47 protein-coding genes (2 of these 47 only partly in view) are annotated in these 57,671 nt (G+C 65.2%); 17 read left to right on the top strand and 30 right to left on the bottom strand.

Annotated elements, in window-relative coordinates; genetic code table 11:
* The 4 genes from AC5RUH_RS02330 to AC5RUH_RS02315 form a co-directional block, all read left to right on the top strand.
* On the top strand, positions 1-399 hold the 3' portion of the coding sequence (locus AC5RUH_RS02330) for a hypothetical protein (protein ID WP_494127821.1). The gene continues 105 nt to the left of window position 1, outside the view; 399 of the gene's 504 nt are visible here — the last part of the coding sequence; the start codon falls outside the window, past its left edge; the stop codon is at positions 397-399.
* Positions 400-628: 229 nt separating this feature from the next.
* Positions 629-2,860: a choline BCCT transporter BetT gene (gene betT, locus AC5RUH_RS02325; protein WP_494024729.1), complete on the top strand. Its 2,232-nt coding sequence runs from the start codon at positions 629-631 to the stop codon at positions 2,858-2,860.
* Entirely contained in the window at positions 2,857-4,353 is a 1,497-nt protein-coding gene (locus AC5RUH_RS02320) for an aldehyde dehydrogenase family protein (protein WP_494024730.1), read from the top strand. Before betT ends, AC5RUH_RS02320 begins: the two co-directional genes overlap by 4 nt.
* Entirely contained in the window at positions 4,353-5,993 is a 1,641-nt protein-coding gene (locus tag AC5RUH_RS02315) for a GMC family oxidoreductase (RefSeq protein ID WP_494127820.1), read from the top strand. Before AC5RUH_RS02320 ends, AC5RUH_RS02315 begins: the two co-directional genes overlap by 1 nt.
* Before the next feature lie 100 nt (positions 5,994-6,093).
* Here the strand turns inward: AC5RUH_RS02315 and AC5RUH_RS02310 are convergent, their stop codons facing one another.
* Entirely contained in the window at positions 6,094-6,501 is a 408-nt protein-coding gene (locus AC5RUH_RS02310) for a VOC family protein (RefSeq protein ID WP_494127819.1), read from the bottom strand.
* A gap of 114 nt (positions 6,502-6,615) precedes the next feature.
* Entirely contained in the window at positions 6,616-7,500 is an 885-nt protein-coding gene (locus AC5RUH_RS02305) for a DNA-formamidopyrimidine glycosylase family protein (RefSeq protein WP_494127818.1), read from the bottom strand.
* Between the two features lie 174 nt (positions 7,501-7,674).
* Here AC5RUH_RS02305 and AC5RUH_RS02300 point away from each other — a divergent pair, with 174 nt between their 5' ends.
* Positions 7,675-8,871, top strand: coding sequence for an MFS transporter (locus tag AC5RUH_RS02300; protein WP_494127817.1), 1,197 nt, complete (start codon positions 7,675-7,677; stop codon positions 8,869-8,871).
* 29 nt (positions 8,872-8,900) lie between these two features.
* On the opposite strand, the gene AC5RUH_RS02295 is transcribed toward AC5RUH_RS02300, so the two are convergent.
* Positions 8,901-9,194, bottom strand: a complete 294-nt coding sequence (locus AC5RUH_RS02295) for an antibiotic biosynthesis monooxygenase family protein (RefSeq protein ID WP_494013174.1) — start codon at positions 9,192-9,194, stop codon at positions 8,901-8,903.
* A gap of 248 nt (positions 9,195-9,442) precedes the next feature.
* Here AC5RUH_RS02295 and mdlC point away from each other — a divergent pair, with 248 nt between their 5' ends.
* Positions 9,443-11,053, top strand: a complete 1,611-nt coding sequence (mdlC, locus tag AC5RUH_RS02290; protein ID WP_494127816.1) for a benzoylformate decarboxylase — start codon at positions 9,443-9,445, stop codon at positions 11,051-11,053.
* 30 nt (positions 11,054-11,083) lie between these two features.
* Here the strand turns inward: mdlC and AC5RUH_RS02285 are convergent, their stop codons facing one another.
* Complete coding sequence (locus AC5RUH_RS02285) at positions 11,084-11,410, bottom strand: cupin domain-containing protein (protein ID WP_494127815.1); 327 nt, start codon at positions 11,408-11,410, stop codon at positions 11,084-11,086.
* Between the two features lie 324 nt (positions 11,411-11,734).
* Here AC5RUH_RS02285 and AC5RUH_RS02280 point away from each other — a divergent pair, with 324 nt between their 5' ends.
* Positions 11,735-13,759: a transglycosylase domain-containing protein gene (locus AC5RUH_RS02280; protein WP_494127814.1), complete on the top strand. Its 2,025-nt coding sequence runs from the start codon at positions 11,735-11,737 to the stop codon at positions 13,757-13,759.
* Between the two features lie 47 nt (positions 13,760-13,806).
* Here AC5RUH_RS02280 and AC5RUH_RS02275 read toward each other — a convergent pair whose 3' ends face one another.
* The 6 genes from AC5RUH_RS02275 to AC5RUH_RS02250 all read right to left on the bottom strand — a co-directional run bounded on the left by AC5RUH_RS02275 (position 13,807) and on the right by AC5RUH_RS02250 (position 21,163).
* A complete protein-coding gene (locus AC5RUH_RS02275) occupies positions 13,807-14,649 on the bottom strand; it encodes an alpha/beta hydrolase family protein (RefSeq protein ID WP_494127813.1) in 843 nt (280 codons plus the stop codon).
* A gap of 15 nt (positions 14,650-14,664) precedes the next feature.
* Positions 14,665-17,055 carry a bifunctional salicylyl-CoA 5-hydroxylase/oxidoreductase gene (locus AC5RUH_RS02270; protein ID WP_494127812.1) on the bottom strand — a complete coding sequence of 797 codons (2,391 nt, stop codon included), beginning with the start codon at positions 17,053-17,055 and terminating at the stop codon, positions 14,665-14,667.
* A 23-nt stretch (positions 17,056-17,078) separates the two neighbouring features.
* A complete protein-coding gene (locus tag AC5RUH_RS02265) occupies positions 17,079-18,725 on the bottom strand; it encodes an AMP-binding protein (RefSeq protein ID WP_494127811.1) in 1,647 nt (548 codons plus the stop codon).
* A gap of 98 nt (positions 18,726-18,823) precedes the next feature.
* On the bottom strand, positions 18,824-19,732 hold the full coding sequence (locus tag AC5RUH_RS02260; protein ID WP_494127810.1) for an acyl-CoA thioesterase: 909 nt from the start codon (positions 19,730-19,732) through the stop codon (positions 18,824-18,826).
* Positions 19,729-20,211, bottom strand: coding sequence for a cupin domain-containing protein (locus tag AC5RUH_RS02255; RefSeq protein ID WP_494002136.1), 483 nt, complete (start codon positions 20,209-20,211; stop codon positions 19,729-19,731). Before AC5RUH_RS02255 ends, AC5RUH_RS02260 begins: the two co-directional genes overlap by 4 nt.
* A 40-nt stretch (positions 20,212-20,251) precedes the next feature.
* Entirely contained in the window at positions 20,252-21,163 is a 912-nt protein-coding gene (locus AC5RUH_RS02250) for a fumarylacetoacetate hydrolase family protein (protein ID WP_494002135.1), read from the bottom strand.
* Positions 21,164-21,299: 136 nt separating this feature from the next.
* Between AC5RUH_RS02250 and AC5RUH_RS02245 the strand changes: the two genes are divergently transcribed.
* Positions 21,300-21,716 carry a RidA family protein gene (locus AC5RUH_RS02245; RefSeq protein WP_494002134.1) on the top strand — a complete coding sequence of 139 codons (417 nt, stop codon included), beginning with the start codon at positions 21,300-21,302 and terminating at the stop codon, positions 21,714-21,716.
* A gap of 98 nt (positions 21,717-21,814) precedes the next feature.
* Here the strand turns inward: AC5RUH_RS02245 and AC5RUH_RS02240 are convergent, their stop codons facing one another.
* The 6 genes from AC5RUH_RS02240 to AC5RUH_RS02215 form a co-directional block, all read right to left on the bottom strand.
* On the bottom strand, positions 21,815-23,521 hold the full coding sequence (locus AC5RUH_RS02240) for a thiamine pyrophosphate-binding protein (RefSeq protein ID WP_494127809.1): 1,707 nt from the start codon (positions 23,519-23,521) through the stop codon (positions 21,815-21,817).
* Between the two features lie 121 nt (positions 23,522-23,642).
* Entirely contained in the window at positions 23,643-24,998 is a 1,356-nt protein-coding gene (locus AC5RUH_RS02235) for an MFS transporter (RefSeq protein ID WP_494127808.1), read from the bottom strand.
* A gap of 281 nt (positions 24,999-25,279) precedes the next feature.
* Entirely contained in the window at positions 25,280-26,161 is an 882-nt protein-coding gene (locus AC5RUH_RS02230; protein WP_494127807.1) for a PaaX family transcriptional regulator, read from the bottom strand.
* Complete coding sequence (locus AC5RUH_RS02225; RefSeq protein WP_494127806.1) at positions 26,158-26,616, bottom strand: acyl-CoA thioesterase; 459 nt, start codon at positions 26,614-26,616, stop codon at positions 26,158-26,160. Before AC5RUH_RS02225 ends, AC5RUH_RS02230 begins: the two co-directional genes overlap by 4 nt.
* A 93-nt stretch (positions 26,617-26,709) precedes the next feature.
* Complete coding sequence (locus AC5RUH_RS02220) at positions 26,710-28,197, bottom strand: MFS transporter (RefSeq protein WP_494127805.1); 1,488 nt, start codon at positions 28,195-28,197, stop codon at positions 26,710-26,712.
* The gene (locus AC5RUH_RS02215; protein WP_494127804.1) at positions 28,194-29,282 is read right to left on the bottom strand and encodes an MBL fold metallo-hydrolase; all 1,089 of its coding nucleotides are present in this window, start codon (positions 29,280-29,282) and stop codon (positions 28,194-28,196) included. The genes AC5RUH_RS02220 and AC5RUH_RS02215 overlap by 4 nt, the downstream gene beginning before the upstream one ends.
* Positions 29,283-29,485: 203 nt before the next feature.
* Here AC5RUH_RS02215 and AC5RUH_RS02210 point away from each other — a divergent pair, with 203 nt between their 5' ends.
* A complete protein-coding gene (locus AC5RUH_RS02210; RefSeq protein ID WP_494002127.1) occupies positions 29,486-29,971 on the top strand; it encodes a cupin domain-containing protein in 486 nt (161 codons plus the stop codon).
* A 104-nt stretch (positions 29,972-30,075) separates the two neighbouring features.
* Here the strand turns inward: AC5RUH_RS02210 and AC5RUH_RS02205 are convergent, their stop codons facing one another.
* From AC5RUH_RS02205 to AC5RUH_RS02190, 4 genes are all read right to left on the bottom strand, one after another.
* The gene (locus tag AC5RUH_RS02205) at positions 30,076-30,978 is read right to left on the bottom strand and encodes a PaaX family transcriptional regulator (protein WP_494127803.1); all 903 of its coding nucleotides are present in this window, start codon (positions 30,976-30,978) and stop codon (positions 30,076-30,078) included.
* Between the two features lie 194 nt (positions 30,979-31,172).
* Positions 31,173-32,438 (bottom strand): glycosyl hydrolase, encoded by a 1,266-nt coding sequence (locus AC5RUH_RS02200; RefSeq protein ID WP_494127802.1) that lies wholly within the window; start codon positions 32,436-32,438, stop codon positions 31,173-31,175.
* 239 nt (positions 32,439-32,677) lie between these two features.
* Complete coding sequence (locus tag AC5RUH_RS02195; RefSeq protein ID WP_494127801.1) at positions 32,678-33,913, bottom strand: nucleotide disphospho-sugar-binding domain-containing protein; 1,236 nt, start codon at positions 33,911-33,913, stop codon at positions 32,678-32,680.
* Positions 33,859-34,518, bottom strand: a complete 660-nt coding sequence (locus AC5RUH_RS02190) for a TetR/AcrR family transcriptional regulator (protein ID WP_494127800.1) — start codon at positions 34,516-34,518, stop codon at positions 33,859-33,861. The genes AC5RUH_RS02195 and AC5RUH_RS02190 overlap by 55 nt, the downstream gene beginning before the upstream one ends.
* A 256-nt stretch (positions 34,519-34,774) precedes the next feature.
* Here AC5RUH_RS02190 and AC5RUH_RS02185 point away from each other — a divergent pair, with 256 nt between their 5' ends.
* Entirely contained in the window at positions 34,775-35,275 is a 501-nt protein-coding gene (locus AC5RUH_RS02185; protein ID WP_494127799.1) for a hypothetical protein, read from the top strand.
* Positions 35,276-35,338: 63 nt separating this feature from the next.
* On the opposite strand, the gene AC5RUH_RS02180 is transcribed toward AC5RUH_RS02185, so the two are convergent.
* From AC5RUH_RS02180 to AC5RUH_RS02165, 4 genes are all read right to left on the bottom strand, one after another.
* Positions 35,339-36,967 carry a zinc-binding metallopeptidase family protein gene (locus AC5RUH_RS02180; protein WP_494127798.1) on the bottom strand — a complete coding sequence of 543 codons (1,629 nt, stop codon included), beginning with the start codon at positions 36,965-36,967 and terminating at the stop codon, positions 35,339-35,341.
* 122 nt (positions 36,968-37,089) lie between these two features.
* Positions 37,090-37,848, bottom strand: coding sequence for an amino acid ABC transporter ATP-binding protein (locus AC5RUH_RS02175; protein WP_494024482.1), 759 nt, complete (start codon positions 37,846-37,848; stop codon positions 37,090-37,092).
* Entirely contained in the window at positions 37,848-38,768 is a 921-nt protein-coding gene (locus tag AC5RUH_RS02170) for an amino acid ABC transporter permease (RefSeq protein WP_494127797.1), read from the bottom strand. Before AC5RUH_RS02170 ends, AC5RUH_RS02175 begins: the two co-directional genes overlap by 1 nt.
* Positions 38,769-38,803: 35 nt before the next feature.
* A complete protein-coding gene (locus AC5RUH_RS02165; protein ID WP_494127796.1) occupies positions 38,804-39,760 on the bottom strand; it encodes an ABC transporter substrate-binding protein in 957 nt (318 codons plus the stop codon).
* A gap of 157 nt (positions 39,761-39,917) precedes the next feature.
* Between AC5RUH_RS02165 and AC5RUH_RS02160 the strand changes: the two genes are divergently transcribed.
* Genes AC5RUH_RS02160 through AC5RUH_RS02150 form a run of 3 tightly spaced genes read left to right on the top strand, consistent with a single transcriptional unit; the run spans position 39,918 to position 43,053 of the window.
* Positions 39,918-40,577 (top strand): TetR/AcrR family transcriptional regulator, encoded by a 660-nt coding sequence (locus AC5RUH_RS02160; protein ID WP_494127795.1) that lies wholly within the window; start codon positions 39,918-39,920, stop codon positions 40,575-40,577.
* Between the two features lie 56 nt (positions 40,578-40,633).
* A complete protein-coding gene (locus AC5RUH_RS02155; protein ID WP_494127794.1) occupies positions 40,634-41,857 on the top strand; it encodes an aminotransferase-like domain-containing protein in 1,224 nt (407 codons plus the stop codon).
* Positions 41,858-41,868: 11 nt separating this feature from the next.
* Positions 41,869-43,053, top strand: coding sequence for a M20 family metallopeptidase (locus tag AC5RUH_RS02150; protein ID WP_494127793.1), 1,185 nt, complete (start codon positions 41,869-41,871; stop codon positions 43,051-43,053).
* 208 nt (positions 43,054-43,261) lie between these two features.
* Here AC5RUH_RS02150 and AC5RUH_RS02145 read toward each other — a convergent pair whose 3' ends face one another.
* Genes AC5RUH_RS02145 through AC5RUH_RS02130 form a run of 4 tightly spaced genes read right to left on the bottom strand, consistent with a single transcriptional unit; the run spans position 43,262 to position 48,972 of the window.
* Positions 43,262-44,245, bottom strand: coding sequence for a C-terminal binding protein (locus AC5RUH_RS02145; RefSeq protein WP_494127792.1), 984 nt, complete (start codon positions 44,243-44,245; stop codon positions 43,262-43,264).
* Positions 44,242-45,903 (bottom strand): thiamine pyrophosphate-binding protein, encoded by a 1,662-nt coding sequence (locus AC5RUH_RS02140; protein ID WP_494127791.1) that lies wholly within the window; start codon positions 45,901-45,903, stop codon positions 44,242-44,244. The genes AC5RUH_RS02145 and AC5RUH_RS02140 overlap by 4 nt, the downstream gene beginning before the upstream one ends.
* Positions 45,896-47,608, bottom strand: coding sequence for an amidohydrolase (locus AC5RUH_RS02135; protein ID WP_494127790.1), 1,713 nt, complete (start codon positions 47,606-47,608; stop codon positions 45,896-45,898). Before AC5RUH_RS02135 ends, AC5RUH_RS02140 begins: the two co-directional genes overlap by 8 nt.
* The gene (locus AC5RUH_RS02130) at positions 47,605-48,972 is read right to left on the bottom strand and encodes an MFS transporter (protein ID WP_494127789.1); all 1,368 of its coding nucleotides are present in this window, start codon (positions 48,970-48,972) and stop codon (positions 47,605-47,607) included. The genes AC5RUH_RS02135 and AC5RUH_RS02130 overlap by 4 nt, the downstream gene beginning before the upstream one ends.
* Before the next feature lie 217 nt (positions 48,973-49,189).
* Here AC5RUH_RS02130 and AC5RUH_RS02125 point away from each other — a divergent pair, with 217 nt between their 5' ends.
* The gene (locus AC5RUH_RS02125) at positions 49,190-50,086 is read left to right on the top strand and encodes an Lrp/AsnC family transcriptional regulator (RefSeq protein ID WP_494127788.1); all 897 of its coding nucleotides are present in this window, start codon (positions 49,190-49,192) and stop codon (positions 50,084-50,086) included.
* 225 nt (positions 50,087-50,311) lie between these two features.
* On the opposite strand, the gene AC5RUH_RS02120 is transcribed toward AC5RUH_RS02125, so the two are convergent.
* A complete protein-coding gene (locus AC5RUH_RS02120) occupies positions 50,312-50,443 on the bottom strand; it encodes a hypothetical protein (protein WP_494127787.1) in 132 nt (43 codons plus the stop codon).
* Positions 50,444-50,947: 504 nt separating this feature from the next.
* Positions 50,948-51,658: an 8-oxoguanine DNA glycosylase OGG fold protein gene (locus AC5RUH_RS02115; protein ID WP_494127786.1), complete on the bottom strand. Its 711-nt coding sequence runs from the start codon at positions 51,656-51,658 to the stop codon at positions 50,948-50,950.
* A 600-nt stretch (positions 51,659-52,258) separates the two neighbouring features.
* Here AC5RUH_RS02115 and AC5RUH_RS02110 point away from each other — a divergent pair.
* The 3 genes in view from AC5RUH_RS02110 to AC5RUH_RS02100 are tightly spaced (at most 23 nt apart) and all read left to right on the top strand, a layout consistent with a single transcriptional unit that may run on beyond the window.
* Positions 52,259-55,525 carry a helicase-related protein gene (locus tag AC5RUH_RS02110; RefSeq protein WP_494127785.1) on the top strand — a complete coding sequence of 1,089 codons (3,267 nt, stop codon included), beginning with the start codon at positions 52,259-52,261 and terminating at the stop codon, positions 55,523-55,525.
* A complete protein-coding gene (locus AC5RUH_RS02105) occupies positions 55,518-56,231 on the top strand; it encodes a DUF4391 domain-containing protein (RefSeq protein ID WP_494127784.1) in 714 nt (237 codons plus the stop codon). The genes AC5RUH_RS02110 and AC5RUH_RS02105 overlap by 8 nt, the downstream gene beginning before the upstream one ends.
* Before the next feature lie 23 nt (positions 56,232-56,254).
* Positions 56,255-57,671, top strand: the 5' portion of a protein-coding gene (locus AC5RUH_RS02100; RefSeq protein WP_494127783.1) for a site-specific DNA-methyltransferase. It continues 644 nt past the right edge of the window; only the first 1,417 of its 2,061 coding nucleotides appear in the window; its start codon is at positions 56,255-56,257; its stop codon lies beyond the right edge, outside the window.

Here is a 57,671-nt window from a genome sequence, read left to right as displayed (position 1 = left end):
GCCGACCTGAAGGTCAGCCTGCTGCGCGAACAAACCTGCCTGCGCCCCGAGGACGCACAACCGCAGACCCAGACCGCCTGGATCGCCCGGGCCACCGGCAAGGTAGCGGACGCGGACCAGGCCAACGCAGCCCTCGACGCCGCCGCCGGCTACCTGACCGCACATGGCTGGGAGCAAAAGACCGAGGCCACCGCCGAAACCGGCGACGTGCGCACCCTCTACTTCCGGAACGGCGACCTCGGCGCCACCGCCGCGCACCACGTTGCCGGCGGCGTGGGCGCCGTCGTCCTCTCCTTCACCAGCCCCTGCCTTGACCACCCCGAAGACCACCGCATGATCCGCTCCGAGCAGGATCCGGAGTTCGGGACGAACAGCCAGTATTACGACGACGGCGCCTGACGCATTCCCTTCTGGTGGCGCCCCACTGACCTCCCGTAAACAGAACACGCGGGGCAATCGACGTGAACCTCGCCACTTCATGAGGTGATACTCCTCACTTAGTTCATGTGCTATACGCGCGCATGCGGGTAAATTCCTGCTCTTGCTAGCGTCGAGAGTTGCCCTCACCCGGCCAAGACAACAGCGAGACCGCGACCAGCACTCCTACGATGCGAGGTACGAGACCGATATGAGTACGCCGCCCGAATCTGACGAGCCTAAGCTCAACGGCGAAGACAGTAACCGCCCCGTCCCCGGCACCGCCCCACCGGAGCCGCCCACCGGCAGCGCCGCCGTCGAGCCGCGGACGCGGGTCAACTGGACCGTCTTCATCGGCTCCGCGGCGGGCGTCCTCGGCATCGCGCTGTGGGCCATCCTGGACCGCGAATCGGCCGACGCAGTGATCGGCACCGCCGTCGCGTGGGTGGGCGAGACCTTCGGCTGGTGGTACTCGCTGATCGTCGTCGCCGTCCTGGCCTTCGTCCTCTTCGTGGCGCTCTCCCGCGTGGGCAAGACCCGGTTGGGGCCCGACCATTCGCGCCCCACCTTCAACCTCTTCACCTGGACGGCGATGCTCTTCGCCGCGGGCATCGGTATCGACCTGATGTTCTTCTCGGTCGCGGAGCCGGTCACTCAGTATCTGGCACCGCCGACGGGCGACGGCTCCACGGTCGAGGCCGCCCGGCAGGCCGTGGTCTGGACCCTGTTCCACTACGGCATCCTCGGCTGGGGCCTCTACGCCCTGATGGGGCTGGCCCTGGGCTACTTTGCCTTCCGGCACAACCTGCCGCTCAGCATCCGCTCGGCGCTCTACCCGATCCTCGGCAAGCGGATCCACGGGCCGGTGGGCCACGCCGTCGATATTGCGGCCATGCTCGGCACCATCTTCGGCATTGCGACCAGCCTGGGCATCGGCGTCGCCCAGCTCAACTACGGCCTGAGCTTCCAGTTCGGCATCCCGGAGAACACGGTGGTGCAGATCGCCCTGATCGCCGTGGCGGTGCTGATGGCGACCATCTCGGTGCTCACCGGGATCGAAAAGGGCATCCGCCGGCTGTCCGAGCTCAACGTCGTCCTGGCGATCGCCCTGATGGTCTTCATCCTGATTACCGGCTCCACCCGGTTCCTGCTGGACGGGATCGTGACCAACATCGGCGACACGCTCTCCCGCTTCCCGTCGATGGCGCTGGACACCTTCGCCTACGACCGGCCCGACGAGTGGCTGAACGGCTGGACGCTGTTCTTCTGGGCCTGGTGGATCGCCTGGGCTCCCTTCGTGGGCCTGTTCCTGGCGCGCATCTCGCGCGGACGCACGCTGCGCGAGTTCGTCGTCGGGGTGCTGGTGGTGCCGTTTGCCTTCATCCTGCTGTGGATCTCCATCTTCGGCAACAGCGCCCTCGAGATCGTGATGGGCGGCAATGCAGCGTTCGGCGAGGTGGCCATGAGCCAGCCGGAGCGGGCCTTCTACGGTCTGCTCGAGCAGTACCCGATGGCCCCGCTCAGCGCCGCGATCGCCACCTTCACCGGGCTGCTGTTCTACGTCACCAGCGCCGATTCGGGTGCCCTGGTGATGAGCAACTTCACCTCCTACCTCAAGGACGCCGATTCAGACGGCCCCAAGTGGCTGCGCGTTTTCTGGTCAGTCGCCACCGGCCTGCTGACCCTGGCCATGCTGCTGGTGGGCGGGGTGCCCACGCTGCAAAGCGCCACCGTCATCATGGGCCTGCCGTTCTCGGTGGTGCTGGTCTTCATCATGCTCGGCCTCTACAAGGCGCTGCGGCTGGAAACGGCCCTCGCGGACAGCTACCAGGCCGGCCTCCACTCCGTGCTGAACTCCCGCACTAACGTGCCGCACGGGGCGGACGGACGCCGCGGCTGGCGCCAGCGCCTGGCCCGGGCCATGAACTACCCGGGCCGTCGGCAGGCCCAGCGCTTCGTGGCCGAGGTCGCCATGCCCGCGCTCAACGACGTCCGCACCGACCTCGCCGCCCGCGGGCTGGAGGCCACGCTGAAGACCAGCACCGTCGATGCCTTCGGGATCGACACCGCGGACCTTTGCGTGGAGCTCGACGGCGAACGCACCTTCAAGTACCAGATCTATCCGGTGCAGAACGACGTCCCGTCCTATGCGCGCTCCTCCGCCGCCGGCGGCAAGTACTACCGCATCGAGGTGTTCTCGCTCGAGGGCAGCCACGGCTACGACCTCATGGGGTACAGCAAGGACGAGGTCATCGCCGACGTGCTGGACCACTACGAGGTGCACCTCGAGTTCCTGCACCAGCACCGCGCGACGCTGCCCTACAGCACCGCCGCCGAAAACGTCCCGCCCAAGGCGGACTGGGAAACCGATTACGACACCGTCGACGAACCCGTCGCCGCCGTCCCAGAACCCGTCGCCGCACTTTCGAAGGAGACACCATGACCACTACCGCCTCCACCCTGTTCATCAACGGCGCTTGGGAGCCGGCCGCCGACGGCGCGGTGCGCGAGATCCGCAATCCGGCCGACGGCCGGGTCGTTGCCACCGTGTCCGAGGCCGGCCGTGCCGACACCGAGCGGGCCATCGCCGCGGCCCGCGCCGCCTTCGACTCCGGCGTGTGGGCGGCCGTGCCGGCGCCCGAGCGTGGCGACTTCCTGCTCAAGGTCGCCGCAGGCCTGCGGGAGCGCCGCGAGGAGTTCGCCCGCGCCGAGTCGCTGGACACCGGCAAGCGGATCGTCGAAAGCCGCATGGACATGGACGACATCGCCGCCTCCTTCGAGTACTTCGGCAAGATCGCCTCGCAGCAAGCCGGCCGCGTGGTCGACGCCGGGGACCCCGCCGTCGTCAGCCGGATTGTCCACGAGCCGGTGGGCGTCTGCGGCATGATCACGCCCTGGAACTACCCGCTGCTGCAGGCCGCCTGGAAGATCGCGCCCGCGCTGGCCGCCGGCTGCACCTTCGTGCTCAAGCCCGCCGAGCTCACCCCGTCCACGGCCATCCTGGCCATGGAACTGCTCAAGGACCTGGGCCTGCCCGACGGCGTCGCGAACCTGGTAACCGGCCCCGGCGCGGAGGCGGGCGCACCGCTCTCCGAACACCCCGACGTCGACCTTGTCTCCTTCACCGGCGGCCTGGTGACCGGCAAGGTGGTCGCGGCGGCCGCCGCCGGCACCGTGAAGAAGGTGGCGCTGGAACTCGGCGGCAAGAACCCGAACGTGGTGTTCGCCGACGCCGACTTCGACGCCGCCGTGGACAACGCCCTGAACGCGGCCTTCGTCCACTCCGGGCAGGTCTGCTCCGCGGGCGCGCGCCTGCTGGTCGAAGAGTCGATCGCGGAGCGCTTCGTCGACGAGCTCGTCCGCCGCGCCGAGGGCATCCGCCTGGGCGGCCCGTTCGACGAGGCCGCGGAAACCGGGCCGCTGATTTCGGCGGCACACCGGGAGAAGGTGGACGCCTACGTGAAGCGCGGCGTGGAAGAGGGCGCGCGGCTGCGCTGCGGCGGCGCCGCCCCCGAGGGCCCCGAGTACGACGACGGGTTCTACTACCTGCCCACCGTCCTGGACCGCGTGGAGCGGGGGATGTCCGTGGTCGTGGACGAAGCCTTCGGCCCGGTGGTGACCGTGGAGACGTTCCGCGACGAGGATGAGGCAGTGGCCACCGCCAACGACACGATCTACGGCCTGGCCGGAGCCGTCTGGACCCAGGACGCAGGCAAGGCCCAGCGCGTTGCCGGCCGGCTGCGTCACGGCACTATCTGGATCAACGACTTCCACCCCTACCTCCCGCAGGCCGAGTGGGGCGGCTTCGGCCAGTCCGGCGTCGGCCGCGAGCTCGGCCCCACCGGTTTGGCCGAGTACCAGGAAGCCAAGCACATCTACCAGAACACCAGCCCGCAGGTGACCGGCTGGTTCGCTGACCACGGCAAGGAGAACTGATGCACATCGACAACGTCGAGAACCTCGTCGACCGGGAATTCGACTACATCGTCGTCGGCGGTGGATCCGCCGGCGCCGCCGTCGCCGCACGCCTGAGCGAACACCCTGCGGTGTCCGTGGCGCTGGTCGAGGCCGGCCCGGACGACCGGGGCGTGCCCGAGGTCCTGCAGCTGGACCGGTGGATGGAGCTGCTCGAGTCCGGCTACGACTGGGACTACCCGATCGAGCCGCAGGAGAACGGCAACTCCTTCATGCGCCACTCGCGCGCGAAGGTCATGGGCGGCTGCTCGAGCCACAACTCCTGCATCGCCTTCTGGGCCCCGCGCGAGGACCTGGACGAGTGGGAGTCCAAGCACGGCGTCACCGGCTGGAACGCCGAGGCGGCCTGGCCGCTGTACAAGCGGCTGGAGACCAACGAGGACGCCGGCCCGGACGCCCCGCACCACGGCGACTCCGGCCCCGTGCACGTCATGAACGTCCCGCCGGCCGACCCGACCGGCGTCGCGCTGCTGGATGCCTGCGAACAGGCCGGCATCCCGCGGGCCACCTTCAACGACGGCACCACCGTGGTCAACGGCGCCAACTTCTTCCAGATCAACCGCCGGGCCGACGGCACCCGCTCCTCCAGTTCGGTGTCCTACATCCACCCGATCATCGAGCGGGAGAACTTCACCCTGCTGACCGGCCTGCGCGCCCGCCGGCTGGTGATCGACGCGGACAAGCGCTGCACCGGCGTCGAGATCGTGGACAATGCCTTCGGCCGCACACACACGCTGTCCGCGCGGCGCGAGGTAGTGCTGTCCACCGGCGCCATCGATTCGCCGAAGCTGCTGATGCTCTCCGGCATCGGGCCGGCCGCACACCTCGCGGAGCACGGCATCGAGGTCCTGGTCGACTCCCCCGGCGTCGGCGAACACCTGCAGGACCATCCCGAGGGAGTGGTCCAGTTCGAGGCGAAGCAGCCGATGGTCACCGAATCCACCCAGTGGTGGGAGATCGGCATCTTCACGCCCACCGAGGAGGGGCTGGACCGCCCCGACCTGATGATGCACTACGGTTCGGTGCCGTTCGACATGAACACCCTGCGGCACGGCTACCCCACTACGGAGAACGGCTTCAGCCTCACCCCGAACGTCACGCACGCCCGCTCCCGCGGCACCGTCCGGCTGCGCAGCCGCGACTTCCGCGACAAGCCGATGGTCGACCCCCGGTACTTCACCGACCCCGAGGGCCACGACATGCGCGTGATGGTCGCCGGCATCCGCAAGGCCCGCGAGATCGCCGCGCAGCCGGCCATGGCCCCGTGGGCCGGCCGCGAGCTCTCGCCGGGCATCGATGCGCAGACGGACGAGGAGCTGCAGGACTACATCCGCAAGACGCACAACACCGTCTACCACCCGGTCGGCACCGTCCGCATGGGCCCGGTGGACGACGTCATGTCGCCGCTGGACCCCGAGCTGCGGGTCAAGGGCGTCACCGGCCTGCGCGTGGCTGACGCCTCGGTCATGCCCGAGCACGTGACGGTCAACCCCAACCTGACCGTGATGATGATCGGCGAACGCTGCGCCGACCTCATCCGCGGCAGCTTGGCCGCGGAAACAACGACGGCGGCGGCCGGCGCCGGCGCGGCGCACGCCTGATCGCTACCGCCTTCCCCCTGAGGAAATAGGCGGCGCCGGTGGTCGCCCAGACGACAGCGGGTGGCGGAAGCAAACACTGCTTCCGCCACCCTCTGCTCTTCTACCCGCTATGAGGCGAGAGGAACTCGAGCCGATTTCCGTTGTTGTCCCACAGGTAGAACCGGCGCATTCCCGGGAAGTTGTCATCCCACTCGGGAGCATGCCCATGAGCTTCTATTCGCCGGGTCAGTGCATCGATATCCCGAACGAGGATTCCGGGATGAGCCTTCCGCTGAGAACGGAAATTCTCCTCGACTCCCAGATGAATCTCTAAGTTATCGGCGCGCACCCACAGCCCACCACGCGCAGCCAATACCGGCGGCTTTTGAACCTCCGTGAGCCCAAGGACTTCGACGTAAAACTTACGGCAATCATCCTCACCACCCGGCGGAAGTGCGAGCTGAACGTGGTGCAATCCGAAACCAAAGTCAGTGGCTCGAGGTTTTGCCTCGTATGGTTCAGTGACCATGCACCCTCTTTCCCGCAGTACGCGTCGAACCTTTGAACTTACCGCGGTCGGAGGAACCGTCCATCAGGAACACACCAGAATATCTACGGCATGCACCACCGGACGGCGGGGGGTTTACTTGAGAAACTTGGACATCCGCCGGTCCGCCAACAGCTTCCCGCCGGTCTGGCAGCTGGGACAGTACTGCAGCGAGGAATCCGCGAACGACACCTCCCGGACCGTGTCCCCGCACACCGGGCAGGGCTCGCCGGTGCGAGCGTGCACGCGCATGGCCTTGCGCTTGGAATCCTTCAGCTCACTGGCCGGACGGCCGGAGGCGTGAGCGATGGCCGACTCGAGCACCTGGTGCATCGCCCAAAACAGGCGCTCCACGTCCTCTGCATCCAGCTTCGAGGCGTTGGCGAACGGGGAGAGCTTCGCCGCGTGCAGGATCTCGTCGCTGTAGGCGTTCCCGATGCCCGCGATCGCCGACTGGTCCCGCAGCAGGCCCTTAATCTGTCCCGAGTGGGAGGCGAGCATCCGCGCGAACGCCGCTAGGTCGACGTCGAGCGCGTCAGGTCCCAGGCGGGCGATGCCCGGAACATCCATTGGGTCCTTGACCACGTAGGCGGCCAGTGATTTCTTGGTCCCCGCTTCGGTCAGGTCGAACCCGGGCTGACCGGCGCCATCAGCCGCGACAAACCGCACGCGCAGCGCAATGGGACCCTTGCCGGGCCGCAGGGGTTCGGGCTTCAGGGCATCCGACCAGCGGAGCCACCCGGCCTTGGCCAGATGCATCACCAGGTGCGTCTGCCCGGCGGTGATGACGATGAACTTGCCGCGGCGCGAGACCGCGGACACCGGCTCGGCTCCCATCGTCTCCGGCGGCACGTCCGCCGTTTTCAGCACGGAGAAGGACAACACCTCCACCTTGGCCACCTGGGCGGGCGGGGCGTCGGGCGGGAGGAGCTTAAGCCGCAGGAAGTCGACGAGTCCCTGCACTTCCGGCATCTCGGGCATGCCCTAACGATAACGGAAGCTTGCTCCTATGACCGGGCGGGTTGCACCGGGCCGCGACGGCGTCCGGGTCGGGGCGCCCGGCTTCCTGCGCGAGCCGCGCCCAGACGGTCGGTTACCATCTGTGTAACGCTCGCTCTGGTGTAACGGGCGTTATGTGCTGGGAGGTGCCGGACCATGGGCAGAATCACGGTGGGTCGTCGAGCCGGCTCCGGCCTTGGCGTGGCGCTGGCCGGAATGCTGTTGATCGCGGCCACGTATGGCATGGCCCGGTTCGGGGTCGGCCTCTTCGCCCCGCTCTTGGCCGCACAGCGGCCGGAACTTACCGAGGTGCTGGGATGGGCTGCGGCTGCACAGTTCACCTCCTATTCGATAGCCGCCGTGGCGGCCGCCCGCTTCGTCGACCGCGCTCCTCGGGCCGGACTTCTTCTCGCCGGAGGCACTGCCGCCGTCGGCTGCTTGGGGGTGGCTGTCGCCTCAGCTCCGGGCATGTTCGTGGCGGCTGTATTCGTCGGCGGCATGGGCGGGGGCTTCGCCTCGCCCGCATTGGTGCCGGTTATCGACGCGCTCGTTGCACGCCGCACCAGTGCGACAGCACAGTCCCTGGTGAACTCGGGAACGGCGGTCGGCGTGGTGGGAGCCGGCATGGTCGCCTCAATGGCCGCTTCGATTGCCGGGGCATGGGTGCTCATGGCGCTGGTCTGCGCGGCGGCGGCGGTCGCGGCGTGGTATCCCGTCCGGGCTCGTGCTGATCCGGGTACCTCTGGCCTCCCAGCCGCTGCAGCGGCTTCGAGCCCCGAACGTCGCCATGGACCGGGGCACCTTCTCCTCGTCCCGGCCGCGGCCGCGGTCATTGCAGGAGCCGGCTCGGCCTTGATCTGGACGTTTGGACCGTTGCTGGTTACGGAAGCCGGTTCCGTTGCTGCCGCTCAGGCCGGATGGCTGTGGATCGCCTTGGGCCTGGGCGGGGTCCTCGGCGTACTCACGGGAGCCTTGGCCAGGCGCATGGGCCTGCGGGCCGCATGGTGCTTTTCTGCCAGCGTCCTGGCCGTCGCCAGCTTAGGAGTCTCAATATCGGTAGCCTCCGGCAGCACTTGGGTCGCTTATGCCGGCATGGCCGTTTTCGGTGCCGGCTACATGAGCCTGTCCGGCGTGCTCATTCTCTGGGCGCGCAGCGTTTGGCCTCAGAGTGCCGGAGCAGGGACTTCGTGGCTCTTCATCGCACTGGCCATCGGACAGGCGCTGGGGTCCGCCGGCTTTGGAGTGGCTTACGGGACCTTGCCGCCCGTTGTGCTGGCCGCCCTGGCCGCGGGCCTCCTCGTACTCGGCGGCATCACGGGACTTGTCCGGATGCGCCAGCCGCAAGTCCTGTGACCCGGAGCGCGGCTGGCCAACCACTGTTGTCAGTCGGCGAGCTCAACAACCTCGAACTCGAGCAGCTCCGACCCACTGGCCACGGGGGTCTTCGAGCCGTGATCCCGCGGCGCACGGTTGTCGCGCCAGTTCTCGAAGTCCTCACGGGTGGCCCATTGGGTGTACACGAAGTAGCGCTCTTCGCCCGCGACCGGACGCAGCAGCTGGAAGCCCTCGAACCCCGGAGCGGAGTCGACGGCGTGCTTGCGTGCGGCGAAGCGCGCCTCCAATTCTGTACCCGAGCCCTCGGGGACCTTGAGCGCGTTAATGACGACGATGGACACGATGCTGCTCCTTTCGGGTCCGAACCGCCCGGACCATCAGGAGTCCACGCTATCGCGTCCGGGACGTCGCGTTGCCGCTCGGCTGCACATGACCGCTGCTGACGGCGGGAGCAGGCTTTCCGGGAAACCGGCGACTGTTGGATTTAGTGATTCGCTGCACCTAGGCTGCGTCCAAGGGCACGACGTCGGGCCGGCGGGGCCGGTCACGGTACCGAGACCGCCGGGTTCGCGAAGTTGGAGGAGCAGAAGTGACGGGCAAGAGGAAGACGGTTCTCGAGGCGACGCTGGAGCTGTTCCGCGCCCACGGGATGACCACGATTTTCGGCAATCCCGGGTCGAACGAGCTCCCGTTCCTCGCCGGCCTTGGCGGGGACTTCGACTTCGTTCTCGGATTGCACGAGCAGGTGGTCGTGGGCATGGCCGAGGGCTACGCCCGTGCCACGGGCCGGCCCGCGCTGGTGAACCTGCATGCCGCCTCCGGATCGGGCAACGCCATGGGCGCCCTGACCAACGCCCACTACGGGCACATCCCGATGGTCATCCTCGCCGGCCAGCAGGTCCGCCGAACCGTCGGCCAGGAAGTGATGCTCGCCAGCGCCGACGCCGCTGCCCTGCCGGCCCCGCTGGTCAAGTACTCGCACGAGCCGCTGGCCGCCGCCGACGTGCCGCGCGCCCTGTCCCAGGCCGTATTCGAAACCTGCGCCCAGCCCCGCGGACCGGTCTACGTCTCGGTCCCCCTCGATGACTGGGCCGAGTCCGCGCTCGACGACGACGCCCTGCTCACCGAGCGCTCGGTCACCACCGCCGGCGGCCTCAGCGAGGACCTTGCCCGGGAACTGATCAACGCGATCGACGGCGCGAAGAACCCGGCCCTGGTCGTCGGCCCGCAGGTGGACACCGCCGCGGTCGAGGACCCGGCCGTGTTCGACGCCGTCGTGTCCCTGGCGGAGAAGGCCGACGCCTCCGTCTACGTCGCCCCCTCCCCCTCGCGGGGCCCGTTCCCGACCACCCACCCGAACTTCCAAGCGGTCCTGGTCCCGGGCATCCAGTCCGTGCGCGACCGGCTCGCCGGCCACGACGTCGTGCTGGTCCTCGGCGCCGCCGTCTTCCGGTACCACCGCTGGGAGCCGAGCAACTACCTCGAGCCCGGCACCCGCGTCATCCAGCTGACCCAGGACCCGCGCGAGGCGACCCGGGCGCCGTTCGGCCGGTCCGTCGTCGCCGACGTGGCAGGCGCGGCCAAGGCACTGGCCGCCGGCGTGAGGGACCGGGGCCAGCGGCGCGGTGAGCCGGGCACCCGGGAGCTGCCGGCGGCCAAGACCTCGCCGGACGGCATGACCGGCACCGAAATCCTCGAACTCCTTAACACCCACGTCAACGACACCGTCGCCTACGTCAACGAGACCACCACCCTGGACCTGGACTACCTGGAACGCATCGCCATCGACCGCCCGGGCATGTACCACTTCCCCGCCTCCGGCGGGCTGGGCTTCGGCCTGCCCGCAGCCGTGGGCATGTCCCTGGGCGCCCCGGAGAAGACCATCGTCGCGACCGTGGGCGACGGCTCCGCCAACTACGGCATCACCGCCCTCTACACCGCGGCCCGCCGGCAGACGCGGACCGTGTTCGTCATCGTCAACAACTCCGGCTACGGCGCCCTCGCCGGCTTCGCCCAACGCATGGGCGTGCCCGACGTCCCCGGCCTGAAGCTAGGCGGCATCGACTTCGTCTCCATCGCCGAGGGCTACGGCGTCCCGGCCGAACGCACCAGCACCCGCGAAGAATTCGAAGCCGCCTACCAAAAGGCACTCGCCGCCAGCGGCCCCGTCCTCATCGACGCACAGGTGGTTACCGGCTGAATCGCCGTAGGCCGGGCTGCTGCCAAGCGCCTACTTGAGCTCGATCTCGACGAACACAAAGTCGTCGTCGGACTCGTTGACAACGTTGTGTTCGCTGCCTGCCGTGCGCGTGTAGGAAACGCCGGCGGTCAACTGGCTGGCCGACGCCCCCTCGCTGGTCTCCAGGGTCAGGGTCCCGGTGCTCATGGGGACCACAACGTAGTCCACGGGATGCACGTGCCAGCCGGTTTCCGCGCCGGGAGGAAACCGCCACTCGGTGACCGTCACCCGGTGGTTGTCGATCTGCACGGTGGCCACCGCCGGCGGGCGCCCACCGGTCTGTTGGTCCGCGAAACCAGTCTGCACGTCGCGTTGCATGTTTCTCCTTCGGTCAGAAATGGCTGTTCGTGGCCACCCTATCCGGCGCCTCGCCCATCCTGCAGCAGCCCTCCACGCCGGCGCCCCTCCCCTGGCCAAAACAGGGTAGGCCGGCCCCTACCGAAGGGGGTTTTGAGCTTCTACCATTTTCTCTACTGCTCCACTGCGGGGAAGGAGGGGTGTGGGATCCAGCGTCAGGAAATGCTCCCCAACGCCCCGCCCGAAGGCTGCGCGCGGATGCATCCGTCACGTTGATTTCCCGCATAACGCATCATGTGGCCCTTTCGACGAAACAGGTTTCAACAGGTCGACCTCGACGAACTGATGGCGTCTGCCCGCCGCCCGAAGAAGAAGCTCCGGCGTCGGCGCCTCGACTTGTGGGTGGTGAGCGTTGCCGTCGCGGCCTTGGCGGCCGGGGCGATCGTCGCACCCGCGGCGGTGGGCGTGTCCGCCGTCGGCAATTCGGTCCTGGACATGTGGCAAGAGCTGCCGACCGACCTGCCGCTGGATCGCCCGTTGGCCCAGCACACGGTTTTGCTGGACAAGGACGGCAAGGAATTCGCCCGGTTCGCCAGCGAGAACCGCGTGGATGTTGAGCTGGACCAGGTGTCGGAGGCCTTCAAGAAAACCCTGATCAGCACGGAGGATGCCCGCTTCTACGAACACGGCGGCGTAGACCCGCTGGGCATCGCCCGGGCACTGATGCATAACGCCACCAACAGCGAGGTCCAGGGCGCTTCCACCCTGACCCAGCAGCTGGTCCAGAACCTGCTGGTCAACCACGCGCGGAACGAAGAGGAAGACAAGGTCGCTGTAGGCAACACCTACAACGCCAAGCTCCGGGAGATGAAGTATGCCGTCGCCTTGGAAAAGCAGTTGCCCAAGGACGAGATCCTCACGCGCTACCTGAACGCCGTCTATTTCGGGAACCGTGCCTACGGCGTGGAGGCCGCGGCCCGCTACTACTTCAGCACGCCGGCGGCCAAACTCGACTATGCACAGTCGGCCCTGTTGGTGGGGCTGCTCAAGGCGCCCACGGCTTTCGACCCGTTCGCCAACCCCGAAGCCGCCACGGAGCGGCGCAACACCGTGCTGGATGTGCTGGAAAAGCAGGGAGTACTGCCGGCCGACGAAGCGCAGGCCGCCCGCGAGGCCCCGCTGGGCGTGAAGCGCGGCGAGGTGCCATCCGGTTGCGGCGGGTCCAAGTATCCGTTCTACTGCGAGGCGGCCCGCGAAGAACTCCTGTCCAACCCGGCGTTCGGCAAGACCCCCGAAATCCGAGAGCAGCGCTTCAACTTGGGCGGCCTGACCTTGACCACCGCGTTGGACCGGAAGGCTGCCGACGCAGCACAAAAAGCCGTGGAGAGGGCGCTGGGCAACAACAACCGCGCGGCCCTGGGCACCGCCGTCGTGCGACCGGGAACCGGCCACGTGGCCGCCATCGCGCAGAACCGCGCCTGGGGCAAGGGCAAAGGCAAGACCCAGGTGGTCTACGTCCGGCACGCCTTCCAGGTCGGGTCGGCCATGAAGCCGATCGTGCTCGCGACGGCTCTCACGCAGGGCATCCCCACCTCCCAAAAGTTCCGGGCGGACGGCCCCTACCGTTCACCGAAACTGGACAACCCGAAGGGCGGGTACATCAACTACGACAACGTCGACTATGGAGTCATCAACGCGTACCAGGCCATCCGCGCCTCGGTGAATATCTACTTCATCAAGCTGGTCGAGCGCGTCGGCGTCATCAACGCGGCAAGGATGGCCAACAAGCTGGGCATCACGTCCATCAACCCCGACAAGCTCAGCGGCAGGGAAGGTTCGCTGGCCCTCGGCGCCTACGAAGTCACGCCGCTGCAAATGGCCAGCGCCTACGCCGCCTTCATGAGCAACGGGACGGTCTGCAAACCGGTCACCATCATCAAGGCAGTCAAGACCGACACGAAGAAAGAGCTGCCCGTTCCGGACCCGGATTGCCATCGCGCCATCAAACCCGCTGTCGCGGACACCGTTGCCGATGTGCTCAAGGAACCCTTCAACCCGCGAGGAACCCTGGGGCCGCGCATCGAACTCAAGGGAAACCGGGAGGCCGGAGCCAAGACCGGAACAACGAACGACTTCGCCGCCAACTGGATTGTGGGCGGCACCCCGCAGCTCACAGCCGCCGTCTGGCTCGGCGACCCGCGCGGCGGGGCGGAGTACCCGCTCAAACGCGTCAAGGCCTACGGCAAGACCTACACAGACCTGACCGGCTCCGAAGTCGCCGCCCCGGTGTGGAAGGAAACCATGGACGGCGCGCTCAAGGGCGAGAAGAAGGTAAAGCTGCCCGAGGCCCACCGGTCGATGACGAGGTAGCGAGCGGCCAGGGCTGGCATCAGCGCTGCCGGACGATGGCGGCCCGGTTAAGGCACCCCTTCCAACCGGGATTGTTGTTCATCGATCCACGTCAGAACCTTGTCCCAGTGTCCGGCCTGCGGGTCAATGAGTTGGACGTGGTCCATGCCGGGCTGAACGCTTAGTTCGACCTGGGCACCATATGTCCGGGCCTGGCGGACGAAGTCGCGGGTGTGGTCCAAGGGCACTCGTAGGTCAGCATCGCCATGCACCACCAAGGTGGGGATGGAGGACGGCCGATGCCGCACCGGTGATGCATCACGGTACAAATCATGGCGGCCAGCGCCAAAATATTCGACGACGGCACCTTCCGCCAGGTTTTCTTCGTAGGTTCGTGCCACATCCGTCACAGGCGCCAGCGCAACCAGTGCGTCAACCGGCGCGCGGGTCAGCAGGACCAGTTGCCCGCCCACCGAATGACCGATGGCAATCCGCGGTCCGGGCATCTCCTGCGCCCAAGGGCTTTCAGTGACCGCGCGGATTGCCGCGTCAACGTCCTCGTGCGGTTCAGGCCACTCACTCTCCGCCGCTCCGCGCCGGTATTCGATGTTCGCCACCGCCCATCCACGCGAGCTCAGGTCGGACGCCATGGGTTCCATCAGCGAGGCATCGAACTGGGCACGCCAGTAGCCGCCGTGCACCAGCAAGGCTAATCCGACGGGGGCGGCGTGGCCGGCTGGATTCCAGCAAAAAACGCACTGGGACGCCTCCGGCCCGTAGTGGATCGTCTGAATTTCTGCTGCGGGTGTGCTCACTGAACCTTCCCTTTCGGCCTGCTCGCCTTGGCGGATACGAATGTGACCGATGACGGTTGGCCCGGGACGTTGCCCCGGCCAACCGTCGTCGGTCATCAGACGCCACGCACCTTAGCCTGCCAGTGCGGGCTCAGCCGGGCGCAACGGCTTCCAGCGTAGATGCGGGTTGTCCGCCGTCTCGTTAACCTCCCGGATGAGGGAGAGTCGCGGGCGGACCGCGTCCGTGCGCGCGCTCGGCGGTTTGCGCCGTCCGGCCCGGAATTGTGGGATCCACGCGACGCCGTCGCCCCGGTAGTCCTGCTCCGCAGCCGCGTGCAGCGTCCAGTGCGGGTCATACAGGTGTGTTCGTCCCAGAGCGATCAGGTCGGCGCGCCCGGCCAGCAGGATCGAGTTCGCGTCGTCGTAAGTGGAAATCGCTCCCACAGCGATGACAGCGATGCCCGCGGGAACTGCCACTTCCTGGCGGATCCGGTCCGCATACGGCGTCTGGTAGCTACGGCCGAACTGAGGCTTCTCCCCCTTAGCGATCTGGCCGGTGGATACATCAATTCCATCGGCGCCGTGGGCCGCAAACGCCTTGGCGATTTGGACAGCTTCATCCAGCGTGTTGCCGCCGTCGATCCAGTCGGTCGCTGAGATGCGTACCGTCAGCGGTTTCTCCGCCGACCACGCAGCCCGCACCGCCTCGAAGACCTCCAGCGGGAAGCGCAGCCGGTTCTCCACGCTGCCGCCGTACTCGTCCGTCCGGTGGTTGGCCACCGGGGACAGGAAGGAGGAGAGGAGATAACCGTGGGCCGCGTGCACTTCCAACAAGTCGAATCCGGCCTCGTCTGCCCGACGTGTGGCGGCGACAAAGTCTGCCACGACCTTATCCATCTGGGCACGATCCATTTCCCGAGGAACCTGGTTGTCCGGTCCGTAGGGCAGCGGGGACGGGCCGATGACCTCCCAGTTGCCCGAATCCAGCGGCTGATCGATGCCTTCCCACATCAGCTTGGTGGACGCTTTGCGGCCCGCGTGGCCGATCTGGGCGCCGATCTTGGCGTCGGAATGCCCGTGGACGAACTCGACAATGTCTTCCCATGCGTCGCGCTGTTCATCCGTGTAGAGCCCCGTGTCGCCCGGAGTGATACGGCCTTCTGCCGAGACGCACACCATCTCGGTCATGACCAGGCCGGCGCCGCCCATGGCCTTACTGCCCAGGTGCACCTTGTGGAAGTCAGCCGGCATCCCATCGGTGGCGGAGTACATATCCATGGGCGAGACCACGATGCGGTTCTTCAGCTCCAAGCCGCCTATGCGGTACGGCTGGAACATCGCCGGCGCGACTGATTCCAGACCCTGCGAGGTGGCGAAGTGTTCCTCGACTTTCAGAGCGAATTCCGGATCGCGCAGCCGCAGGTTGTCCTGCGTGATGCGCCGGCTGCGGGTGAGCAGGTTGAAGGTGAACTGGACCGGGTCCTGCCCGGTGTATTGGCCCACGCGTTCGAACCATTCGAGTGACGCCTGCGCGGCGCGTTGGGTAGATTCGACCACTGGCCGCCGCTCGGTTTCATAGGCTCCCAGCGCCGTCTCCAGATCCTGGTGTTCGTGGAGGCAAGCCGCCAGGGCCAGGGCATCCTCCATGGCCAGTTTTGTGCCGGAGCCGATGGAGAAGTGTGCGGTGTGCGCGGCGTCGCCGAGCAGCACCACGTTGCCGTGCCGCCAACTGCTGTTCCGGACCGTGGTGAAGTTCAGCCACTTGGAATTGTTGGCCAGTACCTGATGGCCCTCAAGCTCGTCAGCGAATATCTCCCGGATCTTCGCGATCGCTTTCTCATCGGAGACGCCCGGGGCAAACACCTCGTTCTCGGTTTCATCGAAGCCGGCAGCGCGCCAGACGTCCTCGGGCATTTCCACGATGAACGTGGAGCCCTGATCGGAGAACGGGTAGCCGTGGATCTGTATGACCCCGTGCTCGGTCTCTTTGATAAAGAACTTGAAGGCTTCGAAGACCAGGTCGGTACCCAACCACATGAATTTGTTCGGCCGCGGGTCCAGATTGGGGCCGAACGAGTCGGCGTACTTCGAGCGGATCTGGGAGTTTACGCCGTCTGCTGCCAGCACCAGGTCATAGCCGGCTTCGAGTTCCTCCACCGGAGGTGCCAGGGTTGAGAAGCGCAGGTCCACACCGAGTTCCGCACAGCGGTGCTGCAGCAGTTCGAGCAGTTCTTTGCGGCTCATGGCAGCGAAACCTTGGCCGCCCACGGCGATGGTTTCGCCCTGGTAGTGAATGTCGATGTCGGACCAGCGGGCGAATCGGCGGCTCATATACTCGGCCACCACAGGGTCCGCGTTGCCGATCCCGCCCAGGGTTTCGTCCGAAAAAACCACGCCGAAACCGAAGGTGTCATTAGCCGCGTTGCGCTCCCAGACGGTCACCTCGTGCGCCGGGTCCAACTGCTTCATCAGGGCTGCGAAGTACAGGCCGCCGGGGCCGCCTCCCACAATTGCGATTTTCATGTCTGTTGTCCTTCCGGTCTGGTCTAAGCCGGGCTGCCGGCCAGGTCTGCCCCTTGGCCGGCCTGCTCGCGGAGTTTGAAGTGCTGAAGTTTTCCGCTGGGATTGCGCGGCAGTTCGGTCACGAACCTGATGTCCCGCGGGTATTTGTAAGGCGCGATGGTTGCCTTGACGAAGTCCTGGATATCCTTGCGTGTGGCGTCGTCGCCGACCGCACCCTCGCGCAGCACCACGAAGGCGCAGACGACGCTGCCGCGTTCTGGATCCGGCCGACCGATCACGGCGTTCTCCACCACGTCCGGATGCTGGTCGATCGCCGCTTCCACCTCGGGGGCCCCGATGTTGTAGCCGGACGAGACAATCATGTTGTCCGACCGGGCCTGGTAGACGAAGTAGCCTTCCTCGTCGCGCAGAAACGTGTCGCCGGTTATGTTCCAGCCGTTCTGCACGTAGTTTGCCTGCCGCGGGTCGTCCAGATAGCGGCAACCGGTCGGGCCGATAACGGCCAGCTTCCCGGGCTGGTTGACGGGGGCTTCGTTGCCGTCGTCGTCCAGCACCTTGGCACGAAAACCCGGGATCGCAATCCCCGTGGCCCCGGGGCGGATGTCGTCTCCAGCGGCAGAAATGAACACATGCAGCATCTCGGTGGAACCGATCCCGTTGACCAGGGATAGCCCGGTGGCCTCATGGACCGCCTCCCACGTCTCCTTGGGCAGATGCTCTCCTGCAGACACCGCTATGCGCAGCCCCCGGAGGAGGTCCGCCCGACCTTCCTTTAGGATTGCGCGGTACGCGGTGGGTGCCGTGAAAAGCACGGTAGCGCCGGCATTGGCTGCCTGTTCCGCCAACTGCACCGGGGTGGCCCGTTCAGTGAGGAGCGAGGAAGCCCCAAAGCGCAGCGGGAAGACCACCAAACCACCCAGCCCGAACGTAAACGCCAGAGGCGGAGATCCCGCGAACACGTCGTCGGCCGTGGGCTGCAAGATATACCGGGCAAACGTGTCCGCGTTAGCCAGGATGTCGCGGTGGAAGTGCATGGTGATCTTCGGCGTGCCGGTCGTACCCGAGGTCGGCCCAAGCAGGGCAACGTCGTCCGCCGCTGTGTCAACGTCGTCGAATTTGCCGCTCTTGGCAGCACACCTGACGGTGAGGTCATCGGGGTCGTCCGCCCCGTAGGTCATGACGGCGATGCCTTCCCCGACCGCCTCGGCAAGTCCATCAGCAAAGCGAGCATCAGTGATCGCTGCGGAGGGACGGGTCAACCGGCAGATGGTGGCGACTTCACTGGCGCGCAGCACCGGCATCGTGGTGACGACGACGGCACCGGCCTTGAGCACGCCCAACCAGGCGGCCACCAGCCAGGGGTTATTGGGGCCGCGCAGCAGGACACGGTTACCCGGCACCACGCCGAAATCCTCGGTGAGCACCTGCGCCACTTGGTTGGCGCGCTGCTGCAGTTGGCCGTAGCTCCACGTCTGGCCGTCCGGAGTATGCAGGGCGGGCTGCTCGCTCCCGAAGGCGGTTACGGCCTCATCGATGAGCACCGTGGCAGCGTTAAGTCGGTCCGGATACTGCAGTTCGGGAAGGGTGAATTCCAGGATTGGCCACTGCTCAACGGGCGGCAGGTGGTCGCGCGTGAACGAGTCCACATGAGCTGACGGGGAAAGCTCCATGGCGTTCCTTTCGGAGAGAAGAATGGGCGGGGAGATAAAAGAGCGGGTGAGGCGGCCAGAGCGGAGGCAGGTGGATGGTTCACGTGCCTCCGCCAGGCTCAGCGCGCCGTGCGGATCATGCCTTCTTGCGCGACCGTGGCCAGAAGGCGGCCGTCACGGTCGAAGAACCGGCCGGTGGCCAGCCCGCGGTTGCGCTGGCCGGAAACCGCTTCCTGGACGTACAGCACCCAGTCGTCAACGCGTCCGTCGCGGTGAAACCACATGGAGTGGTCCAGGCTTGCGGTCACCAGTCCGGGCTCCGCCCAGTGGTGGCCCTGCGCGCGCAGGATCGGCTCCAGGATGGTGTAGTCGCAGACGTAGGCCAGCGCAGTACGGTGCAGGTCCCGGGTGGCACGCTCGTCGGCTTGGTCAGGCAGTTGCCCGAATGCCTTCACCCAGACAGCTTGCTGCGGCACCTGTTCGCCCTCGATCTCCAGATACACCGGGCCGGGCACGTGCCGCATGTCGAAGCTGCGCCCCCGCGACCAGTAGGCCGCGGCGTCGCCTTCGACGCCGGCCAGCACGTCGGCGGCGCTGCGCAACGACTCCGGGTCCACGTTGGCCGGCATCTCCGGCTGGAATTCCGGGCCGTCCTCGGGCACCTGGAAGGAACCCATGGCGGCGAACACGGTCTTGCCGTCCTGCCAGCCCCGCACACTGCGGGTGGAGTAGCCGCGACCGTCGCGCAGCTTCTCCACTTCGTAGCGGACCACGGCCCCAATATCAACCGGGCGCATAAAGTAACTGTGCATCGAATGCAGCTGCCGGTCCTCGCCCACCGAACGCATCATGGCCGCTGCAGCCTGGGCCACCATGTCGCCGCCGTAGGCCTTGGGCCACGGCACGTACTGGGTGGTCGCCTCGTAGGCTTGGTCGTGGACTTGAGGTTCAACGGCAGTCAGTTCGACGGCGCGCAGGAAGGTCTCGGACGTGGGCGCCAGGGTGTCCTGGGCAGTTACGGTGTTCATGCCCGGCGGTATCCTTCCAGCGTCTCGTCCGGAACCTCTTCCAGGTTGACCACGATGTTCTCGGGCGTGCGGGCGGTGAGCCAGACCAGTTCTTCTGTGACGGACATGTTCGCTTCCACGTGCGGCATGAACGGCGGCACGAAGACCCAGTCGCCGGCCTTCATGTCCACAAACTCGGAGTAGCCCTCGCCGAAGTAGATCCGGCCATGGCCGCGCAGCACGTAACCGCCGGTTTCGGCCTCTCCGTGGTGGTGGGGCAGCGAGCGGTAGCCGGGAACGTTGGAGACCTGGCCGAACCAGATCTTGGTGGCCGGCGTGTGCTGGATCGAGACACCGGAGACCCGGACGCAATCACCGGACTGTGCGGTGTTCGTGTCCTCGCTGCCGGATTTGGTGACGACCGGGACCACCTTCCCGTCCGCTCCGGCATAGACCGAGTTGTCGCCCTCGGTGCGGTATTCGATGGCTGCTTCAGTCATAGTTGCTCCTCTGTTGAAGGGGGTGAATGGGAAAGGCGCCTTAGCCGCGGGCGGCTGGCACCGCCGTCGTTGTTTCTGAAAGTGTTGGTGCGGGCTCCGACAAGCCGTCGGCGGACTGGATGCGGATCAGGTTAGTCAGGCGGCCGATGCCGTCGATCTCGGTGCTGAGCACGTCGCCGTCGGCCAGGAAGCGCGGCGGAACCATGCCCATGCCCACTCCCCCGGGTGTGCCGGTCAGGACCACGTCGCCCGGGCGCAGCGTGGTGAACTGCGAAATATAGGACAGCAGCTTGGCCGGACCGAACACCAGCGTGCGGGTGTGGCCGCGCTGCACCAGTTCGCCGTTCACGTAGCCGCGGACCTCTACTCCGCTTCCGTCGAATTCGTCAGCGGTAACCAGCACCGGTCCCAGCGGCGTGCTCGCGTCGAAAGCCTTGCCTTGGAACCACTGCAGGGTCCGGCGCTGCCAGTCCCGCATGGAGACATCGTTGGCCACGGTGTAGCCGGCAACGGCGGCCGCAGCCTGGTCCTCGTCGGCGCGGGTCAGAGTGGCCCCCACCACCACGGCCAGCTCGGCCTCCCAGTCGACGTTCTCGCTGCCGGCTACCGTGAGTTGGTCCTCCGGCCCGGCCAGGGTGTCCGCGAACTTGGCGAACAGCGTCGGATACTCGGGCAGCTCGCGGCCCATTTCCTGGATGTGGTCGCCGTAGTTCAGACCGCAGCAAATCACCTTGCCCGGCCGCGGCACCACCGGTGCCAGTTCGCGGTCCCCGGGCCGGACGACGGCCGCGCCCGCGGCGGTGCGCACGGCCTCCTCGGCCACCGCACGCCAGCCCGGCGTCGCCAGCAAGGCTCCCACATCGGAGGCCGGCAACGGCACATAGGCGCCGGCCGCTATTTGGACGGCTGCCGTGGTGCTGCCGGGGCCGGTTCGCAAGGTGGCTAGTTTCATGCGGTTTCTCCTTCGTTTTCAATGTGTCGACTTTTTTACGGCCGTCACATATGCTCAACGTACACGATCGAAGCGATCTGCACCAGAGTTTTTTCCAAACTGACCACACCGACCCATCAACGCCAGGAGAGAACACATGAGCCATCAGTCAGCCCTTGGGAACCGCACCATCAATCCCGCTTCACTACCCAAGCCATCCGGCTACGCGCATGGAATCCTGGCCGGAAACACGGTCTTCCTAGGCGGCCAGACCGCGCTGGACAAGGACATGCAGATTGTCCCGGGCGGCATTGTGGAACAGTTCCGCCAAGCGTTCTCCAACGTGCTCGTCACGCTGGAGGAAGCCGGCGGACGCCCGGAAGACCTGGTCAGCGTGACCATCTACCTCACCGATGTGGACGATTACTTGGCCAACGGCCGGGAAATCGGGCGCCTGTGGCGGGAGATGGCGGGGACAGAGTATCCGGCGATGGCCGGCATCGGCGTCTCGCGTTTGTGGCAGAAAGAAGCGCTGATCGAGATCCAAGGCATCGCGGTGATACCGGAGCGCTGAGTTAAAACGCAGAGCCAAATCCTGTGGGAGGGCGGAGTTTTCCGCCCTCCCACACTTTTTTGCGGTCGTGGCCGACCGCACCTCGGCAGCGCCGGCGGTCAATGCCCCTTGAATGCCTCGGCAAGCCACCAGGCACCGCCGTCGGAGGCAATCCGCGCGTCGATGACCAGCGGCTCCGCCCGCGGACCCGCAAGCCACGCCGAAACCGCCGCCAGGTCGGCCAAGCCGGTAACGGTGACGGCTTCGGCCCCGTAGCCTCTGGCTATCGAGGCGATGTCCACGAGCGGGAACCGGACCACCTCAAGTTCCTCGTCCCCTACGTCGAAGTGATGGACCTCGGCGCCGTAAGCGGAGTCGTTGTAGACGATGACCACCAACGGGATCCGCTCCCGCACTGCTGTCTCCAGGTCTGCGATCCCCATCAGGAAGCCACCGTCCCCGGTGCCCAGGACTGGCAGGCGGTCCGGGCGGGCTGTGGCGGCGCCGATGGCAGTCGCAAGCCCGAGTCCGATGGATTGGAATGCCTGGGTGAAGCAGAATCCGAATTCGTCCGGCACCGACAGGTAACTGCTGGGGTAACCCATGAAGTTTCCGGAGTCGATGGACACCAGCCGGTCAGCCGGGAGGATCTTGTCCAGCTCCCGGCTGATGACGCGGGGGTCGATGACCTCATCAGTGGACAGGTCTTCTATCGCCACGGAGTTCCAGCGGGCACGGGCGGAGATCTGAGCGGCCATCTCCTGGGTACGCAGTCCGGCGGCCCGGTAGCCCTCGGCCTGCAGCACTTCCAGTACGGCCTGGGCCGTCTCGGCGCTGTCACCGAGTACGCCCAGTTCGATTGGCCGGTTAGCGCCGAGGGCCGAATCCTCGACATCGATCTGGGCCACTAGCGTGTTCGCCCCGATCAAGGACCCGTGCCTCATGGTCCACATGTTCAGTGCGCAGCCCCAGCCGACTATCAGGTCCGCGCTGCCAATTGTTTCCGCGGTGAAGGGGGAGGAAAACCCTCCGGATATTCCGAGATTGAAGGGATCTCCGGCGAAGAGCCCATGTGCCACTGCGGAGGTTGCCACCAGCGCCCCGGAGGCTGCGGCAAGCGCCGAAATCTGCGGACCCGCTCCGCGGGCGCCGCGTCCGGCGACAAAGACGGGACGCTGCGCGCCGCGAATCAGATCGGTTAACCGGGAGACCGATGCGGCGTCCGGACGGACGGCCTGCGGCACGGGGAGAGGTTTAACATCGGGCACGTCGGCAGACACAGCCGCCGCCTGGATATCCGTGGGCAGCGACAGCACCACCGTCCGGCGTTCGTTGACAGCGGTACGGTAGGCACGGACGGTGTCCGCTACGGCGCTCTCCGGCGAATGAACGCGTTCGGCGACGGCACCGACGCTTCGTGCCAGGACATCTTGGTCGATTTTGAAGTTGGAACGGATGGCCGAGGCCGCCGTATCCGCTGTCAGCACGATCATCGGAGTGCGGCTCTTAGCGGCTTCCCCGATCCCGGTGACGGCATTGGTCAGTCCGCAGCCTTGGTGGGTAGAAGCGATGCCCACCCTTCCGGACACCCGCCCGTACGCGTCGGCCATGGTCGCTGCGCCGGCTTCATGCCGGGCGGCGGTGAACGGGACGCCGTAGCGGCGCAACGCCGTGGTCGCAGTGAAGTTGCCGCTGCCTACTACCCCGAAAACGTGGCCCGCCCCCAGACGTGCCAGGGTGTAGCCGACGAGCTCTGCGACGTTGACGGGTGGACGGGCGTCTGCTTGCGGGCGTGCCTGTCGGCAGTTGTTGGTTGTAACGGTCAAGACGTATCCCTCCATGGGCGGGACCAGTCCAGCTCGGCAATGGTCCCGCAGTATCGATGAAATGACGGAAATGCCTCGGCTCCGGCTCGGCTCCGAGGGATTTCCGCGGTCAGCAGTTCGGCTAGCGGACGCCCACGTCGGCAGTTTCACCGCCTGGCTTCGTCGACGGCAGCGTTGGCGAAATGCGTTTCGGAATCAGCGCAACTGCTACCGCTGCGATAACGGCGACTCCGGCGAAAATGATGAAGTTCCACTCGAAGGGCAGTGCGGCGCTTCCGATCCATCCACCAATCAAGGGGCCGGAGATGGCTCCGATGCGAGCGAAGCTCAACGCCCAACCGGTGGCGGTGGCCCGCATATTTGCGGGATAGTAGTCGGCAATGTAGCCGGTCAGCACCAGCGAGGTAGAGATGGAGCCGATACCGGCGAACGCGACAAACAGGAGATTGACCACCATGTTGCCGGGGAATATCAGCAGAAGAATGCCTAGACCCCCGAGGAGGTAGAAGACCACCAGAATGAGCTTCTGACCGTACCTGTCTGCAGCCCTGCCCAAGGCCAGCCCTCCTGCAGCGGAGGCGAGGCTGAACACCAACAGGAAGGTCAGAGAGGAACCAAGGTCGTAGCCGGCGGATTTCATGATGGAAGGCAGCCAGGTGTTCAGCCCGTAGACCAGGACCATGCCGCAGAAGAGGGAAATCCAGAAGAATACTGTGGAGCGCAAGTACCGGGAAGAGAACATCGTCGTAATGGTCCGCCACCAGGGGTCGGTCTTGCCTTCTTCGACTGGCTTCGTTGGCACGGTCGGAACATAAGGAGCTATTCCCAATCGGCCGGCCAAAAGCTCAGCCTGCTGCCGCTTTCCGCTGGCCTCCAGATAGTCCAGCGACTCGGGCAGCAGCTTGGCGATAACCGGCAAGAGTAGAACCGGGACGGCGCCGATGGCGACCACCCAGCGCCAACCGGCCACCGGGAGCAAGAAGAGCGCCATGAGCGCCGCGGCAACGATGCCCAGCGAGTAGCCGGAGTACATGAGTCCGTAATTGTACGAACGCTTTTTCGGAGCCGAATACTCGATTGTCAGCGCGGCGGCCACGGGAATGACGCCGCCCATGCCAAGGCCGCCGATGAGTCGGAAAAGACCGAAGATTTCCGGCGTCGGAGCGACCGCGGCACCTGCTTGTGTCAGGGTGAAGATGACCATTGAGACCAACAGCATCTTTTTGCGCCCGTACATATCGCTAAGGGTGCCGATAAACAGGGCACCGATGAGCATTCCAACCAGGGCGTAGGCTCCGAGTCCACCGAGCTCCAACGGCGTAAGGTCCCAGGCACGGTACTCCGCGAGCGCCGGCAGGACAGCACCAAGGACGCCGACATCGTAGCCTTCCGCCAAGATGGCCAGCCAGCAGCAAAAAAGCACCGTCTTCGTTGCCTTGGGCGGCACCCTGAAGGCGGGCGGGGATGTAGTTGTCATTCGGATCTCAATTCATCATTCGGGACGAAGTGGGCGAGTGCTCTACGGGACGGGCAGGACTGCCGTTGTGCGGTTCAACTGCACCATCCAAGGCATATGCCGACATCTTTACGAGCGTCATACTGGCACAACATAACACAGGCTTGTGACGGGCGTCACCAGATTTCCGCACATGAACTTTGAGGACGGGCAGGCGTCCCGCTGGCTCGGCTTGCAACCGGTCGGCGTGGCCGGCAGACGCCTAAGCCCCACACGGTACCGGCGATCGGCAGCTTATGCAGTCAGGGCTTAGCCCCGGCGGCGCCAGCGACCAACGACTGGGCGTAAGCCTCGGCCAGCGGGCCGATCAAGCGATGAACTCCGAAAAAGGTTTGCCGCGCGTCCGGACCGCGCCAACCTTCAGGCAGGTATTTCAGCGGTAGGCCGGGATCCCGATACGGCAGACGCCGCCACAACGTCAGCATGGGCACGTAGTACCGGAAAGCGTCCCGTTTGGTTTCGGCATCCGACGCGGCCAGCGCCTGTGCGGCGTCGTCTCCCACGCGCTCCGTCCACGCTGCCAGCGATCCACCGTAGTAGTCCAGAAATTCATTGATTTGAGCGGCCAACGCGTCGAGGTCCCACCATTGAGCCACCTTGGCACGCATATCCGGCCCTTCCGAGTACTCGCCCGTGAAGAATTCCACGTACTCGGCCAAACCGCGGTCTTCGAGCCGCCGCCGGGCGCTTTCCCGGACTGCGGCCGGAGCGATCCAAACCCCCGCCGACATGGACCCGAAACCAAGCCGGGCCAGTTCGGTGCGAAGTTGGTGACGGCGATCGCGCATAGACTCCGGCACCGAGAAAATCGCCAGCACCCATCGTCCCTCCGGCCCCCCTCGCTGCGGCGCGAAAATGCGCTCATCGCCTTCCTGCACTATCTCCAGCGAGCGCGGCGACAGCTCGTATCGCGCCGCTCCACCGCTCCGAACGCTGTTGAGCACGCCCTTGGCCTTCATGCGCGAGACCGCTGAACGCACGCCCGGGGCGTCGTGCCCCAGGTCGCCAAGCATATCGATCAGCACAGACACGGGCAGCGCGGATCCACCTCGCCGCCCGTACAAGCCGTAGATGGTGAGAATTAACTGCTGGTGCTGCAGTTGCGGCGCTGGAATCTCCATCATGCCTTCAAGATTCCCGCATCCGAGGACCGGAAGCCTGCACCGCAGATGGCGGCGCGCATGTGGTCGGGCCACGGCTGCGCGCCGCCGCTGTCGGCCGGTACGTAAACAGTGGTGAAGGTTCCGTGGGCCGCCAGACCGCCCGGCGACTGTTCATGCGGCTGACCGTGGACCTCGAACGCGAACGTCAGGGATGTCCGGCCTAACTGTTGCACGGACAACCGGGCGGTCACCCGCTGGCCGAACCACAGCTTGGCCCGGTAGTTGATCACCTGCTGCACGCGCGGGGCGCTGGGGAAGTAATCGGGCAACTGCAGCCGACGGAACAGTTCGGCCTCAGCAGCCTCCACCCACCGCATGATTACGGAATTGTGCTGGTGGCCGGCCGCGTCGGTATCGACCCACTCGACGGTCCGTTCGATGCTGACCTCCGGCAGGCCGCCGTCGTTCGCCTCCATGGTTCTCCCTTCACTGCAGACCACGTCCATCCTATGGCGCAACGGTGACGGAGCGCCCTGCCGGGTCGATAGACGACGGCGGCCTTCCGCCGTTCAGCCGTTGAACACGAACCGCTGCTGCAGCCGATTTGCCGTACGGTCCGGGTTGAGCATGATGACGCTCAGGATCCCGACCGCGACGAGGTAGATGCCGATCATCCAGAATGCCGAGTTCATCCCCGCTGCCAGCCGCGCCGCCATCTCGCCGGTATCGGCAACACCCTTGGGGCCTATGACATAGCCGGCACGGTCCATGAGGCTGCCGACCATCGCCGGAGCGATCACGCCGCCGAGCGAGGCCAAACCGGTCAAGGTGGCCATCACGGCGCCACGCTGCTTGGCGCAGACGCTGAAGGCCAGGGCCGTCGGAGCCAGCGGAAAGACCAGCGCCAGGCCCGCGCCAAGCGTCACAAAGACCACCGCTGCCGCGCCGCCGACCTGCGGCAGCACAAGGAAACACACACCCGAACACAACAGCGATGCCCCGAACAACGCCCCGAGTGCCCAGCGAACGGTCACACCGCGCTGCATGAGGAACCGGGAGGTGTAGCCGAGCACCAGCAGCGCCAGCGCGCCGAGGACCCAGGGGAAGGTGGAGACGAGCCCGATCATCTCGGGTGAAAGCTCGACGACCGAAGCGAGGTATTTGGGCGACCAGGTGGTCAGGAATCCCTGCGCCCAGAAGCAACCGGCTCCCGCCAGGACAGCGCACAGGAACATGCGAGTGCCGAGCACACGTCGAATCGGCACTATCTTGAGCAAGTCCGAACGGTCAGCGATACTTGCGGTCGCGGGAGCGGGCGCCGTTCGTTCCTCTCCCGCCGCCGCGGCAGCAACAGTTGGCTCCTCTCCGCCCGCCTTTCCGGATTCTGACGTGGCAGTGTGGCTATAGGGACCTTCGCGTCCTATGAACAGCCAGGCAAGCGACCACAGCAACCCCACGATTCCCAGAAATCCGAAGGCCCAGCGCCAGCCCAGATCGGGATGTGCGATGATCCAGGCCAGCACCGGAGCTGCAATGATGGGCCCCAGCGTGGAGCCGATGGCGACCATGCTGCTGGGCAGCCCCCGCTCCTTGGCCGGGAACCAGCCGTGGACGTGCTGCAGGCTGATGGGAGTGGCCGGCCCCTCTGCCGCGCCCAGGATGATCCGGGTAACCAACAGGACGGCCGCGCCGCCGCCGAAGAGCATCGGGAACTGCAGCACCGCCCAGGAAATACCCATTGCCAGCAGGATCCAACGCGTCGGCACCTTGCCAGCCAGGAAGCCCACTGCCACGGCAGCTGCCGCGAAGAGAAAGAAGAACGCGCTGCCAATGAAGCCGAACTCACCGGCGCTCAGGTTGAGTTCCTGCATCACGGGCGCTGCAACCAGGCCGAGGACCGCCTTGTCCGCGAAGTTGATGATCTGAAAAACCACCAGCGCTCCCGTGACCAGCCAGGCTCGACGATTCATCCGGCCATACTTGACCGCGGCCCGGAGGGTATGCGGCGCGATCAGCTCCTCCTGCCCGGTTACCTGCCGGGCCTGCTGCGCGCTCATACTCCGACCTCCAAGGTCTCGGCTGCGGCCACGGACGACGCTGCCCCCGCGGCGGACGGCGCACCAACCGGGAACCCCGGCGGTAGGACGAAAACGTCATTGTCTTCGGCCACGTCCACCGGGCCACCGAAGTCGGCGGCAGCGGCCTCCTGCATTTTCTGTGTGTCAGCCGCGCCCGGCGTGTTCGGCACCACATGGTGCAGCACCAGCCGCCCCACACCGGCACGTGCGGCTACCTTGCCCACTTCGGTGTAGGGGGTGTGCGATTCACGCAGGTGAACTTCTATGCCGTTGCGGGTCGGCCCGTCCGGGAAGGTCGCAAGGATGGCTTCCAGATCCATCACCTCGTGCAGCAGCAGCTCGGCACCCTGCGCAAGCCGGATGCAGTTCTCCGAAAAGGCTGTATCGCCCGATATCACCACCGACCCGTACGCCGAGTCGAAACGGTAGGCGAAGGCCGGGAAACACAGCCGGTGGTCCACCAGAATGGCGCTGACGGCCACTTTGTCGTCCCGGTAGATCTCGAAGGGCTCCATCTCGGGATGCCGGTTGTAGACAGGGTCTGCGGCCGCCGATGTTGGTATCTCGATATCCGCGGCAACCACCCAGTCGTTCGGGTCGGCGCGCCCTTCATCGGCCATCCGGATGCAGATGTCCGACGCGAAAACCTTGTCCAGCAGCGCGCCGACCATCTCGCGGGTACCTGTCATGCCGCGGTTGCCTAACCGGGTGCCGAGCTGCCCGGCATGCTCGTCATCCAGAGCCGGTACACGCTCCGGACGGCCCGGACCCAGAATCTGGATCTGCCGGCTGAAAGACTCCCCGGGGACTTGCCAACCGGTGACCAGGAACGAACCCAGGTCGTACACATGATCCGAGTGGTGGTGAGTCAGGAAAATCCCCCGCAGTTCACCCCACGTGGAGCTGGATCGGTAGTTGCGGATGCTGCCCATCCCGCAGTCCACCACGTAGACAGCGTCGTCTACGCGGATGGCGGTGCTGGTTCCTGCGCGACTGCTGGAGACAATCGGACCGCCTCCCGTTCCAAGCGTGTGAACGCTCATACCCTGCGGTGCTGTAGCCATGTGCCCTCTTTCCTTCGGTAGGTGGGCGGGAAAGGAGCCGCCCGGAAAGGTGATGTGGCGGCGTCGTGACGCGCCTCGGCCTGGTAGCGATCGAAGCGTGACACACATCATATGGAGCTAGTTTTGCGATCGCAATACCTATTGCATATAAACCTTCAGCCTGCCATGCTGGCTGCACAGTTCGTTCAACGAAAGGAGCCGCCATGCAGGCGCAACAGGATCAGGAAATCGTTCTGGGAGACCTGCCCAAGGGCATCACTCTGGCCAGCGAAGCCATGGGTAACAAAACCTGGAACGTCCTCGGCCACACCTACTTGGCCAAGTCGGAAAGCGCCACAAGCTTTGCGTGGCTGTCGCTGGATCCCACCGGAACGGGCGTGCCGCCGCACGTCCACCCGACTCAGGACGAGCACATCTACGTGATGGAAGGCGTCTACACGCTGTACCTCGACGGCGAGTGGACCACTGCGGGCCCGGGCGACACCGTACGCATGCCCCGGGATCTGCCGCACGCCTACTACAACAAGGGAGAGACCCCGGGCAAGGCTCTCTTCTGGGTCAGCCCGTCAGGCCGGCTCGCCCAGCTATTCGACCAACTGCACGACCTCAGCGATCCGGAAGAAGTTGTCCGCCGATCGGCGTTGCACGACGTAAACTTCCTGCCCGAGGGCAGCGTTCCCGGCGCGTAATCCCCGCTCCAGCGGCCGAGGTGACCCTGTGGTCACGACGCCGGTGCCCTCCTCCCGCAGGCAGGGCACCGGCATCGGCGATCATTCGGGATACGGGTACCGGCTCAGGGAACTGGTGTTCCCAACAGCGCATGTGCACGGTCGGCGGCCGGAGCACGGAGGATGCCGTCCAGGGTCAGGAACACTTGTTTGGCTTGCGGTGCTTTCCAGCCTTCTGGCAAGTATTCGAAGGGCAAGTTCGGGTCCCGGTAGGGGAACCTTCGCCACTGAGTCAGCATCGGCACGTACAGGCTGAAAGCCTCGCGCGGATGCGGCCGCTCACCTGCTTCGGTCCGGCGCTGCCACTCGTCCGCCGGGAGCGAGTAGCACTGTAGAAAATCTTCGTACTGGCGCTCAAGCAGCGCCAGGTCCCACCACTGCTGCACGTGCTCGCGGATGTCGCCCTCTTTGAGGTAGCTTCCGGCAAAGTACTCCGTGTAGCGGTCAAGGCCGCGGTCAGCCAGCCGGCGCATAGCCTGCTCCATCACCGTAGTGGGAGCGATCGCCACACCCGCCGCCACAAACCCGAAGCCGAGGCTGGTCAGTTCGGCGCGCAGTTCGTACCGGCGGTTTCGCTCCGCCTCCGGCACGGAAAACACCACCAAAGCCCAGGCATCGTCCGGCCGTGAGCGTTCCGGTGCGAAGATCCGCTGGTCATCGGCATGGAAAATATCCAGCACCCCTTCGGAAAGGGCGTATTCCGACACACCGTCGACCCGGCGGCCGGACAGCACACCCTTTGACTTCAACCGGGAAATGGTCGACCGCGCCGCTTGGCCGTCCACGCCCAGATCCGCCAACATGGCCACCAGCACAGAGACCGGCAGCCACGCTCCGGCGCCTCCCGCATAAAGACCGTAGAGCGTGACCAGCAATTGCTGCAGCTGTGGGCGCTGCGTCCGTGGCGCGGTGGCGGGAATTGGGTCCTCCTCTTGACTGCGCACCCTCATACTCTGTGCGCCTCCCATCCTAAGTCGCTGGCGATGGGCTGCACCCGGCGGCAGCGACGGTCGGACAGGCTCGTCGCGTGCGCGCTGAAGACCAGATGCTGCTGTGTAACGTCGCGCCCCATCCGGCCGCTCGGCCAGCAGAGCGTGCAGGATTTTTCTGGGTCGGCGCTGCCGGATTATCCAGATTAGTGGAAGGCGCGCACGTCCGTTCGCTATTTGGGCCGGGCGGCCAGGGCTTCGGCGAGCGCAGTGGCAGACGCTTTGCTGCTGTCGATGCGCCAGTCCGTTTCCTTGTTGTAGTGGAACCAGACCAGGGCGGTGATGTCGGGCTGCTGGGACAGGTAGTAGACAAGGTCCTTGTTCCAGGCCGCCTTGGAGCCGCCCTCTTCCGCGGAGGACGTTTCGGCGATGAGGATGGGCTTGCCCGGGGCCAGCGACCGGAGTTGTCCAAGCCCGTCGGCGAACAGCGCCCACGGCGGGGTCCAGGTGCTCCACGCGGCGGCGGTGCCCCAGTTGTAGCCGTCGAGGGCAACCGCATCCACGTAACCCGCGCCCGGGTAGAGACCGTCCAAGAGGGTAGATCCGGCGTAGGGGACGTTCGGGTTCCAGACCCAGGTGATGTTACGGGCGCCGGTGGAAGAGACGACGTCGTGCACGTGCCGCCAAGCGGCGGCATAGTCCCCGGCCGTATTGCCGTTGATTCCCTCGGACCAGGGGTACCAGTTTCCGTTCATCTCGTGGCCGAAGCGCAGCATCACGGGGTGGCCCCACTTAGCCAGCGCGGTACCCCATTCGCGGAGGTAGGGGTCGAAGTCTCCGGCGGTGATCCGGTCCAGCGAGTAGGCGGGTTGTGCAGTGCCTCCGCCCCAGGTCCAGGGCTCCCAGGTGAGCAAGGTATGAGCTCCGCGGGAGCGGACCGCTTCCAATTCGGTGATGGGCGGGGCTTGGTTGAAGTCCTTGTAGGAGAGGATGATCGACGGTGCTTCGCCAACCAGGGCAGCCGCTGCGTCCAGTTCGGCCGAAGCCAGCGGTCCACCGGGCGTTCCCAAGCCAAAGCGAAGCGGCGCCTTGCTGATCGATGGCGCGGTGGGGGCGGGAGACTGCTGGGGCGGCGCCGGTTCCTCCTGTGTCACCGAGGGGCTGCTGTAGGTGAGCGTGAAGGGAGCGGAGGCGCGGGTGGCGCCGGCTTTAGCCTCGATGGAGACAGTTGCCTGCTCGGTCGCAGGGATAACCAGCGTGGTACGGAAGTATCCCGAGGCACTTGAGAGGAAGGGGACAGGCTCTGTTCCTCCCGTGATTGTTCCGGAGGACTTCTTGGGAAAGCCTGTGCCGGTCACCGTGACGGAGGTCCCTGCCGGTCCGGATGAGGGACTGAGAGTTATCGCGGCCGTGGCTGCCTGAGCGGGGACAACCCCTCCGCCCAGGAGCGCGAGCGCCATCAGGACCGGGATCAGCATCATTTTGAAGGCCAGGCGCATGGAGGGACTCTCACGTGAAGGAATACGAGACGGGGAGGAGAAGCCGCTGGGCCTGCGGCCGCGTGTGGGGCGCAACACTACCTGAACGCCCTCTCGTTGGTCAAACGAGCAATCAGGATCGGTTCCCGCCCCTTGCGTCCTGACCATCAAGGGTGGACTGGAATCCGGCCGCGCTGACTCCGCGCCACCCCGTTGCCGTGTCTGTGCTGCAAACCGATGAGCCCCCCCACCCAAAACGGTTATCCCACCCCAACGCCCCGCCGCAGCAACTCCTCCATTGCGTCCGCACCGGCAGGAGCTCCCCCGGCGGCGTCGTAGCCGGCCGCGACCCGGCGGGCACCGTCGGCCATCGAGATTGTCTGGCGAACCTTGCCGCGCAGGGCCTCCGGCGACAGCTTCTTCACGGACAAGCGGGTACCGGCCCCGCAGGCGACCACCCGGGCGGCGACCTCCAGCTGGTCCCGGCCGAACGGGACCACGCACACCGGCACCCCGCGCGCCAGCGCCTTCTGGGTCGCTCCCATGCCGCCGTGCGTCACCGCAGCCACGGCCCGCTCCAACAGAGCGAGGTGGGAAGCGAACCGCTCCACGTGGACGTTGTCCGGCAGCGGCCCGAACTCCGCGGTCCCGGCGGGGACGGTGACGGCGACCGTGTAGGGTTCGCCGGCGAGACCGTCGACCGCGGCGCGGACCAGCACTTCGTCCGCCTGGTACTCCGAGGAGGTCGTCACCAGCACCAGCGGCCCCGTGGTCTCGGCGGGCCAGGCCGGCGGTTCGGCGGGTGGTTCCCAAGACAGGGCACCGATCATGCGGATCCGGTCGCCCCAGTCGGGGTGCGGGTACTCGAACGGCTCGGCGGTGGCCACCAGCATCAACGGTGCCAGGCGGAAGAACTCGTCGGCGGTTTTGATGCTGCCCAGCCCGAACTCGGCCCGCAGGGCGTTGATGCCCGGACGCACCAGCCGCTCCACGGCGCCGATCACCAGCGGGCGGACGGCGGCGTCGCGAATCCGCCCCAACGGACCGCTCAAGGGACGCAGCCCCGGCCCGAACGGCGGGGTGCCCTGCGACCTGATGGGAGGGGTGTACGGGCTGAACAGCGCCCACGGCAGGCCGGAGGATTCGGCCATCATGCGGGCACCCCACGCGTTGATGTCCACCACCAGTAGGTCCGGCCGCACGCCGTCCATCGCCACGCGCAGATCCGGCCCGTCGAACCGGCCCCGCGTAACGAACGTGCTGGCCGAGGCGGCGAGGGCATCTCGGGTGTTCCCGGCCCGGTAGTCCTCGATCTCGGTGATGGCCCGCCGGTCCATCGCTTCCGCGTGGATGCCAAGGGCACGGACCGCGGGCAGCTGGGATTCCAGGGTGCGCAGGTGGACGTCGTGCCCCCGCCGGACCAGTTCCTGCAGCAGCGGGATCAGCGGGTAGAGGTGCCCGAGCGCGGGCGAGGTGTACGCAAGGATGGTGGACATGGCGTCCTCCCGATGAGGGGCTCGAGCATCTCGAGCAGTGCTTTTTCCGTCTGGTGACGGCTGAGGCCCGCGTCGAGCCGGAGCAGCTTCCAGGTGTAGACGTCGCAAACGGCGACGAACTGGGCCAGCCGGCGGCGGCGGTCCGCACTCTCCAGCCCTTCCAAGGACGGGGCGAAAACCCGGGCGCACCACCGCCGGTGAAAGGCACGCCCCTCCCCCGTGATGCGGCGCATGAAGTCCGAACCGCCCTCCTCCGCGAGCATGCGCAAGGCAGTCCGCCCCACGTGCTCATAGTGCTCCACAAGATTGACGACGGCGGCGGCCGCGTCACCCGGTTCGAGTGCACCGCGGGCCCGGGCTACTTCCGCGCTGGCCCGTTCCGCGGCCGCTCCCAGCAGGCCGTCCCTGTCGCCGAACCGGCGGATGATCGTCTGGACCGTCGTGTCTGCGCGCTCGGCCACCTTGCCAAGGGTCACGCCGGCCAGGCTTTCCGCGGTGAAGAGCTCCACCGTGGCAGTAAGGATCCGGTCAGCCGTGGCCGCGGTTGTTTCGGCCCGCTTGCCCATCCGGTAGCCCCGGGCTCCCGTGTCCTGCACGGAATTCATGTTAATCAGGTTAACGCTAAAAGGGTTCCGGCGGAAGAGCCGGAAACCCATCACGACGGCGCTGCCCGCCTCCTTCCCAGGGGCAGGTTGCAGTCACTTCAGATACGTCTCGTCCCACCAAAGACGCAGGTTTTGGAAAGCTGCGGCAACGTTTCGGCAGGTTAGCCGCAAGGAGGGCCTTTGCGGCGGTCGGACTCGTTATTTTCGAAGGGTGGCGGGCACTGGGCCGGCCACCTCATCCGAACACGGAGTACACATGACTGCAATCCGCAAGATCGCCGCCGGCTTCCTCGCAGCCGCCCTCCTGGCCGGCGGAAGCGCCACCGCCGCATCCGCCGCTAACCTTGAGCCCGTCACCGAACCGGTCATCACCGCACCCGTCAGCGCCGAGCCAGCCGTGACCGAGGCCGACGTCAAAGCCGCCAAGGCCGCCTTCAAGGCAGCGCAGAATAATGCCCGCACCACCGAACAGCAGGCCCGCGCCACCGCAGCCGCCGAGCTGAAGGCCGTGTCAAAGAAGGCGAAGCTCGCCAAGGGCAAGGCCGTGAAAGCCGCGCAGCTGCAGGTAAAGAACCTGCGCGCGGCACAGACCGCTGCCTTGAAGGACCTCCGCGTCAAGAACCGCGCGATCGTCAACGAAGCCCGCGTCGCCTACCAGGCCGTTGCCAACGCTTACGAGGCGCAGCTCGCCGCCGAACAGCCGGTTGTCGAAGACCCGATCATCGAAGAGCCCGTCGTCGAAGAGCCCGCCGCCTAACCTGCGGACAGTCGCGAGGGGTGCCGTCCCGCCAGGGACGGCACCCTTACGTTTTTCAGGATGCTACAGCGCCTGCGGGTGCCAGACCCGCTCGCCGGAAGCCGTCGGTTCGGCCGGGGTGTAGTCGGGCCAGGCGAGGCCGGTCGGCGGCATGAAGTCGGCGGGCAGCAGGGCTCCGGTGGGGTCCTCGGCCTTGCGGCGACGGAACTCCTCGCCGGCCTCCGCCAACAGCTCCGGCGACGTCAGCATGTCCACGAAGGTGCCGGCGATGGTCTTGCCGGCCACCTCAATGGTGGGGTCGATGGCGGCGGGGATACCGCCGAGGGCGTTCATCACCCAGCCGGGGTAGGCGCCCTTGCCGGGCGCGGGCTTCAGCGCGGGCCGGGAGATGTAGAAGCGCACGGTCGGTGCGTAGTGCGTCATCTCCACGTAGTCGTCGCTGGTCCAGTTCTTCTGCCACGGGGCCAGGTGCTCGCGCAGCGCCTCCTCGGCGTCCTGCGGCGAGATCAGCGATTCGCACTCGTCCAGGAACGGCTTCTCCATCGGCTCGATCCCCAGACCGGACTGAATCTGCTGCGCGGCGGCCACGGCGTCGTCGCCATAGACCGGGGCGCCGACTTCCTCAAGGTTGTTGTACAGCGCCTGCGCCAGCACGTGGTTGGTGATGCCGGGGCGGTTGCGGGCCACCCAGGTGGTCTCCACCCGGCAGTGCGCCATCGCCGCGGCGTGCTCGGCGTTGCGGTCCAGCACCGCCAGGACGTGCCCGGCCATCTCCAGCGTGGGGCAGCGCCAGGAGTACTGGATCTGCGCGATCCGCGCCGGCAGGTTGTCCGCCGTCGCCTGCCCGGACCCGAGGATCGCGTCCGACAGGCTCCAGCCGCCGAAGCTGGGCAGCATGGCGTCCTGCATCACCCGCGAACTGGTGTACATCTGCATCAGCGCCACGTTCGCCCCCGGGGCGCGGGCCGCCGAGTGCGACGCCGGGATCGGCGAGTTCGGGTTGGCCGAGAGCTGCCAGGTCTCCGGCTCGTCGCAGATGAACGAGTAGACCCTGGAGTAATAGGAGCCGCACTGGGTGTCCCAGCGGGCGGTGTTGCACAGCGGCAGCATGTAGAACGGGTGGAAGCTGACAATTGCGTCCACCCCGTCGTAGTAGCCGCGCAGCCCGTGCACCACCTTGGAGCCCTGCACCTTTTCCGCCGGTTCGCCGGTGTAGCGTAGGGTGCCGGCGATGCCGTGCACGTCCATGGCGAGCTTGGTGCCGAGCAGGCCGGCCAGCGTGGAGATGCCCAGCGCCGAGTGCGGGTCGGTGTGGCCGGGTGCGAAGGCGCTCAGCCCGTCGCGCGGGGTCTCCTCGGTGGAGGCGGCCTGGCAGTTGCCCGGCACGGCGTCGTACTCGGCGTAGGTCAGCAGCACCGGACCGCCGCTCCCCTGCGTCCACTCGGCCTTGAACGCGGTGGGCATCCCGCCGCTGCCCTCTTCCACCTCGAAGCCCTCGGCGCGCAGCCGCTCCACGTACCAGGCGGCGGAGCGGTATTCGCGCCAAGCCGGCTCCGCGAGCTCCCAAATGTGCCGGTGCCATTCGGACAGCCGGTCCATGTTGGCGTCGATCCACTCCCGGGCTGTTGCCTTGGCTTCGGCGGCGAGGCCTGCGGGGACGGCTGCGGCGGTGGTTTCCTGGGTGGTGCTCACTAGTGTTCCTTTCGGGGTGCTGCGTCTTGAGTACGTGAGCAGGCACTGCCCGGGGTTGGGCACGGCGACGTTGTCCACGCAGTAGGGTGGTGAGTCCGGCTGTCCTTAGAGGAGAGCCCGGGTTAGGAGACGCGGGCCAGGAAGCTGCGCGTTCGTTCATGCTGGGGATGCTGCAGCACGTCATCGGGCGGTCCCATCTCCACGATGACGCCGTTGTCCATGAAGGCGACGACGTCGGCCACTTCACGCGCAAAGCCCATCTCATGGGTCACCACGATCATGGTCATGCCGGCTCGCGCCAGTTTCTTCATGACCTCCAGCACCTCTCCCACAAGCTCGGGATCCAATGCGGAGGTAGGTTCGTCGAAAAGCATGACGTCCGGGTCCATGGAGAGGGCACGGGCTATGGCTACGCGCTGCTGCTGGCCGCCGGAAAGCTGGGATGGGAAGTTGCCGGCTTTGTCCGCCAAACCTACCTTGCCCAACAGATCGCGGGCTTTGGCCTCGGCTTGGGCCCTCGGGGTCTTGAGGAGTTTCAGCGGCCCGTGCATGACGTTTTCGAGGGCAGTCATATGGCCGAAGAGATTGAAGTTCTGGAACACCATGCCGATCTTGGAACGGCGTTTGTCGATCTCGGCCTGTCGCGCTTCCACCAGTTGGTCGCCTTTGACGTCATAGCCGATCATGCGGCCGTCGACCAGGATGGCGCCCGCATTGGTCATCTCCAAATGATTGACGCACCGCAGGAGGGTGGACTTGCCGGAACCTGATGGCCCGATCAGGCAGACCACCTGCTGCGGCTGGACCTTGAGGTTGATTCCCTTGAGCACCTCCACGTCGCCGAAGCTCTTGTGCACATTGAGGAATTCGACTGTCGCCATCAGCGGGCCGCCTTTCCGGTAACGAGGGAATTGCCTTTGGAATAGCGCTTTTCCAGCTTGCCTTGGAAGTAGGACAGGATGGTCGTCAGCAGGAGGTACCAGATGCTGGCGACAATCAGCAGGGGGATCTGGCGCAGGTTCTGGGCATAAATCTGCTGGGTGTTGTACAGCAGATCACCCACGCCGATAACGATGACCAGCGACGTGGTTTTGAGCATCGAGATCACGTTGTTTCCGACCGGCGGGATGATGACCTTCATGGCCTGCGGGATGACGACGTACCAGAGCGTGGCCATTTTGCTGAAGCCCATGGATCGGCTGGCCTCGGTCTGGCCCTGCGGTACGCTGAGCAGCCCTGCGCGGACGATCTCCGCCATGTAGGCGCCTTCATTCAGGCCGAGGCCGAGGATGGCCGCGGTCATGAGCGAGATGACGTCGTTGGTGTCCCATTCGACAAAATTCGGGCCAATGAACGGGATCCCGATGCCGATGGTTGGAAAGATCGCCGCGGCGAAGCCCCAGAACAACAGTTGGACCAGCAGAGGGGTACCGCGGAAGAACCAGACGTAGGCCCCGGCGACACCGGCAATCAGCCAGTTGTCGCTCATCCGCATGACCGCCACGAGCAAACCGACGACGAAGCCGATAAGCATGGCGATGAAGGTCAGCTGCAGTGTAGTCGCCAGCCCGCTGAGGATCCGCGTGTCGAAGAAGTAACGCGCTACCACGTCCCATCCGAAGCCCTGGTTAGTAACCAGCGTTATGGCGGCGATGAGCAGACAGAGTCCGACGACGATGATTGCCACCAGCTGGCCCGGGCGCTTCCGCCGCAGCACGGGCCTGCCGCTGAGTGCGAGATAGTCCACCGCCGGCCCCGGGGAGGAATCGGCCGGATGCTTCTTTGTTCGTTCCGTGCTCATGGGCCTTTAGACCTGGCCTTTCTTGTACGTCCGGATCACTTGGAGGGGTTGATTTCGGACTTTTCCACCGCTGTGTTGCCCAGGTTCCACGCGTCGAGGATCTCGGCGTAGGTGCCGTCGGCAATCAACGAGTCGATGGCGGCCTTGAAGGCATCGGCCAGTTCCTTGTCCTTCTGGTTGACTACGACTCCTGCCAGCGCCGGTTCGACAAGAATGTCTTCGACGGCCATGAAAACGTCTGGCTGCAACTGGGAGTAGTAGGCAACCAAGGCAACGTCCGCCGCCATTGCGGCGGCGCGGCCGGTGGCCACTGCCTGGTTCACGTTGTCCTGTTGCGGCAGCACCAGCTCGGTGATCTTTTCTTTACCGCTGCTCTTGCATTCCGCCTGGAAGGCCGGCAAGACGTCGAGCGCCTGCGTGGTGCCCGTTTGGGCAGCTATCGTCTTCCCGCAGAGGTCCAGGACGCCCGTTACGTCGTCGGGGTTGTCTTTCTTGACCATGACAGACGTGCCGCTCTGCATGTAACTCACCATGGTGACCAGCTCTTGCCGCTCCGGCGTAATGGAGAAGGCAGCCCAGGATGCGTCGTATCGGCCTGCCTGAATTCCCGCGAGAATGCCGTTGAAGTCGCCCTTGTTAATGGTGATGTCCAGCCCCATCTTCTTGGCAACGGCCAGGGCCATGTCCGGTTCGAGGCCGACGATGTTGCCCTCGTCATCGGTGAAGTCGATTGGGGCATAGGTCGGATCAGTGACCAGGTCCATGGTCCCCCGGTCTTTAAGGTCCTGCGGGACCAATGCGCTGACGGCAGGATCTTCCTGCGCCGCTTGGGCTGCCTCCTGCCCGCCCTCCCCTAAGACGGGTCCCGCAGTTGCGCTCGGGCCTTCGCCCTCAGTTGTTGCCGTGCTCTCGGTGTTGGTGCAGCCGGTGACGCCGGCCAGGAGCGAGAGCGCTGCTACCGCTAGGCAGGAATTCCTGTAGATCGTATTCATGGTGTGCCTTCCATCGGCGGAATCAATCGAAACAGTGTTGATAACTCCAATATGTTGCACTTATTATTGAAGTGAGGCAGATCACTGTCAAGGGTTGTTCGAAAACCCGCGTGGTGCGGACGGGACCAGTAGAAGTACAGGCAAGAGGAGTGCAGCAGTGGGCGGATCCAGAAAGAAGCATGCTGTAACAGAGGAAGAGATTGCAGAGCGCCGGCTTGCGATTGTCAATCACACGGCTGCCATCATTTCCTCCTGCGGCGTAGACGGCTGTTCCTTTGCGGCGGTTTCCGAAGCCTCGGGCTTCAGCATCGGCATGATCCAGCATTACTTCCGCACAAGGGACCGCCTCATTCTGGCGGCCATCGATCACAGAATTCGCGAATCCGAGGAGGAGTGGCGCGAAATTGCCGCGCACGGAACCAACGCCTTGGCGAAAATTCGGGACCTGCTGACCTTCTCGGTGGAAGGCGACAAATCCTTCGCCGATGCGTGGGGATTCTGGATTGAACTATATGCGGCATCGCACAAGGACCCGGTCATGCGGCGGGAAGTTAATACGCTCCTTGAGCTGTGGCGGAAGTTCTTCTTGGACGTCCTGGAGGAGGCAGCAGCCGAAGGCAGCATCAAACCGGTGCATGAGCCCGAGGACACGGCGCAACTCCTGCTCGCCGTTGTCGACGGCCTCGCTGTCCAGACCGTCAACGGAACCTACGGCAGCAGCCCCGAAAATATGCGCAGGCTCCTCTACCGCTTCGCCTCATCCGAGCTCGGGGTCGATACCTCCAGCTGGGAGACAGCAGCTTCTACCAGGGGCTGACCAGCGCGCCACTACAGATTTCCCGAAAGATCAAAGCCAGCGAAACGAGGAGATTCATGACTACCAGTTCCTTTACGTCTTCAACCGGGGTGTCGGCCCTCTTCGCTGCTCGTGCCTCCGGCTATAAGCCGTCACCGGTGCGTGAGGTCTTCGACCTCTCGATGCAACCGGGGATGATCTCGCTGGCAGGCGGCAATCCGGATCTGAGCGTCCTGCCCCTGGCCGGGATCGCGGACACGGCAGCAGCGCTGCTTCGCACCCAGGGACTGCAGGCCCTCCAGTACGGCGGAGGCGGGGGCACCGAGGAACTCCAGCAGCTGGTTTGTTCGGTCATGCAGGCCGAAGGCAACCCTGCGGGTCCGGCGAATGTGCAGATCACCGCAGGATCTCAGATGGCGCTTGAACTGCTGGTCAAACTGTTCTGCGATCCCGGCGATGTGATCCTGGCGGAGGGGCCCACCTACGTGGGCGCCATTAGCGTCTTCGACGGGCTCCAAGCGTCGGTAGCGCACGTGCCCATGGACAGCGACGGTTTGATCCCTGCCGAGCTGGAGCGGAAGATCGGTGAGCTCTCGCTAGAGGACAAACGCATTAAGTTGCTGTACACCATCCCCAACTTCCATAACCCCTCGGGAGTCACCCTCGCCGCCGACCGCCGGGCCGAGGTGGTCCGCATCTGCAGGGAGGCCGGCATCGCCATCATTGAGGACAACCCTTACGGCATGCTGAGCTTCGATGGCCGGCACCTGCCAAGCCTTCATCAATTGGATCCGGACAACGTGTTCTACCTTGGCTCCTTTTCGAAAACCTTCTCGCCGGGGATTCGCTTGGGATGGGCAGTGGTGCCCGACGATGTGCGCCGACAGTTGCAGCTGGCTTCAGAAGCGACCACCATCTGCCCCTCGGTCCTCAGCCAAATGCTCGTCGGGGAGTACCTGACACGGACTGATTGGCGAAAGACGCTGGACAACGCGGTGGGTCTCTACCGCGACCGGTGCGCCGCGGCGATGGAAGCACTGACCGATTTCATGCCCGCCGGCACTAACTGGACGGTGCCTGCGGGTGGCTTTTTCACGTGGGTGACCCTGCCGCATGGCATTTCCGGCGAAGAGGTCATGCTTCGCGCCATTGCCCACCAGGTTGTTTTTGTTCCGGGCAGCGCCTTCTATTCCGACGGGTCGGGTGACAATCAGCTGCGCATAGCGTTCTCGTTCGAGACGCCGGAAAGGCTGCGCGAGGCAATTCGCCGCCTGGGTATCGCCATTAGTGAATGCCTCTGAGGAGCGCCCGCATGACCACGGTTCAGACCTTCAAAAAGCGTGCCGAGTCGGCCATCAACCAGGGGCTGGAACGGATCGTCGAGTTCAGCCATCGACTGCACGCGAACCCGGAGCTCGGCCTCGACGAGGTAAAGGCCTCAGCCTGGTTGGTCCACGAGCTGGAAGCAATCGAGCAGTCACGCGTGCAGCATGGCTTGGGCGAACTTTCGACAGCTGTCCGGGCTGAGGCGGGCGCGGGAGAGCTCGTTCTCACCATCTGCGCCGAGTACGATGCGCTGCCCGGCATTGGCCACGCCTGCGGACACAACATCATCGCCGCGGCAGCACTGGGAGCGTTCATGGCGTTGGCGCCGCTGGCGGACGAGCTCGGAATCACGGTCAGGCTGCTCGGAACACCCGCTGAAGAGACCGTGGGCGGCAAGATCATCATGCTGAAGCAAGGCGACTTCGACGGCACCCATGCCGCCATGATGGTTCACCCGTACGGACAAGACGAGCTGGCGATGCGACCATATGCGTGCTCCGGGTACATGGCTACGTTCAGCGGACGAAGCGCCCATGCCTCTGCGGCGCCCTACGACGGCGTCAACGCGCTCGACGCCATCACCGTCGCCCTCACGGCCATAGGCCTCGCCCGACAGCAACTGCAGCCGAATCAACAAATCCACGGCTACGTTCTTAACGCCGGTTCGGCGCCGAATGTCATCCCGGATACCGCTGTGGGCGAATGGATGGTCCGTGCCGATTCGATGGAATCCCTGCAACAGGTAACAAAGGTTTTACACCGATGCCTCGAGGCGGGTGCGGTGGCAACAGGGAGTCAGCTAACCATTGACCAGGTAGGTCACGACTTCGCCAGCCTGGAGACCGACGATGCCTTGGCCGATCTTTATCGCGCCAACGCCAGAATGCTTGGCCGAAATCCGGGCGAGACCACTGTCTTGGGCGGGTCGACGGACATGGGCAACGTATCGCAGCGCTACCCGACAATCCATCCCATGATAGGACTCGGCGGCGGTTGCCCGCCTATTCATAGCGCCGAATTTGCGGACCTTGCCGCATCCCGGGCGGGAGATCAGGCCGTGCGCGACGGCGCCCTCGCCATGTCATGGACCTGCATCGACCTGGCCACGGACGCCGACCAGCGGCAACGTCTTCTCACGCGCCCGGTCGCGGGGGACGTCGGCGGGCGGTAGAGGCACGCGACGAGCTCCTTAGCCGTGCCACCGACGCAGCGGTCGAGTGTTGCACGGCGTATCGAACGGCGGGCTGCACTAAACTTCTTCGGCATGCGACGCGCCGCAACAAGCCAGCGCCGCGTCCCTACACCAACATCATCGCAAACGGCGCCCGGCCTGCCGATGCAGACCGGGCGCCGTCCGGTTGTAGCTAGCGTGCTTGGGCCTAACCGGCCGCCGGGGCGAGCGTCGGGGCCGCCGCGGCGATCGGGGTCTCCGGCTGCCGGCCCTGCAGGCAGGCGATGATGTTCCGGGCCGGCAGGGCCACGTATTCGCGCAGCGAGACGTTGCTGCGGTACGCCGCGTGGGGCGTGACGATCGCCGACGGGTGGACGACCAGCGGGTGGTCGGCCGGAGCCGGTTCCTCCGTCAACACGTCCAGCATGGCCCCGGCGATGTGGCCGGAGTCCAGGGCGGCGCAGAGCGCCTGTTCATCGACGAGGGCGCCGCGCGACACGTTGACCACATAGCTGCCCGCTGGCAGGACGGCGAGGTTGTCGGCGTCGAGCAGGTTCCGGGTTTCCTCGGTAAGCGGGGTGTGCAGGCTGACCACGTTCGACGCCGCCAGGACCTCGGCGAGCTCGCCCCGGCGCACGTCCGCCGGCCAGGCCGAATCCGGAACAAACGGGTCGTAGGCGATGACGGACCCGAAGACCGGGGCCGCCAGACCCGCCAGGTACTGGGCGATGCGCCCGAATCCGACGAGTCCCAGGGTCAGCTCGCTGATCCGGGGCGGCACCGGGATGCCCTCCCCCGTCCAGTCCCCGCGACGGGTGGCAGCCTGGGAGCACGGGAGCTCGCGGATGAGCGAGAGCATGCCGGCGAAGGCGTGCGTGGCCACGTCGCGGGTGGCCACCGAGGGCACGTTGCACACGGTGATGTTCCGGGCGGCCGCGGCCTCGAGGTCCACCATGTCGAAGCCCGCGGACATGGTGGCCACGACCTTCAGGTCCGGCATGGCGGCGATCATTTCGGCGTCCAGGGTCGCATAGCCGAGGATGATCCCCTCGCAGCCCTGCGCGGCGTCAAGGATGGCGCCGCGGTCCCGGGTATTGAGGTACTGCGCCTCGATGCCGGCCTCGGCCAGCAGTTCCACGGCTATCGAGTAGTCGAGGTCCTCGGCGTCGGTGATCAGCACCCGCGCCGTCATGCCTGCTCCTCCTGCTTGAACAGCTGCGCGGGCACGTGGATGAGCTGCACTCCGCCGTCGGCCAGGGCTCGGCGGATGGCCGGGGCCAACTCGGCGGCGTCGTGGATCCGCTGGCCGGTGCCGCCGAAGGCGGTGGCCAGCGCGGCCCAGTCGGGCTGCACGAGCTCCACACCGACGGGCTCGATGCCGCGGTCCAGCTCGTTCTGGCGGATCTCGCCGTAGCCACCGTTGTCGGCGCACACCACCACCAGGTCCAGCCGCTGTTCGACGGCGGTGACGAGCTCCTGCACCGCGAACATCAGCGCGCCGTCGCCCACCACGCAGACCACCGGACGGTCCGGCGCACCGATGCGGGCACCGATCGAGGCCGGCAGCCCGTACCCGAGCGTGGCGTAGGCAGGGGTGTAGAGCAGCGAATGCGGCCGGTCCTGCGGCACGAAGCTCGCCGTGCCCAGGTACGTGGCCTGGGAGGAGTCGCCGCCGATGATGGTCGACGCCGGCACGGCCGCCGCCACCTGTTCGGCCAGCGCGGCGAACTCCGGGGACAGCGCCCGGGCCTCGTCGCGCAGCTCGGTGCGCAGCTGCGCCAGGTCGGGGGCCGGAACGGGCTCATGACCCTCGAGCCCGGCCAACAGCTGGGGCACGACGGCGGCGCTGTCGCCCACCAGCCCGATGGTCGCCGACACGTTCTTGTTCAGCTGCGTTTCCAGGATGTCCACCCGGACCACGGTGCCGCGCGGCTGCAGCGCGTTGAACCAGAGTTCGGCCTCGCCGATCTTGGAGCCGATCACCAGCAGCACATCGGCGTCCTCGCACAACCGCTGCGCGGGATCGAGGCGGATGTCGGAACCGAGCGCCAGCGGGTGCGACTCGGGAATGGCCCCCTTGCCGTTGAGCGTGGTCAGGACCGGGGCCTGCAGCGCCTCGGCGAGGGCCAGCAGGTCCGTGCCGGCGCGCAGCGAGCCGCCGCCGGCCAGGATGACCGGACGCTGCGCGGAACGCAGGGCGACCACTGCGGCCTCCACCGCGGCGGCCTCGGCTGCCCGCGGCGCCGGGGCCTCGGCGGCGCGGAGCAGGTCCTCCGGCGCGTCCGAGGGACCCTCAAGCACATTGAGCGGGATCTCGATGTGCACCGGTCGGGGCCGGGAGGAGCGGAAGAGTTCGAAGGCGTCATGGATGCCCTGCACCGCCTCGGTGGCCGAGGTGACGCGCCGCGACCACTCGACGATGGCGCCGACGGCGGCCGTGGCGTCCTTCGTCTCGTGCAGCGAACCGATGTCGGCGAACTCCTCGCCCTCGGGCACGCCCGGGGACAGGATGATCAGCGGCCGGGACTCGCAATAGGCGGTGCCCGCGGCCGAGAGGGCGTTGAGCAGGCCGGGCCCCGACGTCGTGATGACGACGCCGGGAAGGCCGGTCTGCTGTGCCCAGCCGTCGGCGGCGTAGCCGGCACCCTGTTCGTGCCGGGTGGTCACCGGGCGGATGCCCAGCGGGGCCAGGTGGCGGTAGAACTCCAGGTTGTGCGTGCCGGGGATGCCGAAGATGGTGTCGATGCCGTAGTTCCGCAGGACCGTCATGACGGCCAGGCCGGTGTTATCGGCGACGACGCCCTCGGGCAGCGCGACGGTGGGTGTTGCGGCCGGGGTGTGCTCAGACATGCTGGACCTCCGCGTTGAGTCGGGCAGGGCGGTCGGCGGTGAAGCGCTGGATGCCGTCCACCCAGGTTTCTAGGACCGGGATCTGGGAGATCTCGGCGGCGTCGACGGCCAGCGGGTCGGCGGCTAGGACCACGAAGTCGGCCCGCTTGCCCGCGGTCAGCGACCCCAGGTCGTCCTCGCGGCCCAGTGTATAGGCGGCGTTGATCGTGTGCGCCGCCAGCGCCTGGCGCGCCGTGATGAGCAGCGAGTCCGAACCGAGCCGTACGCCGGAGCGGGTGATCCGGTTGGTGGCGGCCTGGATGGCTTCCAGCGGCCGGGGCTCGGCCACGGGGGCGTCGGAGCTGATGGTCACCGGCACGCCGGCTGCCGCGAATTCGCCCAGCGGGTTGAACCGCTCGCCCGGAGTGCCGACGGCTTCCTTCACGCCCTCGCCCCAGTTGTAGTAGTGCTGCGGCTGGTTGACCGGATGGATGCCAGCGGCGGCCATCCGGTCGATCTGCTCCAGCGTGGGCAGCCCGCAGTGTTCGATCCGGTGCCGGGCATCGGTGTCGGGGCGTTCCGCCTGCGCGGCCTCGATGGCGGAGATGACCATCTCCAGCGCCGTCGGGGACTGCGCGTGCGTGGCGGTCTGCAGGCCCAGCCGGTGCGCCTTGGAAATCAGCGCGGCGTAGTCGGCCGGGTCGTGGTAGAGCTGGCCGGTGCGGCAGGGGTCGCCCACGTAGCCGTCCGGGAAGTACGCGGTCCAGCCGCCCAGGGTGCCGTCGGCGTAGAACTTGAAGCCGGCGAAGCTGAGCCGCGCGTTGCCGAACTGGCCGTGCAGGCCCATTTCGGCGGCCTCGTCCAGCAGGTGCGAGAGCAGGTACATGCTGACGCGGACCTTGAGCTGGTTTTCCTCGGCCATGCGCAGGTACATGTCGAACTCGCGGCGGGACACCTGGGCGTCGCCGATGGTGGTGACGCCGCCGGCCAGGAAGTTCTCCTGGGCGATTTGCAGCTGGCGCAGGTGCTCGTCGGGGGCGTCGGCCAGGTGGAAGTTCGGGCCGTGGTGGCCGATCTTCACGCCCTCCAGCCCGGTGAGGATGTTGCAGGCGGCGTCGGAGAGCTCGCCGGTCAGCTCCCCCGAGGCGTCGCGGAAGAATTCGCCGCCGGCCGGGTTGGGGGTGTCCTTGGTGACGCCGTGCAGTTCGAAGGTGTAGGAGTTCACCACGCCGCCGTGGCCGGAGGCGTTCATCAGGTAGACCTCGCGGTCGGTGGCGACCTCGTCGAGCTCCTGCCGGGTGGGGTGGCGGCCCTCCGCGAGGTTGGTGTGCTCGTAGCCGAAGCCGCGCACCGGCAGCCCGTTGGGGGTCTCGGCCGCGCGTTCCCTCAGCAGCGCGACGATCTCCGGGATGCTGCCGGCGCGTTCGGGCCCGCAGTCCACCCAGGTCTTCAGCTGCCCGTACATCAGCGGGTGCGCGTGCGCGTCGATGAAGCCCGGCACGATCGTTGCCCCGCCGGCGTTGTGTTCCTTCGGGTCCGGCAGGCCGAGGCCGGCGGCGGCGGCGCGGCACTGTGCCTCGGTGCCCACGGCGAGCAGGTGCCCGTCGTGCACGAGCATGGCCTCCGCCGTCGGGCGCTCCTCATCCATGGTGTGGATGGTGGCGGCCGTGATCAGCTGTGGGATGAAGCTGGTCGCGGGAGCGTCGAATGTCTTGAGTTTCCTCACCGGAAGGCCTCCAGGTTGGTGTTGCTGTTGTTCGTGTGTGCGGCGTCGGCGTCAGTGCCAGCTTCCAAGGATTCGTCGTCGTCGCGGTGCTGCGGAGCGATCGCCAGGCAGACGATGCTCAGCACGCCCATGGCGGCGAACATGATCAGGACGGGCCAGATGCTGCCGGTGGACCCGTACAGGAAGGTCGCGGTCAGCGGGGAGAGGGCGGCCCAGATGGCGTTGGCCATCCCGTAGGCCAGCGAGATGCTGGTGTAGCGGGCCTGTGCCCGGAACAGCTGGGACAGGATGGTCGCGGTCGGCGCGTAGGTGGCGGTCATGACCAGGCGCATCGCGGCGAAGGCCAGGAAGATCAGCCATTCCGGTCCGGTGGACATCAGCAGGAACTGCGGGACGATCAGCACGATCGAGCCCACCAGACCCACGAACATGACCCGCTTGCGGCCCCACCTGTCGCCCAGCCAGGCGACGCCCAGCGTGCAGATGAGCTCGACCAGGGCGGCCACGGACAGCGCGTTGAGGATCATGGTTTCGTCCAGGCCCACCGACGGGTCGGTGCCGTACGCGGTGGCGAAGGTGGTGGCCAGGTAGTAGCCGCCGGTGGAGATGGGCAGCAGGCCGATGCCGATCAGGATCGGCTTCCAGTTGGTGACCAGCGCGTGCTTCAGCGGCAGGGTCTGCACCTTGCCTTCGACCTTCTCCTCGAACACCGGGGATTCCTCCACACGGTAGCGGACCCAGAAGCCCACGCCGATCAGCACCACGGAGAGCAGGAACGGGATGCGCCAGCCGCCGTCCACGAGGAACGTGTCGCTGATCCCGGACAGGTAGGCGAAAATCAGGGTGGCGCCCAGCGCGCCGGCTGGGTTGCCCAGCTGCGCGAAGCCGCCGTAAAAGGTCTTGTGCTTCTCCGGCGCGTGCTCCACCGCCATCAGTACGGCGCCGCCCCACTCGCCACCCACGGCCAGGCCCTGCAGCGCGCGCAGCAGGACCAGCAGCACGGCGGCCCAGGCGCCGATGTTCTCGTGCGTGGGCAGCAGGCCCACGAACACGGTGGACAGGCCCATGATCAGCAGCGTGATCACCAGCGAGGGGCGGCGGCCGAACTTGTCGCCGATGTGGCCGAAGATGATGCCGCCCAGCGGGCGCATGAAGAACCCGACCGCGTAGGTGGCGAAGGCGGCGGCGATGCCGGTCATCCGGTCCGCTTCCGGGAAGAAGAGCGGACCGAACACCAGGGCCGCGGCCGTGGCGTAGATGTAGAAGTCGTACCACTCAATGGCGGTGCCGACGAAGGCCGCGAATCCGGCGCGGCGGGCCCGGGCGTGGCTGAACTGCGGCCGGGCTGCTGAAGTATGAGACATGGTCTTCCACCTTAAGGTGTGGGCATGAGTGCCGTTGTGATCTCTGCGACTGTAGGGCCTAAATCACAATCCAACAAGAGCACAAATGTTGCGTTACAGACCCTTGAATTCACTTCTGCTCTGGTTTCCGCGCATGTTTTTACGAAAGCTCTTGACTATGCGCTGAATCACTGGATAATTGACGACGGCGGCGCTCACTTGGGAGGTTAAGGAAACTTTGGCGGACCACACCGAAATGATCGACACAAAACTCGTCCGCGCCCTTCAAAAGGAGGGCCGGGCCAGCTACCAGGAATTGGCGCGCGAGCTCGGCCTGCCGCGGGCCACGGTCTCGGCCCGGCTGCGGGAGCTGCTGGACACCCACACTGTCCGGGTAGTGGCCGCGGTGGATCCGGCGTTCCTCGGCCAGCACGTGATCGCGCACGTCTCGGTGGTGGCGTCCGGGCCGGTCCGAAATATCACCAAGCTGCTGGCCGATTGGCCGGAAGCGGTGCTGGTCTCGGCCATCGGCGGTACCCACGACCTGATCGCCGAGATCCGCGTGGCCACCCACGACGAACTGCACGCCGTGCTCACCCGGCTGCGCGAACATCCAGACGTCGCCTACATCGACACGCTGGTCTACACCCGGCTGGTCAAGGGCTTTTTCCTCTCGCAGTACGCCGGCGAGGTCACCATCGACCACGTAGACACCCAGCTCATCGAGATCCTGCAGAAGGACGGCCGGACCAGCTACCGGGATCTCGCCGCAGCCGTGGGGCTCACGCCCACCGCCGTCCGCTCCCGCGTGCAGCGGCTGCTGGACGCCCGGATCATCCGGATCAGCGCCGTGGAATCCCGCGGCGCCGGCGGCCGGCAGCTCTCCATGGGCGTCGGACTGAACCTCTCCGGCGACAACGACGCCGTCCTCGAACTCCTGCGCAGCTCATCGCACGTGGAGTTCGTCGCCCAGACCGTCGGCCGCTTCGACGCCATCGCCACCCTCGCCGCCCAGTCCCCCCGCGACCTCCTCGCCCAACTCGAAGAAATCCGCAGCCTCCCCGCTGTCAGCCGCACCGACTCCTGGCTCCACCTCGAAGTTGTTAAGGAGGATTACGCCCGGCGGATTTCATGACCACCCCCTGAGCAAACCTCCCGGAGCGCCGCGCTTTTCCCAGCCGACGCCATCGCCGTCCCTGTCCCAGGTGCTTTCCATAACCCGACCCTCCGAGGAAAACAGGGGCACCGCCTGCTGTCCGGACAGCAGAACAATTGGAGTAGTACACATACGGACGGCCCGGCTCCTGAGCCGGTTGTAGTTCAGGAGCGGGTGCTGGAGCAAGGACTACGTACTTTCCCTTCATTTTCTAACAACAACAACGTCGTCGTCGTCGAATACAACTTCGGTCCAAACCGATCCGCCTTCATCGGGAATAGGGTCTTCACAAGTGGACAGGATTTCAGCGATAGCTTCATGTTCTTCCGTCGGCATCGACAGTTCGTACTTCGCTTTGACAGCAACTGCCCCGTGCCGATCTACATGCCCACAACGAAAAATCCCTCATGATGGACAGCTACAAGTCAGCAGCTGCACCCTTCTTCTTCGCCTGGGTGGGACCGCCCACTGCCTTGTGTTCCGTTCAACGTCTCTCCATGGGTTGCCGAACGCATTGCTGGAGAAAACAGGTGTTGAACCGCCTTCATCATGGGCGACTTCTCTTGGCAGGTCTCGGCCGGCGGCTTCTACTGCATGTCCTCGCTCGCTTCGCACTCTCCGGCATTCCGCGGTCGCCCGACTCCAACTTGCCCATTCACTTCGCGGCCAAGGGGGTGAAGGCGTTGCCAAAAGGGACGGTTGCAGACAAAGAGAGCAAAGGAGTTCCTCGCTTAACTCTAGTCCCCCAATACAAGTGAAGCAGAAGTACGGCATAACAACGGTGGGCGTTAGATTCCTCCCCCCCCTCGTTTGATCCTCGTCCGAGATTCGACGACGTACTCACTCCGCAGGTCGGTCGCGGGTTAGGTCAAAAATAGCGAGCTCGACTTGGGCACATGTCCGCCCATACGGGGCCCCCCAGATATCGAGCAATTCTAGATACCGACGATAGTCGTGGCTTGAAGCGGTGGAGAGGATGACTCGTTTGTTGTCTTCTGTGTTTTTTGATATCCAATCGCGAACTCGTTTGTCCAATATCGGAGCGACTTCTGCACCGTCGACCGAATTTTCCATGGACGTAAACGCTAGCCATTTCGTGAAGAATGCGCCTCCAAGGTACTTGATCTTGCCCTCGTTATTCATGAATCGGAAACCTTCAGCGGCGCCTGACTGCCGAACAGTCTTTGATCCTTCGATGAGCAGGTCCCGAATTGTCTCGTCAACTGGTGCGTGAATGTTAGCTCGCGTCCCCACACCGGTCAGGATCTTGCGCGCCCGGAAGGGTCCGTAGCCCCCTGGACCACCCCAGATCAGGACGGGGACAATGGCACCTAGCACTCGGTCACGTGCAAGGTTCCCCTGAACGACCTCACGGACAACTTCTCTGTCCAGCTCGTCGGGAAGAGTTTGTAGGGCTGCCTCCGAGTCCGGAACATCCCTGACGACAGGAATCCACTTATCGCGGTTCCAGCCAAATGCCTTCTGAGAGGGAACTTCTCCAGCTAGGCGTGTGGCAAGGACGGCTGGGACGCGTAACTCGAGCATTGTCATTTGTCCTGTCTATCGCATTTCGATGTGACCTGGAATCAGCGTGTTCTTTCGCCGCGCCCGGCACAGAGGGGCGATTTTGGTGCCTCCAGCAAATTCGCCACCTTTGATCCGATGACCTGCGCCCGAAGGGTCCGTAGCCGTCGTGGGTTACGTTTCCCCGCACCGATTTCGCACCTGGGCTGAAACCGGCAGGGCACCGCTTTTCGTCGCTAAGCGTCAATATTGGTCGTATCTGACATGCTGGTGGTGAGTGTTTTCGGCCGAGGTGGAGCTCCTAGGGGCTCGGAAATTATTGTGAGACTGGCACCAGAGCGTGGAGTTCAGCAACCGCCGGGCAGGCCCCTCCGGTGAAGGAAGATTGGCGGGTGATCCCGATTTAATGGTGAAGGACCCGATGTAGATGCCCGAGGAAGATCGGCATCTGCGATGCTTTCTAAGTACCGCAGCGGATAGGATTGAATTCGTTTGTTGTGTTCTGTCGTCTAAGTTGGGGGGTTATGCTGTGCCTGATATCTGCGAGACAACCGGATATATTGCTGGGTCCAAGCCGACACTGGAGCGCCTGACGTCACAAAGTCGCCAAGGGTAGCGGGAAGCCGAATGCGCATCATCGATAACGTCAACGAGCTTCTCGGTGACGATCTGAAATCGGAGATCAAGCCCGGCTCCAAGGTTCGGATCGCCGCGTCGACATTCTCGATCTTTGCGTTCGAGGCCCTTCGTAAGGAGCTGGAGCAGGTCGACGAGCTTGAGTTCGTTTTCACTTCGCCGTCTTTCCTAACCACGCAGGCCACCGGCAAACTCCGCAAAGAGCGGCGCGAGTTCTTCATCCCCGCCAATGGTCGAGCTGAATCAGACCTCTACGGCTCCGAGTTTGAGGTCCGGCTAAGGAACAAGCTCACCCAACGCGCAATCGCGAAGGAATGCGCCGACTGGGTGCGCCGCAAGGTCACCTTCCGGTCAAATGCGACTGGAAACCCTATGCAGCAGTTCGCCGTCGTGGACGACAAGGCCGCTTACTTGCCGCTGCAGGGCTTCACAACTGCAGACCTCGGCTACGAACGTGGCGACGCAGTGTCCAACATGGTGCACCGCATCGACGAGGCGCCGATGACCTCGCAGTACCTCCAGCTTTTCGAACAGATCTGGAACAACCCCGATCAACTCAACGACGTCACCGAAGCGGTATATGACCACCTTGCGGGAGTGTACGCCGAGAACGCCCCCGCTCGTGTTTATTTCCTGGTTCTGTACAACCTGTTCGCAGAGTTTCTCGACGACCTCGGTGAGGACGTGTTGCCGAACGACCGTACTGGCTATCAGGAAACCCAAATCTGGCAGAGCCTCTACAACTTTCAGCGCGATGCAGCCACGGGGATCATTAACAAGCTAGAGAGCTACAACGGCTGCATACTTGCGGACAGCGTCGGCCTTGGTAAGACTTTCACTGCCCTCGCAGTGATCAAGTACTACGAGCTGCGTAACAAATCCGTGCTCGTCTTGGCTCCAAAGAAGCTCTCGGAGAACTGGACCAACTACAACGCGAACCTGACCACCAACATCTTCGCAAGTGACCGCTTTAGCTACGATGTGCTCGCGCACACAGACCTCTCCCGCACGAGGGGAGAGTCAATGGGGCTGCGGCTCGACCGGGTGAACTGGGGCAACTACGATCTGGTGGTGATCGACGAGTCGCACAACTTCCGTAACGCCGATTACGCCGAAGAGAAGGAATCCCGTTACCAGCGCTTGATGCGCCAGGTGATCCGGGAAGGTGTGAAGACCAAGGTCCTCATGCTCTCAGCGACTCCAGTGAACAATAGGTTCAATGACCTGAAGAACCAGCTCCAACTCGCATACGAGGGTGAGTCGGAGAACTTAGCCAAGCGCCTCAAAATCTCCACCACGATCGAAAAGGTGTTCAGCGACGCGCAGCGGGTCTTCAACAACTGGTCGAAACTTCCACCCGAAGCCCGGACCACGGACCAGATCCTGAAGATGCTCGACTTTGACTTCTTCGAGCTCCTCGATGCAGTCACCATCGCCCGCTCCAGGAAACACATACAAGCGTTTTACGACATGTCCGAAATCGGGGCCTTTCCGGAACGGCTGACTCCGAAATCTATCCGCGAGCCCCTGACCGACCTGCCCATCGTGCCATCCTTCAACGAGATCTTCGAGCAGCTCCAAAAGCTAACCCTGGCCGTCTACACCCCGCTGGCATATGTGTTCCCCAGCCGGCTCGGAAAGTATGAAGACCTCTACAACGTCAAGGGCGGCACCGCGCGATCCAACCTCGGACAGGGCGGCCGCGAGCAGGGGCTCAAGAAGCTTATGACCGTTAACCTTCTCAAGCGGCTCGAGAGTTCGGTGGAGGCGTTTCGGCTGACTCTCACCAAGATCGAAGGTGCCATCGACCGTACCATCCGGCGCCTCGCCTCGCCTGTGGTCTCACTCACCGACATTGACGTGGACTTCGCCGGACTCGACGACGAGGAGGTGACAAACGTTGAAGCGTTGTCTTTCGGGGAGAAGATCAAGATCAACCTCGACGACATCGACTTGGAGTCGTGGCGGCGGGACATGTGGAACGATCTGGCGACGCTGCGGGAACTGCTCGAGGAGATGCGCAAGGTCAGTCCTGACCATGACGCCAAGCTCCAAGCCCTGAAGCGCCTCATCGAGGAAAAGGCCGCAAACCCCATAAACGAGGGCAACCGTAAGGCGCTCGTCTTCTCCGCCTTCGCCGACACCGCCGAATACCTTTATCGCGAACTCGCACCGGCCATGGCTGCGGCAGGATTGGAGACCGCGCTGGTCACGGGTGGTGGACACGGGGCAAAGACAACGGTCGGGACTGGCTATGACTTCCAACAGGTGCTCACGCTGTTCTCCCCAAGATCAAAGCAGCGGCACTTGACAATGCCCAAAGAGACCGGCGAACTGGACATCCTGATCGCCACCGACGTAATAAGCGAAGGCCAGAACCTTCAGGACTGCGATTATCTGGTCAACTACGACATTCACTGGAATCCGGTGCGAATCATCCAGCGATTCGGCCGCGTCGACCGGATCGGATCGACCAACGCGCGCATCCAATTAGTTAACTTCTGGCCGAACATCTCACTCGACGAATACATCAACCTAAAGGAACGGGTCGAGAACCGCATGGTGATCGCCGACCTCGCCGGCACCGCCGACGACAACGTCCTGACGCTCGAGAGCAGCGAAGCTGCGTTTCGAAAGGAGCAGTTGCGCAAGCTCCAGGACGAGGTTATCGAACTGGAGGACGTCCGCACGGGCGTTTCGATCACGGACCTCGGCCTAAATGACTTCCGCATGGACCTGCTCGGATACCTCAAAGAACACGGAGACCTTGCCGCGGCCCCAAGGGGCCTGCACGCCGTCGTGCCCGCAGACTCGGCAAAGGGCCTGCGACCGGGTGTTATCTTCGCGCTCCGCAACCTTAATGCGGACGAGACGATCAACCGAGGTAACCGACTCCACCCGCACTACCTCGTTTACCTTGACGACGACGGCAACGTGGTTGCCGACCACACCGAGGCTAAGCACCTGCTCGACCTCGTACGCGCCGCATGTCGGTCTCACGATGAACCCGTCACCGAGGTCACGCGTATCTTCAACGCCGCGACCGGTGAGGGCGCCGAGATGGGCAAGTATTCCGGTCTGCTTACAGCCGCCATCCTTTCCATGATCGATATCAACGAAGAACGCGACATTGACAGCCTCTTTACCACCGGCCCCACGACCGCCCTGACTCAGACGATCATAGGTCTCGACGACTTCGAGCTAATCGCGTTCCTTGCAGTCGTCGACCCCGGACAAGGAGTGCCCTCCGGTGGTTGAGCCCGTCGACGTGCCTCTATACCGCTGGCCCCAGACAGCCCATTTCGGACAGTTAATTCCAAAGGCGAAGTTCTATGAGCACGGCCAGATTTCGACGGTCGTTCGGGAAAGGTTCGTTTCCGAGGTGCATCGCATCATTTGGGCTTACAAGCTTGCCGAGTCGACCGTCAATCTGCCGAGCAGCCCCACGGTGCCAGAAGTCCAAGTGTTCCAGATCGAAGCCAAGGAAGAAGACATCAGCGATCCGGTACTTGCCGCCATCGACAAGGCGGTGCAGACACCCATCATCTTCGAAATCAGCAACGGCGACAAACTCTCCCGACATTCCCGAATGGTCGCGGCTCACAAGCAACTCGGCACCGGTACGACCAAGGTCAGCGCCTACTTCACCACTGGATGGCACCACAACGGCTCCGAGCGCCAGCCACTGCCGACCGCGATCCACCTAGCCGGCCTCTACACCGCACTTCTGGCGCCGCTCACGCCGGTCATGTCGCATCCAGGTGAAGAATTGTCACAGATCTTTGCCAGACTAGAGACAGTGCAATCGCTCCGACGCGAGATCTCCGCGTTGGAGCGAAAGATCCGGAACGAACCGCAACTCAACCGAAAGGTGGAGTTGCGCCGCGCCCTGAAGACAAAGCACGCCACGCTCGTGGATCTCACGAGCCTGACCCCCAGCCCCATTACGGGCAAAAAGAACTGAGGAACACGGTGGAGAAATTACGCATGACGTCCCCCGACGTGACAGCGGCCAACATCGGAAAAATCGCAGCAATGTTCCCCGGCGTTATGGCAGAGTCCCTCGACGAGGCCGGCAACCTGACGCATGAGATCGACTTCGATCTCCTGCGTCAGGAACTGTCCGGCCACGTCATCGAGGGTCCGCAGGAGCGATACCAGCTCGACTGGCCCGGAAAGCGTGAAGCGCGATTCGCGGCAAACGCGCCAATCGCGAAGGCACTCCGCCCGGTACCCGAGGATTCAGTCGAGTTCGACACAACGAAGAATCTGTTCATCGAGGGCGACAACCTGGATGCCCTCAAGCTGCTCCAAGAGTCCTACCTCGGCAAAATTAAGCTCATCTACATTGACCCGCCCTACAACACAGGCAACGATCTCGTATATCAGGACGATTTCGCGGAGACGACGGCCGAATACTTGGAGCGGTCGAGCCAGATAAGCGAGGCCGGGGAACGTCTGGTCGCTAACACTGAGACTAACGGTCGCTTCCACTCGGATTGGCTGAGCATGATCTACCCTCGTCTTCGGCTGGCGAAGACACTGCTCGCCGAAGACGGCGTCATTCTCATCAGCATCGATGACGCAGAACAGGCCTCGCTTCGGCGCTTAGCTGACGAGGTTTTCGGCGAGCGGAACTTCGTGTCTCAACTCGTCTGGGAGAAAGGTCGGAAGAACGACGCCAAATTCTTCTCGAACGGCCACGAGTATGTGCTCGTCTACGCCAAGTCGAAGTCGTATCTCCGCGATCTCGGCACCGTTTGGCGTGAGGAAAAGCCGGGAGCGCGGGAAATCTGGGATGAGTACGTGCGACTGCGAGACGTCCACGGTCCCGATGATGTCGCCATCGAGCAGGAACTCACTAAGTGGTTTGCTGATCTGCCCAAATCTCACCCGTCGAAGAAGTGGGCGCGCTTTCGGCATGTGGATGCGAACGGCCCTTGGCGCGATGACAACATCTCGTGGCCCGGGGGTGGAGGACCTCGCTACGACGTGATCCACCCAAAGACCGGACTTCCCTGCAAAGTGCCAGAGGCAGGTTGGCGTTATGGGGATCCCGCTGAAATGCAGCGTCGCATCGATCTAGGCTTGATCGTCTTCCGAGACGACCACGCCGAGCCCCCATTCCGCAAGTCTCACCTACGGCCGGTAACTGGGGAGACAGACGCGTCCGAAGACGAGGAATTGGGCGAAGTAGAACTCGCGACGCAGGTTCGGGGCAGCTACTTCTACAAACAGTCCCAGGTGGCAGTTCGACACCTGCGCAGCCTGATGGGTCTCCAGGTGTTCAATAACCCTAAGGATCACTTCGAGCTGTCACGCTTGTTCGAATATGTGCTCGGAGGCAAGGGTGGCATCATCATGGATTTCTTCGCAGGATCGGGCAGCACCGCGGAGGCGGCGT

Source organism: Arthrobacter sp. Y3223166, from assembly GCF_059090935.1.
This window is presented reverse-complemented; position numbering and strand designations above follow the sequence as displayed.

Bases quoted from the DNA above. Each gene is read 5' to 3' on its own strand.
- AC5RUH_RS02200 (WP_494127802.1), bottom strand. From the start codon at position 32,438: ATGCGCCTGGCCTTCAAAATGATGCTGATCCCGGTCCTGATGGCGCTC.
- AC5RUH_RS02205 (WP_494127803.1), bottom strand. From the start codon at position 30,978: ATGGGAGGCGCACAGAGTATGAGGGTGCGCAGTCAAGAGGAGGACCCA.
- AC5RUH_RS02270 (WP_494127812.1), bottom strand. From the start codon at position 17,055: ATGAAAATCGCAATTGTGGGAGGCGGCCCCGGCGGCCTGTACTTCGCA.
- AC5RUH_RS02120 (WP_494127787.1), bottom strand. From the start codon at position 50,443: ATGCCGACGGAAGAACATGAAGCTATCGCTGAAATCCTGTCCACTTGT.
- AC5RUH_RS02155 (WP_494127794.1), top strand. From the start codon at position 40,634: ATGACTACCAGTTCCTTTACGTCTTCAACCGGGGTGTCGGCCCTCTTC.
- AC5RUH_RS02255 (WP_494002136.1), bottom strand. From the start codon at position 20,211: ATGACTGAAGCAGCCATCGAATACCGCACCGAGGGCGACAACTCGGTC.
- AC5RUH_RS02320 (WP_494024730.1), top strand. From the start codon at position 2,857: ATGACCACTACCGCCTCCACCCTGTTCATCAACGGCGCTTGGGAGCCG.
- AC5RUH_RS02220 (WP_494127805.1), bottom strand. From the start codon at position 28,197: ATGAGCGCGCAGCAGGCCCGGCAGGTAACCGGGCAGGAGGAGCTGATC.
- AC5RUH_RS02275 (WP_494127813.1), bottom strand. From the start codon at position 14,649: ATGACCGACGACGGTTGGCCGGGGCAACGTCCCGGGCCAACCGTCATC.
- AC5RUH_RS02165 (WP_494127796.1), bottom strand. From the start codon at position 39,760: ATGAATACGATCTACAGGAATTCCTGCCTAGCGGTAGCAGCGCTCTCG.
- AC5RUH_RS02110 (WP_494127785.1), top strand. From the start codon at position 52,259: ATGCGCATCATCGATAACGTCAACGAGCTTCTCGGTGACGATCTGAAA.
- AC5RUH_RS02195 (WP_494127801.1), bottom strand. From the start codon at position 33,913: ATGTCCACCATCCTTGCGTACACCTCGCCCGCGCTCGGGCACCTCTAC.
- AC5RUH_RS02215 (WP_494127804.1), bottom strand. From the start codon at position 29,282: ATGGCTACAGCACCGCAGGGTATGAGCGTTCACACGCTTGGAACGGGA.
- betT (WP_494024729.1), top strand. From the start codon at position 629: ATGAGTACGCCGCCCGAATCTGACGAGCCTAAGCTCAACGGCGAAGAC.
- AC5RUH_RS02140 (WP_494127791.1), bottom strand. From the start codon at position 45,903: ATGTCTGAGCACACCCCGGCCGCAACACCCACCGTCGCGCTGCCCGAG.
- AC5RUH_RS02250 (WP_494002135.1), bottom strand. From the start codon at position 21,163: ATGAAACTAGCCACCTTGCGAACCGGCCCCGGCAGCACCACGGCAGCC.
- AC5RUH_RS02210 (WP_494002127.1), top strand. From the start codon at position 29,486: ATGCAGGCGCAACAGGATCAGGAAATCGTTCTGGGAGACCTGCCCAAG.
- AC5RUH_RS02280 (WP_494127814.1), top strand. From the start codon at position 11,735: ATGGCGTCTGCCCGCCGCCCGAAGAAGAAGCTCCGGCGTCGGCGCCTC.
- AC5RUH_RS02305 (WP_494127818.1), bottom strand. From the start codon at position 7,500: ATGCCCGAGATGCCGGAAGTGCAGGGACTCGTCGACTTCCTGCGGCTT.
- AC5RUH_RS02260 (WP_494127810.1), bottom strand. From the start codon at position 19,732: ATGAACACCGTAACTGCCCAGGACACCCTGGCGCCCACGTCCGAGACC.
- AC5RUH_RS02115 (WP_494127786.1), bottom strand. From the start codon at position 51,658: ATGACAATGCTCGAGTTACGCGTCCCAGCCGTCCTTGCCACACGCCTA.
- AC5RUH_RS02170 (WP_494127797.1), bottom strand. From the start codon at position 38,768: ATGAGCACGGAACGAACAAAGAAGCATCCGGCCGATTCCTCCCCGGGG.
- AC5RUH_RS02225 (WP_494127806.1), bottom strand. From the start codon at position 26,616: ATGGAGGCGAACGACGGCGGCCTGCCGGAGGTCAGCATCGAACGGACC.
- AC5RUH_RS02315 (WP_494127820.1), top strand. From the start codon at position 4,353: ATGCACATCGACAACGTCGAGAACCTCGTCGACCGGGAATTCGACTAC.
- AC5RUH_RS02145 (WP_494127792.1), bottom strand. From the start codon at position 44,245: ATGACGGCGCGGGTGCTGATCACCGACGCCGAGGACCTCGACTACTCG.
- AC5RUH_RS02300 (WP_494127817.1), top strand. From the start codon at position 7,675: ATGGGCAGAATCACGGTGGGTCGTCGAGCCGGCTCCGGCCTTGGCGTG.
- AC5RUH_RS02265 (WP_494127811.1), bottom strand. From the start codon at position 18,725: ATGGAGCTTTCCCCGTCAGCTCATGTGGACTCGTTCACGCGCGACCAC.
- AC5RUH_RS02285 (WP_494127815.1), bottom strand. From the start codon at position 11,410: ATGCAACGCGACGTGCAGACTGGTTTCGCGGACCAACAGACCGGTGGG.
- AC5RUH_RS02185 (WP_494127799.1), top strand. From the start codon at position 34,775: ATGACTGCAATCCGCAAGATCGCCGCCGGCTTCCTCGCAGCCGCCCTC.
- AC5RUH_RS02245 (WP_494002134.1), top strand. From the start codon at position 21,300: ATGAGCCATCAGTCAGCCCTTGGGAACCGCACCATCAATCCCGCTTCA.
- AC5RUH_RS02150 (WP_494127793.1), top strand. From the start codon at position 41,869: ATGACCACGGTTCAGACCTTCAAAAAGCGTGCCGAGTCGGCCATCAAC.
- AC5RUH_RS02310 (WP_494127819.1), bottom strand. From the start codon at position 6,501: ATGGTCACTGAACCATACGAGGCAAAACCTCGAGCCACTGACTTTGGT.
- AC5RUH_RS02230 (WP_494127807.1), bottom strand. From the start codon at position 26,161: ATGATGGAGATTCCAGCGCCGCAACTGCAGCACCAGCAGTTAATTCTC.
- AC5RUH_RS02130 (WP_494127789.1), bottom strand. From the start codon at position 48,972: ATGTCTCATACTTCAGCAGCCCGGCCGCAGTTCAGCCACGCCCGGGCC.
- AC5RUH_RS02190 (WP_494127800.1), bottom strand. From the start codon at position 34,518: ATGAATTCCGTGCAGGACACGGGAGCCCGGGGCTACCGGATGGGCAAG.
- AC5RUH_RS02175 (WP_494024482.1), bottom strand. From the start codon at position 37,848: ATGGCGACAGTCGAATTCCTCAATGTGCACAAGAGCTTCGGCGACGTG.
- AC5RUH_RS02235 (WP_494127808.1), bottom strand. From the start codon at position 24,998: ATGACAACTACATCCCCGCCCGCCTTCAGGGTGCCGCCCAAGGCAACG.